We start from the raw sequence: 57,352 nt of genomic DNA on the forward strand, positions 1-57,352 counted from the left end.
GCGCAGACCGCTTGGCACCTGGGCGATTTCGGTCCACCTGGCCGGCAAAAACGGATCGTACGCGGCGGCACCGTCGTGGAGTTGATTCGTCATAGGGCGGCCTCCTGTGGGCGGGGATGCAGTGGCAGTCCGCGCGCCCAGAGGCGCACGCCCTGCCAGCGGATGCGGGCGAGGACCAGCAGCGGCGCCAGCGGCGCTGCCAGTGCGGTGGTCAGAACGGTTGTGGGACGGGCGGGGTGAACGGACCCGGTCCAGGTGGCCGTCATGACGACCTCGCCGGCCGCGTCGAGCAGCGTGACCGCCACGCCGAGCCGGCCCCGCGCCGGTTCGGGAACCCGCAGCACGTACCGGCCACTGACGGGGTTGAACGGCGACACGTAGAACGCCTTCGGCACGGTGACCTCGCCGCGATGGTCGGCGCGCAGCAGGTAGCGGTGGCGTCCGCCGTAGGTGTTGTGCACCTCGGCGATGGCGCACACCAGTGCGCCGGCGGCGTCGTGGCACCAGTAGACGGTCAGCGGATTGAACACGAAGCCGAAGACCCTGGCATTGGCCAGCATTCGGATGCGGCCGCCGCCGAGGTCGATGCCGTGGTCACCGAGATAGGCCTCGACGTTCTCACGCAGTGTGCGGTTCGGATCGCCGGCATGGTCGGCGGCGTGAAAGCCGGCCAACGGCCGCAGTAGGCGCGGCAACTCGGGCACGGCGTCGAGGTCGACCAGCCAGCTGTAGCTGCGGTAGGTGAACGCGTGCCGCACCGGCACGGTCCGCCTGTGGTGGATGCTGGTTCGCACGATCTGTGGTGGGCTCATACGACATTCCCCGCCGGCCGCAGCAGGGGCGGCACCGGGCCGCTCCACGTACCACCGAGACGTTCGGCCGCGGCGACGCCCGACACCGCGCCGTCTTCGTGAAAGCCCCAGCCGTGATACGCGCCGGCGAACGCCAACCGGTGATCGCCGAGCGTGTGTAGCCGCTGTTGCGCGGCGCGGAACTCGGGGGAGTACTGCGGATGGTCGTACAGCATGGTCGCGATGACCTGGCCCGGGTCGACCCGGCTGCCGCCGCCCAGCGTCACCACGAACCGCCGGTCGGTGCTCGCGTCGAGTCGCTGCAGCCGGTTGAGGTCGTAACTGACCAGGACCTCGTCGGCCTGGACGGTGCACGACGGCATCCGGTAGTTCCACGACGCCCGGGCGCCACGGCGACGCGGCAGCAGCGACGTATCGGTGTGCAGCACAGTGTGATTGATCGAGTACCGCAGGGCGCCGAGGATGTCGACCTCGTCGGCCGTCGGCCGGTCGAGGATCGACAGGGCCTGATTCGGATGGGTCGCGATGACGGCGGCGTCGAACGGCTCCACCCGGTCGGCGTCGTCACGCACCAGCACGCCGTCGGTGGTCCGGGTGACGGTGCGCACGGGTACGCCGGGGCGGACCGAAGGCAGGCGCGCGGTGATCGCTTCGACGTACCGTGCAGAACCTCCGGTCACCGTCCGCCAGGTCGGTGAACCGAACACCGTCAGCATGCCGTGGTGGTCGAGGAACGCCAGCAGGTAGCCGACGGGGTAGTCGAGCGCGACGTCCGGCGGGCACGACCAGACCGCCGCGACCAGCGGCACCATGAAATGCGCGACGAAGTAGCGGGAAAACCCTGCGGCGCCGAGGAATTCGCCGAGTGTCTGACCATCTGCCACGCCGCGCGCCAGCTCGGCGCGGGCGAGCCGGTGGAAACGCGTCACCTCGGCGAGCAGGCGCAGGTAACGCGGGGAGACCACCGCGCCGGGTGTGGCGAACAGGCCCGTCAGCCCCTTCGCGCCGGCGTACTCCAGGCCGCAGCCTTCGCAGCAGACCGACATCGACATGTCGGATTCCTGGGTCCGGACACCGAGTTCGGCGAACAGCCGCAGCAGCGTCGGATAGGTGCGGTCGTTGTGCACGATGAAGCCGGAGTCGACGCCGACGACGGCGGCGCTGCCGCGGCGGGCCGTCAGCTCATGGGTGTGCGCGTGGCCACCGCACCGCGGTTGTGCCTCGAACAGGGTGACTTCCGCGTCGCGGGCGAGCACCCAGGCTGAGGTGAGCCCCGATATGCCGCTGCCGATCACTGCTATCCGCCGCACCGTGCCGTCCTTCCTGGTTTGTCACCAGGAATTCGGCGCGGGATGCGCTGCGGATAGGTGGATTCGGGAAAAAGTTACTCGGGCCGGTTGGCGGCCCACAACTGGGCGACGGACACGCCGAGCTGGGCCAGCATGCGGCGCAGCAGGGGCAGGCTCAGCCCGATGACGTTCGAGGGATCGCCGTCGATGCCGTCGATGAACCAGCTGCCCAGGCCGTCGAGGGTGAAAGCGCCTGCCACCCAGAGGGGTTCGCCGGTGTCGAGGTAGGCCTCCAGGTCCGAGGCGGTGGGTTCGCCGAAACGCACTGTGGTGGAGCCGAGTTCACTGACCTGAGCGGTGACGGCGCCGTCGGTCAGGCGCAGGACGCAGTGGCCGGTGTGCAGGACGGCGCTGCGGCCGGCCATCGAGTTCCATTGCCGCCGTGCCACATCGGGGGTGCCCGGCTTGCCGGTCAGCCGGCCGTCGAACTCGAGCATCGAATCACAGCCGATGACAACGCAATCCGACGACAGGCTCGCATCGAGTGATTCGGCGACCCGTTGCGCCTTGGCTGTCGCCAGGGCACGCACGACGTCGCCGGGCCGGGCGTCGCCGAGAGACGCGATGATCGCGTCCTCGTCGACGTCGGATACCAGCACGACCGGTTCGACACCGGCCTTGCGCAGCACGCTGAGCCGGCCCGCGGAGGCCGAGCCCAGCACTATCCGGGTCATCGCCGGATGAAGGTCCGCTCCACCAGGGTCACCAACTGCCAGCTGGTGTACGCGTACCGCAGCTTGGAGACCGGGTGGCCCCAGTCGTTGCGGTCACCGGTCTCCGGGGCACCGCCGGCGCCCGAGGCGCTGGCCAGCACCGTCACCAGCGCGGCGAGCTCCTCGTCGGACGGGTTGCCCTTGACGACCTGGAACAGCGGCGCCACCGGGGCTTCCGGCTGAACTTCGGCTTCGGGGGTCTGCACGTCGGCGCTCACAGCGGGATGTTCCCGTGCTTCTTCGGCGGCGTCTGGACGATCTTGCGCTCCAGCAGCCGCAGCGAGTTGGCGATGTAGCCGCGGGTGTGCGACGGCGGGATCACGGCGTCGACGTAACCACGCTCGGCGGCGACGTACGGGTTCACCAGGGTGTCCTCGTACTCCTGCTGCAGCTGCAGGCGCAGGGCGTCGACGTCGACGCCGTCCTTCTCGGCCTGCTTGAGCTCCTGGCGGTAGACGAAGCCGACCGCGCCCGAGGCACCCATGACGGCGATCTGGGCCGTCGGCCACGCCAGGTTGACGTCGCAACCCATGTCCTTGGAGCCCATGACGCAGTACGCGCCGCCGTAGGCCTTACGGGTGATGACGGTGATCTTGGCGACGGTGGCCTCACCGTAGGCGTACAGCAGCTTGGCGCCGCGGCGGATGATGCCGTTGTACTCCTGCTCGGTGCCCGGCAGGAAGCCCGGGACGTCCACCAGCATGATGATCGGGATGTTGAAGGCGTCGCAGGTGCGGATGAACCGCGCGGCCTTCTCCGAGGCGTTGATGTCCAGGCAGCCGGCGAACTGCGTCGGCTGGTTGGCCACGATGCCGACCGGGCGGCCGTCGATGCGGCCGAAGCCGATCACGATGTTCTGCGCGTAGCCGGGCTGGATCTCGAGGAACTCGTCGTCGTCGAGGATGCGCGAGATGACCTCGTGCATGTCGTACGGCTGGTTCGGCGAATCCGGGATCAGCGTGTCGAGCTCGAGGTCCTCTTCGGTGAGGTTGTCCTCGACGGCGCCCGGGTGCGGCGGCGCGGGCAGGCGCGGCGGCTCGGCGTAGTTGTTCGGGGGCAGGTAGCTCAGCAGGTCGCGGACGTAGTCCAGGGCGTCCTGCTCGCCCGAGGCGACGTAGTGCACGGTGCCGGACTTGGCCTCATGGGTGTGGGCGCCGCCCAGCTCCTCCATGGTGACCTCTTCACCGGTGACGGTCTTGATGACGTCCGGTCCGGTGATGAACATCTGGCTGGTCTGGTCGACCATGATGATGAAGTCGGTGAGCGCGGGCGAGTACACGTGGCCACCGGCCGCGGCACCCATGATGAGCGAAATCTGGGGGATGACACCCGACGCCAGGATGTTGTTGCGGAAGATGCGGCTGTACAGGCCGAGCGAGACCACACCCTCCTGGATGCGGGCGCCGGCGCCGTCGTTGATGCCGATCAGCGGGCGGCCGGTCTTGATGGCCAGCTCCTGGACCTTGACGATCTTCTCGCCGTAGACCTCACCGAGGCTGCCGCCGAAGACGGTGGCGTCCTGGCTGAAGATGCAGACCTCGCGGCCGTCGATGGTGCCGTAGCCGGTGACCACACCGTCGCCGAGCGGGTGCTTGTCGGCCAGGCCGAAGTTGGTGCTGCGGTGCTTGGCCAGCGCGTCGAGTTCGACGAACGAGCCCTCGTCCAGCAGCGCCAGGATGCGCTCGCGGGCGGTGAGCTTGCCCTTCTGGTGGACCTTCTCCACGGCGGCCTCGCCGACGGGGTGCAGGGTCTCTTCGGTACGCCTACGCAGGTCTTCCAGCTTGCCTGCGGTGGTGTGGATGTCGATCGCCTTGTCCACCGGTGGCTCGGTCACGCTCGTCATGGCGACGATGTTAACGGTTCTCTAAGAAAGTTGTGAAGGTGGGGTGCTCACTCGGCGGGTCACGCAGGTTTGCGCAGGACCACAGCCGCGAAACTCGTGAGCGCCGGCACCGGGTGCTTAAGAAGGAAACGGCTCTTCGCGCGCTCGAGGGCATCGAGCGGCGGCAGCACGCGGTAGTAGCCGTGGCCGTAGGCGCCGGACCAGGATTCGACCTGGAAACCCACGCTCTCGTAGCGCTTGATGGCCTTCTGGGTGGGGCCGGTGGTCCAGCGGTAGTAGGCCGGGAACTTCTCGTGGTGCGGGTTCTGCAACCGGCCGGGCTGCAGCTTGCTGATGACGGTGCGCGCCGCCTGCTCCGGGATGAGCAGGTTCACCACGAACGGGAACGCGAACAGTGTCGGGAAGAAATGCACCGAAAGTCCGCCTGGGCGAAGGAGTTTGAAGCAGTTCTCGTGGAACGTGCGGGCGTCGGGCAGGTGCTCGCAGAGCATCTTGGAGAACACCAGGTCGTACGCATTGAGCTCGTTGTCGATCGGTTTGCACAGATCGGCGACGCGGGTGTGCACGCGGCTGTTGGCCTTGGCCAGTTCGGTGGCCGAGATGTCGATGACGACGCGCTCGTCGGCGAAGCTCCAGTCGTCGCCACCGATGATGGGGTTGGCGCCGCCACCGAGTTCGGCGACGGCCTTGACACCCTCGCGCTCGGCCAAGGTGCGGACAGACTCGTCGTAGCCCTGCCACAGGGTGTCCAGGTCCTTGTAATGGACGTCCACGTGTGTACCGCTCATTTGCGCACCGTTCATAGATTCTTCCGCCCCCGCGGCTTGCACGTCCTGCGTCAGCAGTTTGCTGGTAAGTCAATATACACTTCGCGCGCTGGTCCCGCCCAGAACTCGCGTTGAACACCGTTCAGGCTGTGGTATTTGCTGGGCGAGTCGTGAGCGCGGCGACGCCGAGCCTTCTCTCGGAGGCGGCGAATTGCCTGGTCGGCATGGCCGTGAACAGGCGTTACGGCCCGGTCGTGGAACCGTGGACGGCAGATTTCCGGTGGTGAATTGCACTTAGCTGAGCCGGTGTGTGCGCACCGTCGCGGGCGCGTCCTGCGCAGGCGCGATGCATTTAGCTTGTCAATTGCGTTAGTTTGCGGTTCGATATGCGTGCCCGGCATTTGCGGGTAGCTGACTTCACGACCGCGAGACGATCACCGGATCGGCGCAGAGGGATACTCAACAGTGCATTCGACGCGCAAGTACGACGGAGTGGACGGCCCCAAGGTGGCCATCGCCCACGACTATCTGACCCAGTTCGGCGGCGCGGAAAAAGTTGTCCTCTCGATGACCAAGGCATTCCCGGATGCCCCGCTGTACACGATGCTGTACGACCCCGAGCTGACCTACCCGGAGTTTGCCGACCTGGACATCCGGGTGTCCGCGCTCAACAAGGTGGGTCTGGCCCGCAAGTACCACCGGGCCGCCCTGCCGCTGTATCCGCGCGTGGCCGAGTCCATGTACGTCGACGCCGACATCGTGCTGGCGAGTTGCAGTGGCTGGTCGCACGGTTTCCGCACCAACGGCAAGAAGCTCATCTACTGCTACAACCCGGCGCGCTGGCTCTACCAGACCGAGGCCTACCTCGGGGACCACGCCAACCCGCTCAAGCGCCTGGGCCTCAAGCTCACCAAGAAGCGCCTGCTGGACTGGGACCGCCGGCAGGCGCTCGCGGCCGACAAGTACCTCGCGATCTCGACCATGATCAGCGGGTATGTCAAGAAGGCCTACGACATCGACGCCGAGGTGATGTTCGCGCCGGTGGCGATGTCGCGGTCGTACGCTGTCGAACCCGTCGAGGAACTCGAGGACAAGGTCGACCTGAGCGATCCGGATGGCAGCTTCTACCTCGTCGTGTGCCGGCTGCTGCCGTACAAGAACGTCGACGTCATCGTGCGGGCGTTTGCCGGCAGCGACCGGCAGCTCGTGGTGGTCGGCAACGGGCCGGAAGCCGAGCGGCTTCGGTCGTTGAAGACCGACAATGTGACCATGCTCCACAACCTGACCGACGGGCAGATGGCCTGGCTCTACAAGAACTGCCGAGCGCTGATGTCATCGAGTTTCGAGGACTACGGCCTGACCCCCATCGAGGCGGGGGTGTGGGGCCGGCCGAGCGTCGCGCTGCGGTTCGGCGGCTTCCTCGACACCATCGACGAGGGCACCACCGGCCTGTATTTCGATGAACCACAACCGGATTCGGTGCGCGAGGCGCTGGACCGATTCGAGTCGGCGACGTGGGATCAGGAGAAGATCAAGCACCACGTCTCCCAGTTCACCGAGGACGCGTTCAGCGCTCGACTGCATGAAGCGGTCGACAAGCTGGCTGGGTACTGATGGCGCCAGAAGCGACCCCGGTCGCGACGCTGAAGGACTACCGCCTGGTGTACGTCGGTCCGGCGGACCACGAGACGGCGGTGGGCGACTACGCGGAGAACCTGACGCGTGCGCTGCGGCCACACGTCGGCGAACTCGTCGAGCACCGCACGCTGGGGCCGGGTTCCGACAGCGCGCGGGAAATCCTGGGTCACCGGCGCGCGGTGGCGAACCTGGTCGCCGGTGGGAAACCCGGCCGGGTGCTGGTGCATGCGGAGCTGGCGGCCGGTGCCGTGTCGGCGTTCTGGTCCATCGCGGGCTTGCGCGGGGTGCCGGTGACGGCGACGGTGCACGATCCGCCGCAAGGCATCTGGTGGCCGGGCCGCACGAAGTTCGTGGCCCGGCACAAGCTGGTGATGCACGGCCTGCACTACCCGCTGCGCCCGGTGTCACGGATGCTCGAGGGCGCGGTCAACGGGAACCGGACGCTGTTCGCGCTGAGCCAGATCGGGGCGCAGTCCATCCGCGACGTGTATCCGAACACCGACGTGGCCTACGCCCCCTACCTCGTGTGCGACCGGCCCAGGGTCCGCGCGGTGATCGAACGCCCGAAGGCCGTGGGCTTCTTCGGACATGTGTACCGGGGCAAGGGTTTCGAGCAGATCGCCCGCATCCGCCGCGAGCTGCCCGACGACATCGTGATCCGCGTGGCGGGCCGGGGGACCGAGGCACTGCCCGGTGGCCCCGGGGTGGAGATCGTGGGTGCCGTCGACGGTGACGCCGAGGACGCGTTCTTCGATTCGGTGCGCGCCGTGGTGATTCCGTACGGCAAGCGCCATTTCTACGCCGAGACCTACCCCGCCTCGTCGGTCGCGGCCCACGCCATGGCCTACCGCACGCCGGTGGTGTGCACCGACTACGGCTCGCTGGCGGAGTTCGGCACCGAGACCGGCGCGGTCGTCGTGCCCATGGACTCCGATGACCCGAAGGCGCTGCCGGCCGGGTTCTCGGCGGCCATCGAGGCCCTGCTCAATGACGAAACCCGGCTCAAGGAACTGGAGGCGAACGCCGACCGGACGCGCCAGGAGCGGTCGCCGGAGAACGTCGCCGCCGCCTACGCCGCAAAGTGGTCGGAGATGCTGGCGCGCCAGGGCCGGCTGCACTGACTAGGCCGAAACACTGTGGTTAACTCGGAATCCGGGACGACGGGAGCGAACAACGTGATTGGCGAGCCGGCAACGGCAGACCCAGCAGATGTGGCACGCAAGAAAGCGGCCGCGCCGACCTTGAAATTGCCGCCGGATCCGGAATGGAAACTCGGGGAAGACGGCCGCGTCACCTACTACAAGATGCAGAGCATGGGCGTGGGCCGCAAGGCGCGCAACCGAATTGGCGAACTGCTGTTCAACATGTTCATCACGCACATCCCGTCGCACACCATCCGCCAGGGCTTCCTCCGGCTGTTCGGCGCCACCATCGGTGAGTGGTCGACCATCATGCGCGGCACCACGATCCTGGACATCGAATTCCTGACGATCGGCAACGGCACCACCATCGGTTTCCGCTGCCTGCTCGACGCACGGGCCGGCCTGTGGATCGGCGACAACGTGACGATCGCCAGCGATGTCCACCTGCTCGGCGGTGGGCACGACATCAACCACCCGGACTTCCTGCCGATCCCGATCCCGACGGTGATCGAGGACTACGTCTGGATCGCGAGCCGGGCCATGGTGCTGCCCGCCCTGATCGGCCGCGGCGCCGTCGTCGCCGCGCAGGCGCTCGTGGTCAAGGATGTGGCCCCGCTCGACGTGGTCGGCGGCAACCCCGCCAAAGTGTTCGCCAAGCGTAATCCGGATGCATTGGGCTACAGCGCAAAGTACCGGCCGTTGTTCTGCTGATGCCGGTCGATCTGCGCGAGTACCGGTTGGTCTACATCGGTCCGGCCGAAGGCCAGACCGCGGTGGGCGACTACGCCGAGAACTTCGTCAACGCCGTACGGCCGCTGTTCGGTGAGGTCGTACAACGTCGCACCCTGGGTCCGGGCGCCGAGACGGTAGCCCAGGTGCGGGGTCACCGGCGTGCGGTCGCCGAGCTGGTGGCGGGCGGTACGCCGGGCCGGGTGCTGGTGCATGCGGAGCTGGCGGCCGGTGCGGTGTCGGCGTTCTGGTCCATCGCGGGGTTGCGCGGGGTGCCGGTGACGGCGACGGTTCACGATCCGCCGCAAGGCATCTGGTGGCCGGCGCGGACCCGGTTCGTGGCGCAGCACCGGCTCGTCATGCATGGCCTGCACTACCCGCTGCGTCCGCTGTCGCGGCGGATCGAGGGCATCGTCAACGGGGACCGGACGATGGTCGCGCTGAGCCAGATCGGCGCGGACTCCATCAAGGCCACCTACCCCGCCACCACGGTCGCCGCCGTGCCGCACATCATCTCCGAACGGCCGCGGCTGCGCCCGCTCACCGAGCGGCCCAAGGCGGTGGGTTTCTTCGGGCATGTGTACCGGGGCAAGGGTTTCGAGCAGATCGCCCGCATCCGCCGGGAGCTGCCCGACGACGTCGTGATCCGCGTGGCGGGCCGGGGGACCGAGGCGCTGACGGGTGGGCCGGGGGTGGAGATCGTCGGCCCGGTCGACGGTCCGGCCGAGGATGCGTTCTTCGATTCGGTACGGGCCGTGGTGATTCCGTACGGCAAGCGCCACTTCTACGCCGAGACCTACCCGGCGTCCGGCTCCGTCGCGCACGCGATGGCGTACCGGACCCCGGTGGTGTGCACCGACTACGGCGCCCTGGCCGAACTGGACGAACGCGCCGGTGCCCTCGTCGTCCGCATCGGCGACCAGAACCCCGAACAGGTGGCGTCGTCGTTGGCCAAGGCCATCGTGTCCCTCGTCTCCGACGACCAGCGGCTGGCCGAGTTCGGCCGGCACGTCGAGGCCTACCGCGAGGCCTGCTCCGGGCCGCGGACGGCCGAGGCGTTCGGCCGCGTGTGGACCGACTTGTTGACCCGAGCATCTGTGAGCGTGTGACCTGACTGCCCCCGACGCGCCCACCCGCAATGTGGCGAAGACGCTCATCTCCCTGGTCTGGATCTACGGCGGCCGCGGGGTCGGCCTGCTGTGGACGCTGATCCTCGTCCAGCGGCTGGGTGTCTCCGAATACGGCCTGTACGCCATGGCGACCGTGCTCAACGGCATCGTCGGCAACACCGTCGACAACTCCTTCGCGGTCCGGGCCATCCGGGAATCCGAGGAGCACTTCCTGCGTGAGCGCACCATGCGCTATCTCGTCGCGGTGGGCCTGGTCATTGCCGGCGCGGTCACGTTCGACGTCAACTACGTCATCGGCTTCGGCCTGATGGTGGCCGGCGGCGAGATCGCCCTCAACGTGGTCAAGAGCCAGTCCGCGCGAGATGGCCACCCGGACAAGGTGTATCGGCTCGACACGGCGCGGCAGTTCTCCAGTGCCGGCATCGGCGCGGTGTACCTGTACACCTCGGCGCACCCGACGCTCACCCATGCCTCGCTGCTGTACTGCACGCCCTACGTGCTGATCCTGCTCGTCGGTGCCAAGCTGGCCGTCGGCCACCGGCCCGCACCGCCCGGGCCGCCGCGGTTGATCGCGGCGCTGACCGGCGAAATGCTCGGCACCACGCTGTATCTGGGCGGCGACGTGCTGCTGCTCGGCACGCTGGTGGACACCACGGCCGCGGGCTACTACCAGCTGGCGTGGGTGGTCGCGGCCGCGGTGGCGGCCGCCGGTCAGTCCTTCGGCATGACCTATCACGAGCCGCTGCGGGAGAGCGGCGGTGACCTGTCCGCGGCCCCACCGCTGCGCAACATCCTGCGGATGGCGGCGCTCGGCGGCTCGCTGCTGCTGATCATCGGCGGCTTCCTGTTCGCCTTCGGGGCACCCGCCCAGCTCGCCACGACCATGATGATCATGGGCGGCTTCGCCGCACTGCGCATCTGCATCTTCGTGCTGCAGGTGATCCTGTACACCCAGCGGCGCGACGTCTTCCGGCTCACCATCGCCGTGGGCCTGGTGCCGGTGAAACTGGGCATGGTCGCCGCCCTCGCGACGCTGACGCCGCTGGGCGCGGTGGGAGCGGCCATCGCGGCGACCGTCGCCGACGCGATCATGCTCGCCGGGTTCACCTGGGCGGTCTACCGGCCCCGCGACGTGGTGGACTCATGACCACGCCCAAGACCGCTTTCATCCTGTCGAAGGACCCGGTGCTCGAACACACCGGTGACGTCGCGCTGGCCCGGATGCTCATGCAGCTGGCCGCAGACTCCTTCGAGGTGTCGGCCATCGCGCTGTCGCCCGAACCCGGCACCATCACCGCCGACCTGATTCCCGGCGGCCTGCCGCTGGACCGCGTCCACAAGCCGGCCGTGCGCCCGCACCGACTGCTCGTCGACTCCCTGCGCCGCCGGCTCAGCCTGGTGCACGTGCGGTTCGACACCGACGAACTGGTCCGCGCCATCGATCGCAGCGACGCCGACGTGTTCGTCGCCGAACACAGCTACATGGCCGAATCGTTCTTCCGCAGCAGGCATTTCGGGAAGAAGCGACTCGTCGTCAATACCAACGTGAGTGAGTCGCTGGTCTGGCGGGCGTCGCGCGGCGCGCTCGGGCGCATCGAGGAGCCGCGGCTGGTCCGCGACGAACTGCGCGTCGCGCGCGCGGCCGATGCCGTCAGCACCTACGACGCCGAGGAAGCCGAGTACTACCGCGACAACGGCGTCCGGGATGCCCGGTTCATGGACATCACGATGCCGCCCGGTACGCAGGTCGACATCGCGGCGTCGCCGCCGCGGCTGGTGTTCATGGGCACCCGCGACTGGCCACCCAACCAGGAGGGGTTCCTGCGCGCCCTCGAACTGTGGCCGCGCATCTCCGCCGGGATCCCCGGCGCCGAACTGTGCATCATCGGGGCCAAGAAACCGGGTGCGGCCGACCCGGTGTATCCCGACGGGGTCCGCGACCTCGGTTTCGTCGACGACCTCGGGGCGTTCCTGGGCACGTGCCGTGCCCTGATCGCGCCGATCCGCACCGGCGGGGGAGTCCGGGTCAAGCTGCTCGACACCATCCGGATCGGGCTGCCGGCCGTCGCCACCACGGCGGCCATCGGATCGCTCGGGCCGATCTTCGGGCTGCGCCCGCTGGACGACGACGCGGCGTTCATCGCCGAGTGCCGCAGGCTGCTCACCGAGGTGCCGGCCGCCGTCGACCTCGGGAACCAGCTGTACGAGATCAACCGGCAGCGGTGGCAGGACCGGTTGCCGCACAAGGCGGTTGCCGACCTGCTCCGCGGCGGGACTCAGGTGTAGTAGACCTTCACGCCGACCCACGGTGCCCAGACCATGTAACCGTGCTGGAAGTCGACGCGGTTGGAGCCGTTGACGTAGCGCTCGTCGCTGGTGGCCAACCCCAGTTGCGGCTTCCAGGCCTGCGCGAAAGCGCTCGAGGCCCAGTGGGCGCCGGTCTCGGGTGACCACCAGACCCGGAACACCTGGCCGCCGGAGAAGTCCTGGTAGCCATTGGCAAAGATGCTCGCGGGCACCGAATTCCGCTGCATCGCGATGTCGGCCACGGGGCGCGGCGAGGACACGTAGCCGCTCGGCAGCTCGTAGATGGTGTTGACGGTGCGGACCTGCGCCCACACCGTCTTGGTGGCTTTGAACACCGGGCTCAGGACCGAGCCGTGCGCGGGGTCGGTGATCTGCGAGAAGCGCTGGAACTCGGGGGATTTCGGTACGCCGGCGGCGATGGTCGCCGCCAGTTCCGCGGCCGCCGGCTTCGGCGTCCAGTCGCTGCGGTAGAGCCCCACGGTGGCGTCCGCCTGGTTGCTTCCCGTCTTCCGGTCACGCGTGGTGTAGATCATCAGTGGGCCGGTGTAGGGCATCTCCTGCCACTTGGTGTAGATGTCCTTGAGGTACGCGGCCTGCGTGGTCTCGTTGACCACCGACGTGGGCTCGCCGTACTCGGTGGCCCAGATCCGCTTTTCCTCGTCGCCGTTGTCGATCATTACCTGGCGCATCTGAACCAGTTGCAGCACAGGTGAATTCGCGATCAGCATGCCGTCGGAGAACTTCAGGTTGTAGTTGTACGGGTGGAACGACAGTGCGTCGAAGTTGCCTTTGGCGCCGGCTGCGTACATTCCGGCGATGAAGCGCACGGGGTTGATCGACCATGAGCCGAAGTCCACCACGGCGCCGACGACGCCGCCGATCACCGTCGCGTCGGGGTCGGCGGCCTTGATGCGCGGATAGGCCGACTTCAGCAGGTCGGTGTAGCCCGCGGGATCCGGTGCGGGACTGTAGAAGAACACCGCGTTCGGCTCGTTCCAGACCTCGTACGCGGAGATCTTCCCCTTGTAACGCGTGGCCACCTTGGCCGTGAACGCGCCGTAGGCGTCCGGGTCCGACGGCCGGCTGCTCAGTGGCAGGCCGCCCTGCGACATGGCCCAGGGTGGGGTCGCGTTGATGAACGCGATGATCGACATGTTCATGGCGGCGGCGGCATTCACCGTCTTGTCGACCAGGCTCCAGTCGAGCTGGCCGAGGACGGGTTCGACCCCGGCCCACGGGATCATCAACCGGATGGTGTTGACGCGGTTGTTGGCCATCAGTGCCAACGTCCGGTTCACATCGTCGGGTGACAGGCCGTAGATGTCGGAGTCGGCGAAGCCGATGGTGGTCGGCAGGTTGACGACGTTGGCCCGCTCGGCGATCCTGACCCGCTCAGGGGCGTCCCCCGGGATGCCGGTCAGGGCGATGAGGGCGCAGACCATGCTGCCGGCGATCGCTGATGCCACGCTCGAGAAACGGCGGGCGGATCGTCGGGGGCGCTTCCCGGGCATCGTGCAACCGCCCTTCACCTATGAAGTGCGTCGCGAGGCGCAAACGCGCCCTCAGTGTGCAGCAGAAATGGGCATTTGCTGTGAATCTGCTTGGGCGTGTCGCCGTATCTGATCTCGGCGTTCTCGGTCTATATGCACCAGGAATGCCAGCAAAATCGAGAATTTGAGTGTGGCGGGCGGGATACCGACCACCGGGTGGTCGAGTTGGAGCGCGACAACGCAGAATCCGATGAAGATGCCGCCGTACACCGCCCACGGAAATGAATTGGAGCGGATCGCCCGGTAGCTCATGACGCAACCGATCAGCATGATCGCAAAGAACGCCAGACCGGTGAAGATGCCGCCGCGGTAAATCGTCAGCAATGGCGCGTTCGACACATGGTTGAGGACGAACGCGTAGTTGCCGTCCCGGAATTCGAGCCGGTTCCAGCCTTTTCCGAACAACCAGTAACCGGCCATGGTGTCGGGGAATTCGCGGATGGCATCAATTCGCGACGTGGAGCCGACGTCGTCACTGCTGAACGAGTGCGCGAATCTGGTGCGCACCTCGGGTATCGCCGCCGCGAGGCCCACGGCGGCGATCATGGCGGCGATGGCCAGCCCGCGGTCTCGCGCCCGCATGGTGTGGAAGGCCAGTACCAGCAGCGCCCCGGCGACGACGGTGAACATGCCGGCCCGACTCAGGGTGAGCAGCAACGCGACCGCGAAGATGCCGGTCACCACGATGCGCTGCCAACCGGCCAGCACGACCAGCGCGACGGCGATCGAGACGACAAGCGCGATGCCTTCGGCGTTGGGATCCACCGAGGTGCCGCCCAGGCGCATGGAACGCGCCATGCCGCCGTCGGTGAAAGCGAAGCGGGTGGCGGTGTATTCCGCGGCATAGCCGAAGACGCGCAGGTATCTGAACGACGTCTGGTTGGGGTCGAAAGCCACGATGTACAAGCCGAATACGGCGTTGAACAACGTCGCGTAGACGAATATGCGGCCGAATTTCTCCAGATGCTCGGACGTCAGGCTGCTCAGTGCGATCGCCACGAGCGTCACGACCGACCACCGGACGATCTGGATGATGTCGCCCATGCCGACGCCGGTTACCGCGACGGACGCGATCGACGTGATGACGAGCGCGATGATCGACCATTCCATCGGATGAATGGGCCGCGCCAGTCGCGGATGCACGAACAACGCGATCACCGCACCAAATGCGAACGGCAGATATAAGGGGACGTGAACACCGGGGAAATATCCGAAAGGCAGGGCGCCGGTGACGACCGCCAATCCGTACAAGAACCACAGTGGATGCCGTAAACCGACATAGATGCCGGCAACCACTGCGGCAATAGCGACAATGCCCAACAAAGTGAGCTGGCCGAAAGACGTCGCCAACCAGACCAAGCCCACGATCACGGCCAGAATCCCGGCCGATGATTTAAGATTGCCGAGTTGACCCAAACGGGCGTTCATGTCGACTATGTTCTCAGCTCGACCAGCTAAGCTCAAGCAGGTTGCCCGGACCCGTGGCGCGTCTGAATGGTCGGTCCGGTTCCCAGCCGTTAATCTGTGAGCCGTCGCATTGCTGAAATAAGGGGCACGACCTTGGAGATCAAAGAGTACCTGCGGATATTCGGCCGGTACTGGTGGGCGATCGTGGCGCTGGCGGTTGTCGGAGGTGTCGCGGGCTGGTCGTGGTGGGAATTCGGTGATCGCGAATACCAGTCCAGCGCGACGCTTTTCGTGGCGACCCAGAACGGCACGTCGGTCACGGAGGCCTACCAGAACAACCTGTTCTCCCAGGACCGCGTGAACTCCTACGCCACCCTCGCCACGAGCGAGCAGGTGGCCGCCCGCGCCGTGGACCAGCTGAAGGCGACCATCTCGGCCAACGAACTGCGGGCCAAGGTCACCGCCATCCCGCTTCCGAAGACCGTGTTGCTGCAGGTCTCGGTCACCGACAAGGACCCGGGCCAGGCCCAGACCTACGCCAGCGCGGTCGCTGATCAGCTCGCCGGCCTGGTGGGAGAGCTGGAGACGTCCCGCCGTGGCGGCAGCCCCGCCGCGGGCGCCATCGTGGTCGACGAGGCCGGCTACCCGACCAAGCCCCTCGGCTATTCGATGGTCACCCGCATCGGGATGGGTCTGGCCGGTGGCACCGTGCTGGGTCTCCTGGCGGCCATCGTGCTCGGCATCGTCGACCGCCGGGTGCGCGGCCGCGACCGGGTGGCCGACGCCAGCGGTTCGCTGCTCATCGGCGCGCTGCCCGCAGACTCGGCCCGCAGCCATGCGCCGGTGGTCGACCTGACCGCCGAGGGCGCCTACCCGGAGGCGCTGCGCGAGCTCCGCAACAATTTGCGGTTCACCGTGCCGGCAAATCGTTCCGAGCCCGCTCGGGTGATCGCGGTGGCCAGCCCGTCACCGTCCGACGGGCGGACCACCGTGGCGATCGACCTGGCCGCCGTGCTGGCCGAGACCGGCAAGCGCGTGGTGCTGGTCGACGGCGACCTGCGCAACCCGGCGGTGGCACAGCGCCTGGACCTGACCCCGGCGGCCCGTCAGGGCGCGGCCGACCGCGGCCTGAGCACCGTGCTGGTCGGCGAGAACACCGTCGCCGAAGGCCTGATCCCCGAGGTCTCCGTCGGTCAGCATCAGATCGCGGTATTGCCCGCGGGTCCGGCCACCACGCGTCCCGGCGAGTTGTGGGCCGGCGACCACACCGAGAGCCTGTTCGCCGACCTGTCCGGCCAGTTCGACTACGTCGTCGTGGATACGCCGCCGCTCGGCAAGTACAACGACGGCGCCGTCGCCGCCGCGCTGTCGGACGGTGCGCTGCTGGTCGGCCGCATCCGCCACACCACGAGCAACGCGCTGACCCGGGCCGTGCAGACCTTGAAGTCCGCCAACGCGGTGCTGATCGGCTCGGTCGCCACCGACGAACCGGTCGAGTTCAAGCTCCACATCGGCGGGTCCGACGGCCCGAAGTCCGGTGACGGCAAGAGCAAGAAAGCGGCACCCAAGGCCGCCCCCAAGGCTGCGCCGCAGTCCGAGGCCAAGACGGCGGCGCACCAGAAGCCGTGATGCGTCAGGTTGAGTTGCGGCGCACGGTACTGGCACTGGCTGCAGTGCTGGTCACCGTGGCTGCGTGCGGCCAGTCGGGCCCGGTGCCGCCGCGACCGGGTGACGACGTGCGTCCCACCCGGGACCTGACCCCGATGTTCCCGGGGGCCGAGGCGCTACCGCCGCCCGATCTCACCGACGACGGCCCGGGTTCCCTGGTCGAGTTGAAGCCCGTCAAAGGCGACCGCAGCTTCGACGAGGCCGGCGCGACCGCGGCGCGCATCGTGTACCGGTCCACCAGCGGCGTCGACGGCCGTCCCATTCAGGTCAGTGGCCTGATCGCAGTGCCCCCGGGCCCACCGCCCAAGGGCGGCTGGCCCATCATCTCGTTCGGGCACGACACCACCGGGCTGCTGCCCAAGTGCGCGCCGACCCTCGCGCCGCAGTTCTGGGGCTATTCCACCGGGATGACGGTGTACCTGCGGCGCGGCTTCGCCATCGCCCTGTCCGACTACCAGGGGCTGGGCATCGACCCCGGCTCCAGTGCCCGGCAGCACTCCATCCTGGACACGAACAGCCTGGGGAACAGCATCATCGACGCCGCCCGCGCGATCCATCGCGCCGCGCCGTCCACCAGTACCAACTGGGGTGCGCTGGGCGCCGGTGAAGGCGGCCTGGCCGCGTGGGCCGCGGCCGAACGCAACGGGAGCTACGGCGCCGGCATGAACATGGTGGGCGCGGTGGCGGTCAACCCGATCGCCGATCTGGCGCCGCTCGCCGACCCGGACCGCACCGCCGCACTGGCGACCGCCGATCAGTACCGGCTGCAGATCCGGGCGCTGCAGAGCCTGGAGACCATGCAGCCCGACTTCGACCTCGACGCGCACCGGTCGGCGAAACTCAAGGACCAGTGGGACCTGTTGGTCGACTGCGCACCGCGCGACGTCGCGGCTGCCCAGCTGGCGCTGAATCAGTTGACGCCCAACGATTTCCAGGCCAAGGACGCGGCCGCGGCCGCCGACCTCAAGCGCCGCCTCGGGGCCGTGGCGCTGCCCAGTTCCGGTGCGGGCCCGAATGATCCGCCGGTGCTGGTGGCGTTCGGCACGGCCGACACCGTCAATCCGGCGGCCGGCGTGCTGACGGCCACCGCGGCGGCGTGTGCCCGCGGCCAGCAGATCGTGGTGATGCGCGGCGTCGGCGACACCGGCCAGATCAACGACCAGACGATGCAGAACGCGCTGGCCTGGCTGCAGGCGCGGTTCGACGGCGAGCGCGTGGCCGACGTCTGCGTGGGGGCGACGTGATCACCCCGACCGGAGTGCCGCGGGTGCGCGACTACGTGCTGTTCGTCAAGAACAGCTGGGTGCTGGTGCTCGTCACCACCATCGCGAGCGCACTGATGGGCTGGGTCGGCTGGGAGAACGCGAAGCCCGAGTACCGGTCGACGGCCTCGGTGTTCGTCCGCTCCGAGGGCAGCGCGTCGCCCCTGGACGCCTACTACGGCGACGCCGGCATGCTCGGCCTGATGGAGACCTACCGAAACCTGGCCACCAGTTCCCAGATCACCGCGCCCATCATCCAGAAGCTGGGCCTCATCGAGTCCGACAAGGAACTCGCGGCGCGGATCGTCATATTGCCCAGTGCCACAGCGATGTTGAACGTCACCGTCACCGGCGGCGACGCCGACCAGACCACGCAGATCGCACACGAGGTCGTGAACGACATGGTCGCGGTGGGCAACCGGCTGGCCCTGGTCGCCGGTACCAGCGCGACGCTCGTCGTCATCGACGACGCCAGCCCCGCCGAGCGGGTGGGCACCGTCTGGTCCTACGTGATGACCGGGACGGTCCTGGGTTTCGCGCTGTGTGTCATCGCGGTCATCGCGCGGGCGCTGATCTTCGACCGGGTACTGAGTCGCCGGCACCTCGAGCGGGTGATCGGTGACGCGACCGCCGGGACGTCGGGATGAACTCGCGGCGGCTGCGGCGTCTGGTCGCCGTGGGCCTGCTCGCCGCGGTGTGTCTGACCGCGCCGGCCTGCCAGAGTGACTCGTCACCGAAAAAGGCCGGGCCCCTTGCGATTCCGGGGATCGACCTCAAACCTGACACCACGGGCGCCGGTCAGGTGCCCGGTGCACTGGTGTCGGCCTCGACGTTCCCCACGCTGGACCTGCGCCTGAAATCGGCCGTGTCGCTGGCGGCCCGCATCGCGTACACGTCGACGTCGGGGATCACCGGCGACCACACCGAGGTGTCGGGTGCGGTGTTCGTGCCGAACGGGACGCCGCCACAAGGCGGCTGGCCCATCATCGTCTTCGGCCACGCGACGTCCGGCATGCAGAGCGAGTGCGGGCCGTCCGGTTCGTCGACGCTGCAGGGGCTGTCCATGCCGATCACCACGCTGGTCAAGGCCGGCTACGTGGTGAGCCTGCCCGACTACCAGGGGCTCGGTCCGGGCACCGCCGGCCATCCGTACGCCGACGCCACCACGGTGGGCTACAACGTCATCGACTCCGCGCGCGCGGCGCACAAGCTGGTACCGGAGTCGTCGGACCGGTGGCTGGCCGTCGGGGTGTCCCAGGGTGGCCAAGCCGCCTGGGCCGCAAACGAACTCGCCGCACGCTACGGCACCGGGCTGAACCTCGTCGGCACCGTCAGCCTCTCGCCGGCCACCGATCTCACCGGTCTGGCCGCCGGCGCCGCGGCAGGCAGCCTGTCGAAGGAGCAGGGCGCCATCCTGCAGCTGATCCTGGCCGCCCTGGCGACGGAGAACCCCTCGCTGAACCTGGCGGACTACCGCCGCGGCGAGATCGTCGAGCACTGGGACGTCCTCGCCTCGTGCCGCACCGAGGACGCCGCCGCGCGGTCCGCGGCGATCGACAAGATCACGCCCGACGACCTGCGGCCCGCGAACCCGCAGGCGGAAGCCACGCTGCAGGAGCTGCTGGCCAAGCGGAGCCTGCCCAAGGAGCCGACGTCCGCGCCGATGCTGGTGCTGTACGGCGGCCAGGACACGCTGTTGCTGCCAGACTGGACGAACAGGGCACTCGCCGCCGCGTGCCGCCTCGGCGACGTCATCGACATCATGTTCCAGCCGACCAAGGGGCACGCCGACATCGACGTGGCGATGTCCTACGACTGGATCAAGGACCGGTTCGACGGCGTCCCCGCCCAGAACAGTTGTCCGTCATTCAATTCCACGCAGGGAGCAGGACAGTGAACGCGCCGACCTCGGCACCGGTCCGGACCCGGGCTCGCATCATCGGGCTGGACGGCGCCCGCGGGCTGTCGTGCCTGGGCGTCGCCGTCATGCACGTCACCGGGCACTACTCGCCGCAGACGGCCTACCACTGGAAGACGAACCTGGTCGGGCTGTCGCTGATCTTCTTCTACGCGCTCAGCGGGTTCCTGCTGTTCCTGCCCTACGTGCGCAACCTGATCGAGCAGCGCGAACTGCCGAGCACCGCGAACTTCGCCGTCCACCGCGTCGCCCGCATCCTGCCCGGGTACCTGGTGATCTTCCTGCTGTGCAACTACCTGCTGCAGATCGTCTACATCGAGAACGCGTCGCTGCAGCCGACCCGCACCGAAGACGGCACCGGCATGATCACCGACCCGTGGCAGTTGATCGCCAACCTGACCCTGATGCAGTCGTACATCCCGAAGTACTTCCAGACCGGCCTGAACCCGTCGTGGTCGCTGACACTGGAATACGCCTTCTACCTTTCCATCCCGCTGCTGGGCATGCTGCTGTTCGCCCTCGGACGGCGGTCGAACCTGCGGCCATGGGTCGTCGTGACCCTGGGCCCGGCGCTGCTGATCGCGCTGGGATTCATCGGCCGGGCCTTCGTGCCGTGGATGATCTCGGCGCTGCACCTGACCGATCCGACGGAGATCAACTGGGGCGCCAACTGGGTCGCGGTGTACACCAAGACCTTCCTGACCAACTCGGACACCTTCGCGTTCGGCATGGCCGCCGCGGTACTGGTCGTGGCCATGGAGCACAACGCGATCCGCGAGAAGCTCAGCCGGCGCGTCCGCCTGTACAGCTTCCTGGCGATGTTCCCCGCGGGCATCGTCATGCTGGGGTTGATCGCACTGGCCAACCCCTACGCGACGTCGGCCCTGGCCGTGCTGTGCGCGCTGGGCATCCTGGTGATCGTCGCGCCGCTGTTCCGCGGCGAGCGGTCCGGGCTGGCCGAGTTGCTGGACACGGCGCCCTTCCGGTTCGTCGGGAAGGTCTCGCTGTCGGCGTACCTCTGGCATTTCCCGCTCATGCTCCTGCTGGGACGTTGGGGCCTGATGGCCGGCGACACCGTGCCCGGCATGCTGCGCAACGTGGCGCTCGTCCTGGCGGTGACACTGGTGGTCTCGGCCGTCACGTACTACGCGGTGGAAGAGCCCGTCATGAAATTCGCCAAGCGGTACCGCACCAGGTGGTCCTGAATGCGTCGTGCGATCCAGTGGGGCGCCGCGCTCGCGGCAGTGCTCCTGATCGCGGCGTCGTTGCCGGTGATGTGGCAGGTCGGTAGCTGGGCCCTGGACAAGCTGCGGCACGGCGGTGTCGGCGACCCGGTGCCGATCCGCACCGCCGACCTCACGGGCTCGGGCCCGGGCAGCCTGATCAGCGCCATGACGATGCCGGCACTGACCAACTCGGTGGAAGGCAAGGATCTGCAGGCCGCCCGCGTGGTCTACCGATCGACATCGGGTGACACCGATGCGCCGACGGTGGTGTCGGGATCGGTGTTCACGCCCCGGGGCCAGGCTCCCGACGGCGGCTGGCCGGTGATCGCGCTGGCACACGGCACCACCGGCATCGACCAGCCCTGCGCGCCGTCACTGTCGGCGAATCTCCTCGGCAACGTGGTGTTCGTGCAGGGCTTCGTCAACCTCGGTTTCGCCGTGGCCCTCGCCGACTACCAGGGGCTGGGGGCGCCCGGCGTCCATCCCTACACCGACAGCCGCACCGCGGGCCGCAACGTCATCGACTCCGTCCGCGCCCTGCGGCACACGTTCCGCGACATCTCCAACCGCTGGGCCGTGTTCGGCGGTTCGCAGGGCGGCGGCGCGGCGTGGGCCGCCGACGAACAGGCACGCACGTACGCGCCCGAACTCGACCTCATCGGGGCGGCCGCCAGCGTGCCGTCGGCCGATGTGGCGGGCATCGTCGACAAGGCCGTCGCGGGCACCATGACAAAGGACCAGGAAGCGGCGTTCCAGGCGATCGTCGAGTCACTGGCCCGGCTGCATCCCGACCTGAACCGCGACGACTACCGCAGGGGTGCGGCGGCCCGGTACTGGAAGGTGCTGTCGGCGTGCTCGGGGCCCGAGGTCGCCTACCGCGCCACCGCCATCGATGCGATCGGACCGACCGACCTGGCGCCGGTCGACGCGGCGGCCGCCGACCGGCTGCGTCGCTACCTGCACGACTGGGCCCTGCCGCAGCAGCCGCTGTCGGCTCCCATGTCGGTGGTCTACGGCGGCAAGGACACCTTCCTCGACCCCGAATGGACGAAGGCCGCCATCGCCCGCGCATGTTCGCTGGGCGGTACGGTGGTCTGGAATTTCCAGCCGGACGGTGGGCATGCCGATATTGACGGACCGGGTCAATTGCGGTGGCTGGCAGAACGATTCAGGGGAGGCGAGGCGGTCAATGACTGTCCTGCGCAGGGGACCACGTAATCCCGACGGCGACAGCCCGATTCATCAACAGTTGCTGATCGAGGCGAAATGCATCGTGAAGCGACTCATCGCGCCCCGCGGCACCCCGGTGGGCGAGCCCGAGCGGCCGTACCTGATCCTGCCCATCCTGGGCCAGTCCAACGCGTTCGGCATGGGACTGCCCGTCGAACCCGACGGGCTGGACCGGCCGCATCCGCTGGTGCACCAGTGGGCCATGTGCGGGCCGTCCAAAGGCACCGCGGTGCTGGCGACGCAGCCGCTGCTACACGAGATACCTTGCAAATACGTCGGTTTCGGCCCGACCTTCGCCAAACAACTCGCCGAGGACACCGGGCGTCCGGTGCTGCTGATCCCCGGAGCCCGCGGTGACACCTCGTTCACCCCGAAGAACGGGCACACCTGGGATCCCGCCGACCGCAAGACCCGGGTGAACCTGTACCAACGGGCCGTGAAGGCCATCGACGCGGCACTCGCGCGGTATCCCGGCAGTGAGATCGCCACCGTGCTCTGGCACCAGGGCGAGACCGACGTGCCGCTGATCTCCGGCGCGCAGTACCAGGTGAAGCTCGACTCACTGATCGGGGACATGCGGGCGCGGTACGGCGCGGGCCTGCCGTTCGTGCTCGGCCAGATGGTGCCCGAGGAAATGGAGTTGAGCGGCAAGCCCTACGCCGCGATCGACGCCGTGCACGCCGACACCCCGAACCGGTGGCCACTGACCACCTTCGTGCCGGGCCCGCGTGATTCGTACAACAGTCCCGACGATCGGCACTACAGCGCCGCCGGGCAGCGCGAGTTGGGTCGCCGCATGTGGCAGCAGTACCGCGAGATGTGCGCCGAACAACTGGCGGACTATGGCGCGCGGTGACCTCGGCCGAATCATTCGTCGCGTCATCGGCGTGGTCACGATCGTCCTGCTCGTCGATGTCGGGCTGGCCGGGGTGGTGCTGTTCGCCAATGCCAGGTCCGATCAGCTGCAGCGGGCCGACGCGATCATCGTGCTGGCCGGTGAACACGACGGCCGCGAACAGTACGGGCTGAGCCTGGCCCGGCAGGGCTGGGCGCGCACGGTGGTGCTGTCCAACCCGTACCTACCGGGCGACCCGCAGATGAAGAGCGCCTGCGCGCCGGCGGCGGACATCGAGGTGATCTGCCGGAAACCGGAGATCCTGACGACCCGCGGCGAGGCCATGATGATGCGCCAGCTCTCCGAGGGCCGGTCCTGGCACCGGATCATCGTGGTCAGCTGGCGGTATCACCTGCCGCGCGCCCGCCTGATCTTCCGGCAGTGCTATTCCACGGACCACGGTTCGGTGGTTGCGGTGGCTTTGCCCAGGGACTATGACTTCTCGCCGATCGGGTGGGAGCTGACGTTCTTCTATCAGTTTGCCGGGTTCGCTAAGGCCGCGCTGCAGGGACGCTGCGGTTGACCTGCCTATTTTTCCGATCGGTGGTATTTTCGAGCAAACGATGCGATAGTAGTCGCAGTTCGCTGAGCGGGGGCTATAGCGAACAGCCAGCAAATGGGAGGGAGTAGGCGTCAGTGTCAGTGGCAGAAGAACTCTTCATTCCCGAGGCTTCTCCTGCGCCTCCCGTACGGGCCGTCGCACCTTTAGCTGACCGCGCCTGGCAGACGCGGTACCGGTGGTGCCTCATCGCGTTCGATCTGGTCGTGGTGGTGTTGGCCCTGGCGAGTGCCCAGTTCGTCAAGCTCGGTACACCGGACGCCTCCCTGGAATTCACTTCGACGTACCTGCACGTCTTCTCGTACTACTCGGTGCTGTCGGCGTTCGTCGCCGTCATCTGGCTGGCGATGCTGGCCGCGTACCGCACCCGGTCGCCGCGCATCGTCGGCGCCGGCGTCGAGGAGTACCGCCGGGTGTTCTCCGCGACCCTGGCCACCGTCGGCATCATCGCCGTCGCACTCATGATCTTCCGCCCTGAGTACGCCCGCGGCTACTTGGCCGTCGCGCTGCCGCTCGGCCTCGTCGGTCTCGTCGTCGGCCGGACCATCTGTCGGCGCGTGCTCGCCCGGCTGCGCCGGCGCAACAAGTGCGTCGCCGAGGTGCTGGCCGTCGGTGACCCGCGCGCCGTGAGCAACCTGGTGCAGTCGCTGCACCGCGAATGGTGGTACGGCTACTCCGTCCGCGGCGTCTGCCTCACCGGGCGTCCCGCCGGCGGCACGTTCGACGTCGCCGGGGTCGGCGAGCTGCCGGTGCTCGGCAACGAGACCCAGGTCTCCGACGCCATCTCGCAGGCCAGCTTCGACGCCGTCGCCCTGACCACGACCGATCACCTCGGGCCCGAAGGCATGCGCGAGCTGTCCTGGGAGCTCGACAAGCTCGGTATCGACATGGTGGTGTCGCCGAGCGTCATCGACGTCGCCGGTCCCCGGCTCACCATGCGTCCGGTCGCCGGTCTGCCGCTGATCCACGTCGAGCGTCCGCAGTACAGCGGGACCAAGAAGCTCCAGAAGCGCGCCTTCGACGTCTTCGTCGCGCTGTTCGCGCTCACCGTGACCGCGCCGCTCATGATCCTGTCGGCCATCGCCATCAAGCTCACCAGCCGCGGCCCGGTCTTCTACCGTTCCGAGCGAATCGGCCTGGACGGCAAGCCGTTCCAGATGACGAAGTTCCGCACCATGGTGCAGGGCGCCGACCGCATGGTCGACGATCTGATCAGCCTGGACCTCAACGAGAGCGGCAGCGGGGTGCTGTTCAAGATTCACGAGGACCCGCGCGTCACGATGGTCGGCAAGTACCTGCGCCGCTACAGCATCGACGAGCTGCCGCAGTTCTTCAACGTGCTGCGCCGTGACATGAGCGTCGTCGGTCCGCGCCCGCCGCTGCGCCGCGAGTTCGACACGTACAACGAGCAGGTGCGCCGCCGGCTGCTGGTGCTGCCCGGGATCACCGGGCTGTGGCAGGTCAGCGGACGGGCCGACCTGTCGTGGGAGGACTCGGTGCGACTCGACCTGTCGTACGTCGAGAACTGGTCGATCACCAACGATCTGCTGATCGCGGCCAAGACCTTCCGCACCATCATCGGCGGTTCTGGCGCCTACTGAGCCCGGGCGGGCGACCGCCGGTGAATAATCCCCATTGATGCGTAAAGCCCTGCCGTGGATAGTGGTGGCCGTCCTGGTCGTCGGTGGTCTCACCGCCGCGACCTACCTGCGGCCGCTGGCCCTGATCGCGGCCTCCAAGACCCTGGACATGTTCATCCCGCTGTCCGGCGCGCCCGAGCCGATCGGTTCGGCCGATCTCGCCGGGTCGGGTCCGGGCACCCTCCTGTCGGCCACGACCATGCCGGGCGTCACCAGCACCTTCAACGGCCAGGGGATGCGCGCCGCCCGCGTGGTGTACCGCTCCACCTCGGGTGACACCGGCGCGCAGACCGTCGTCTCGGGCGCGGTGCTCACCCCCCTGGGCCGGGCACCCAAGGACGGCTGGCCGGTGGTCGCGCTGGGCCACGGCACCGTGGGCATCGACAACAACTGCGGGCCGTCGCTGTCGCCGACGCTGATGAACCTGCTGCCCATCGCAAAGGTCGTCGTCAATCTCGGCTATGCCGTCGCACTGCCGGACTACCAGGGGCTGGGCGTCAAGGGCGTACACCCGTACTCCGACGCCCGCACCGCCGGTCTGAACCTGATCGACGCGGTCCGCGCCGCGCGGCACGTCTTCGGTGACGTCTCGACGACGTGGGCGGCGTTCGGCGACTCCCAGGGTGGCGCCGCGGCGTGGGCCGCCGACGAACAGGCCGAGCCCTACGCGCCGGACCTGAAGCTCGTCGGCGCGGTCGCGATCGCGCCCGCCGCTGACATCAGCGGCCTGGTGGCGAAATCGCAGACGGGCACACTGACCAGCGAGCAGCGACCCGTGCTGCAGGCGCTGATCGAATCACTGGCCCGGCTGCACCCCGACCTGAACCGCGACGACTACCGGCACGGCGGTGCCTCCCGATACTGGAACGTGCTGACGGACTGCAGCGCGGGCGCGGCCTACAAACGGGCCGTCGCCGCCGGGCAACTCGGGCCGCGCGACTTCCTCCCGGTGTCGCCTGATGCGGCCCAGCGGCTGCAGGATCTCTTGCAGGCGTGGGCAATTCCGCAGCGACGGCTGACCGCGCCGCTGTACGTTTGGTACGGCGGTCAGGACCCCTTCATCGATTCCACGTGGACGAAGGCGGCCATCGGGCGCGCGTGTTCGCTCGGTGGCACGGTGACGACGGAGTTCGACCCGCGGGGTGGCCACAACCCGCCCGCGGCGCAGGAGATGCTCGACTGGATGGCGGATCGGTTCGCCGGGAAGAAGGTAACCAATGACTGCTGAGCTGCTGCCGCTGGACGCCGCGGCGATCCAGGCGTCCGTCGGCGACGGCTGGCGGGTCGAGGTGGTGGCCGAAACCGGTTCCACCAACGCCGATCTGGCGGCGCGGGCACAGTCCGGCGAGAACGTCGCGGGCGTGGCCCTGTTCACCGAGGACCAGACCGCGGGACGGGGACGCCAGGGCCGCACCTGGACGGCGGTGCCGCGGTCGCAGATTCTGGTGTCGATCGCGGTGGACACCACCGACGTGCCGAGCGAAACCTGGGGCCTGCTGTCGCTGGCGGCGGGGGTGGCTGTCGTCGAGGCCGTCGCCGAGGTGGCCGGCGTGCAGGCCGCACTCAAGTGGCCCAACGACGTGCTGGTGGGCACCGGCAAGCTGGCGGGGATTCTCGCCGAGGTCGCGGCACCGGGCGGCGGGGCGCCCGTCATCGTCGTCGGGATCGGGCTGAACGTGTCGCTCGCCGCCGACGAACTGCCCGACCCGGTGGCCGTCTCGCTGTTGAGTCTCGGTGTGGCACAACCGGATCGGCAGCAGCTGGCCGTGGCACTGCTGAACCGCCTGCACGCGCGGATCGCCGAGTGGCGCGCGGGCGGGAACGTCGAGCTGCTGGCCATCTACCGCAAGCACAGCGCCACCCTCGGGCAGTCGGTGCGGGCCGAATTGCCCGGCGGGCGTGAGGTGGTCGGGCAGGCGACCGAAATCGACGCCGGTGGTGCGCTGGTGATCGATTCGGCCGACGGACCGGTAGCCGTCTCGGCGGGTGACGTCGTCCATTTGCGGCCCGCCACCGATTGAGCACCGCCTAGAGTCTGGGTATGGGTTACCCGGACAACGTGCTGGCGGCCGACGAACATGTTGTGCTGCATCGGCACCCGCACTGGAAGCGACTGATCGGGCCGGTGCTGGTGCTGCTGGCCGGGACGGCGCTGGCGGCGTTCGTCGCGGCGGTGGTCAATCACACCAACTGGGATTCGAACGCCAAGAACATCATCTTCGCGGTGATCGGTGTGGTCTGGCTCGTGGTGATCGGCTGGCTCACCGTCTGGCCGTTCCTGAATTGGCGGTCAACGCATTTCGTGATCACCGATCGGCGGGTGATGTTCCGGCGCGGTGTGCTGACGCGGTCGGGTATCGACATTCCGCTGGCACGTATCAACAGTGTGGAGTTCCGGCACCAGCTACTGGACCGGATACTGCGCACCGGCACGCTGATCATCGAGTCGGCGTCGCAGGATCCCCTGGAATTCCATGACATTCCGCGGGTGGAGCAGGTCCACTCGCTGCTGTATCACGAAGTCTTCGACACCTTGGGTTCCGAGGAGTCGCCCAGCTGAGGGTCGTCGCCGAGTTCGTCGTAGGCCTCGGCGAAACCGCCGGCGGTGATCGTCGCCTCGAGCGTCATGTCGGGGGCGTGCTTTGCCATCTCGTCGGGGAACACCCAGCGCCGGAACGCCCAGAAGCGGAACGCCATCTGCAGCAGGTTGCCGATGATGTACGCCGACAGGAAGTCGGCGATGTTCTCGATGGTCAGCGACACGTTGGGCTGGCGCAGCTGCAGCACATAGCTGGACACCCACAGCGGGGCCATGCTCAGCAGCACGCCGACGCCACTGACGGCGAAGAACAGCAGCGCCTCGTGGTGACGCAGCCGGCCACCGCGGTTCTGGAAGCTCCATTCACGGTTCAGCACGTACGACGCGATGACCGCGACGATGCCGGCGATGATCTTGGCGGTCACCGGCTTGGGCTCGAGCACCGTGAGCTTGAGGGTGTAGAAGATGCCCGAGTCGATGACGAACGTCGTGGCGCCGACAATGGCGAACTTGATGAGCTCGTGATGCCGCTCGGCAAACGGCCGGATCACTCGCGGGAGCCGCGCGATGGTGGCCTCGGTGAACGACATAAGCGGCCAGTTTACGGAAACGACCTGCATTTCACGTACCCGTGCAGGTAGCGGGTGGTAGCTAGTCGGCATAGGCAGATTCGGGGGACACCCCCGGTGCGTGACAAACTAGGCGCCGTGACGCAACCCCCCGTCGTGGCAATGATCGGTGGCGGCCAGCTGGCCCGCATGACCCACCAGGCCGCCATCGCGCTCGGCCAGACCCTGCGGGTACTGGCAGTTTCCGCCGACGAGCCGGCCGCCCAGGTGAGCCCCGCGGTGGTGCTGGGCTCGCACACCGACCTCGAGGCATTGCGCCAGGTCGCCGCCGGTGCGTCGGCCCTGACGTTCGATCACGAGCACGTGCCGACCGAGCTGCTGCAGACCCTCGTCGCGGAAGGGGTCAACGTGGCCCCGCCGCCGGCAGCGCTGGTGCACGCCCAGGACAAGCTCGTGATGCGCCGCCGGCTGGCCGAGCTCGGCGCGCCGGTGCCGCGCTACCGGGAAGTGGCCTCGCCCGCTGATCTCGATGCCATCGACGAACTCGCCGCCGAGGTCGGTGGCGGCCTCGTGGTGAAGGCCAGCCGGGGCGGCTATGACGGCAAGGGCGTCACGCTGACCGACGACGTGGCGCAGGCCCGCGCCGCCGCCGAGGCCTATCTGGCCGCCGGCGTCGCGGTGCTGGTGGAGGAGAAGGTCGCCATGCGCCGCGAGCTGGCCGCGCTGGTCGCGCGCTCGCCGTTCGGGCAGGGCGCGGCGTGGCCCGTCGTGCACACCGTGCAGGAGGACGGCATCTGTGTCGAGGTGATCGCGCCCGCGCCGCAGCTGGACCCCGCGGTGGCGACTGCGGCCGAACAGCTCGCGCTGCGGATCGCCGATGAGCTCGGTGTGGTCGGCGTGCTGGCGGTCGAGCTCTTCGAGACGGTCGACGGTGCGCTGGTGGTCAACGAGCTGGCCATGCGGCCGCACAACTCCGGGCACTGGAGCATGGACGGCGCGACGACCAGCCAGTTCGAGCAGCATCTGCGCGCAGTGCTGGATTACCCGCTGGGGTCGACGGCGCCACTGGCCCCGGTGACGGTGATGGCCAACGTGCTGGGCGCGCCCGTCCAGCCGGCGATGTCGATGGACGAGCGGCTGCACCACCTGTTCGGCCGGCTGCCCGAGGCCCGGGTGCACCTGTACGGCAAGGGGGAGCGGCCCGGCCGGAAGATCGGGCACGTCAACATCGTCGGCGCGCCGGGCGGCTCGCTCGACGACGCGGACTACGTGGCCGACGTACGCGAGCGCGCCGTGCGGGCCGCGCATTGGTTGTCGCACGCTGAGTGGACCGACGGATGGAGTGGACATGAGTGACCGGGTGGGACCGCGCGTCGGCCTGATCATGGGCAGTGACAGCGACTGGTCGGTGATGGAGGACGCGGCCACCGCGCTCGCCGAGTTCGAGGTGCCGTTCGAGGTCGGCGTGGTGTCGGCGCACCGCACCCCGCAGCGCATGCTCGACTACGCCAAGACCGCCGCGGACCGCGGTGTCGAGGTGATCATCGCCGGCGCCGGTGGCGCCGCGCACCTGCCCGGCATGGTGGCGTCGGCCACTCCGCTGCCGGTGATCGGTGTGCCCGTGCCGCTGGCCCGTCTCGACGGCATGGACTCGTTGCTGTCGATCGTGCAGATGCCCGCCGGCGTGCCGGTGGCCACGGTGTCGATCGGCGGCGCGCGTAACGCGGGCCTGCTGGCGGTACGCATCCTGGGGTCGGCAGATGCCGGATTGCGGGCCCGGATGCAGCGGTTCCAGGCGGACCTGGAGCAGATGGTGCTCGACAAGGATGAGGCGCTGCGTAATCGGTTGCTGGGCAAGTAAGCTCACGATCGATGAAATCTTCATTCGCGCGGTACCGCAGCGTCGGCCACAAGCTCGTCACGGGATTCATGGAGCCTGAGGTGCTCCTGGTCGCCGGTGCGCTGGACGAGGCCCAGCGGGCCAGGTCCGTCGGCGGCGCGGTCGCCGAGATCGGTGTGCACCACGGCAAGCTGTTCATCGGCCTGAACCTGTTGCAGCGGGACGACGAAAAGTCCGTTGCCATCGACATTTTCGGTGACCAGGACCTCAACATCGACGGTTCCGGCGCCGGTGATCTGGCGAAGTTCACCAGCAACGTCGACGTGTGGTCGTCGATGGACGGCGTGGTGATCCACCAGGGCGACTCCACGAAGCTGACGCCCGAGGTGCTGCTGGAAGAGGCCGGCGGGCCCATCCGGTTCTTCAGCGTCGACGGTGGGCACACCGAGGAGATCGTCTACAGCGACATGCAGCTCGCCGAGGCCACCCTGGCCGACGGCGGCATCGTCATCGCCGACGACGTCTTCAACGAGTTCTGGCCCGGTGTCGCGGTGGGCACGCTCAAGTACCTCGACGACGGCGCCGGGCTGGCCCCGTTCGCGATCGGCTTCAACAAGGTGTTCTTCACCCAGCCGGAGTTCTGCGACTACTACCAGGCCGAACTGGAGTCGGCGGCGCACCGCTCGTCGCGGATCCAGCACACCACGTCGGTTTTCGCCGGGCACCCGGTGCTGCTGCTGGGCCCTGTGACGGCCGTCGACGTGCTGCGCCGCAGCGAGACGTTGCGCACCGTCTATCACCGCACTTACCGCGAGTTGGTCCGTGGGCTGCAGAAGGTGTCGGGTCAGGGGCGGTAAAGTTACCGGCGAGTAGCAACCCGCATCTCGCCACATGGGCAGGCAAGGAGCCATCAATGTCTATCGGTAACCCGTCATTCGATCTGTTTCAGCTGCCGGAAGAGCATCAGGAGCTCCGGGCCGCCATTCGGGCCCTGGCCGAGAAGGAGATCGCTCCGTACGCCGCCGAGGTCGACGAGCAGGCCCGCTTCCCTCAGGAGGCCAGTGACGCGCTGACGGCGTCCGGTTTCAACGCCGTGCACGTGCCCGAGGAGTTCGGTGGCCAGGGTGCGGACTCGGTGGCCGCCTGCATCGTCATCGAAGAGGTGGCCCGGGTCGACGTGTCGGCGTCGCTGATCCCCGCGGTCAACAAGCTCGGCACCATGGGCCTGATCCTGAGCGGTTCCGACGATCTGAAGCGCAAGGTGCTGCCCGACCTGGTCGACGGCAAGCTCGCGTCGTACGCGCTGTCCGAGCGCGAGGCCGGCAGTGATGCCGCCGCGATGCGCACGCGCGCCAAGGCCGACGGTGACGACTGGATCCTCAACGGCGCCAAGGCCTGGATCACCAACGGCGGCAAGTCGACGTGGTACACCGTGATGGCGGTGACCGACCCCGACAAGGGCGCCAACGGCATCTCGGCGTTCATGGTGCACATCGACGACGAGGGCTTCACCATCGGCCCGAAGGAGCGCAAGCTCGGCATCAAGGGCAGCCCGACCGTCGAGCTGTACTTCGAGAACTGCCGCATTCCGGGAGACCGCATCATCGGCGAGCCGGGCACCGGTTTCAAGACCGCGCTGGCGACGCTCGACCACACCCGCCCCACCATCGGCGCGCAGGCCGTCGGGGTGGCGCAGGGCGCGCTGGACGCCGCGATCGCGTACACCAAGGACCGCAAGCAGTTCGGCAAGTCCATCAGCCAGTTCCAGGGGGTCGAGTTCATGCTCGCCGACATGGCGATGAAGACCGAGGCCGCCCGCCTCATGGTCTACAACGCCGCGGCGCGCGCCGAGCGCGGTGAAGGCAACCTGGGCTTCATCTCGGCGGCCAGCAAGTGTTTCGCCTCGGATGTGGCCATGGAGGTGACCACCAACGCCGTGCAGTTGTTCGGCGGTGCCGGTTACACCGTCGATTTCCCGGTGGAGCGCATGATGCGCGACGCCAAGATCACCCAGATCTACGAGGGCACCAACCAGATTCAGCGGGTCGTGATGTCCCGCGCCCTGCTGCGCTGACGTCAGGCGCTAAAGGTCGGCGGTGACCTTCTCCGTCGCGCGGCGCCGCTCGAGCGCGCCCGCGTCGGGGTTGGCCACCTGCACCAGGGAGGCGCCGCCGGCGAACACCGCCAGCAGATTGGCGACGAGTTCGTCGGGGGTGCCCCACGGGGCGGTCGACAGCAGCCGGGTGCCGGCAGTGAATCCCTTTGCCGCCGCATCGTTTCGGGCCAGGGCGAGGACGTCGTCGACGGAGCGGCCCGCCAGCGCCGGACCCGGGGTGCGTTCGGGCACGATCTGATCGCCGTGCACCCGCACGGACGTCGCGTAGTCGGTGACGCCGATCGGGAGGTCGGGAACGGGCTTGCCGAACGGATCGAGCGACAGCACGACGACCTCGCCAGCGCCGGTCTCGTCGGCCGCGTCGACGCGGTCGGCCGTGCACAGGGCGATGTCGCACTGCGTCGGAAGCGGTTCTCCGACAACCACTTCCGCGCCGATGTACCAGATGCCGAACAACACGCCCGCCGTCTGCCAGTGCGCGGGCAGCAGCACCGCGACCCGGCTGCCCGGACCCGCGCCGAGTTCGTCACGCAGCAGGTTGGCGGTCTTGGCGGCCCAGTTGCCCAGCGTCACCGCGGACAGCTCGATGCGCTCGCCGGTGGCGTCGTCGTAGTAGGTGATGCGCGGCCCGGCCGGGTCGTCGCGCAGGAGCGGGTCGAGGATCGCGCTGGACAGGTTGGTCACGGTCAGTCCACGCACTTCGGGTCGGCCGCGCCCGCGGTGATGATGGGCGACGGCGGGACCGGGGTGCTCGAGCCGGAATCGCTGGTGTCGGCAGACGATTGGGTCACGGTGTGGCTGCCGCCCTCCAGGCCGGAGCCGGGGCCCGCGTAGTCGTGCGCGAGCACGACCCGGACCGCGCCGCTCGGCACCGAGGCGTTCTCCACCACCGGCAGATTGCCCAGTTGCTCGGCGATGGCCTTCGCCCCGAGATCGTCCGACTTGGCGGCCTGGATCTGGCTCGACGGCACATGGTCGGCCTCGTTGTTGCCGATTTTGCCTGCGACGAAGCCTTTTTCGGTCAGGACCTCCGACACCGCCGCAGCCAGTCCGTTGATGTCGCTGTCGTTGACGACGTCGACGGTGGTGTTGCCGGGGGTGTACGCGAGTTTTTCGGTCTTGCCCTCGGCCTGGTCCTGCAGCAGACCGGCCACCCATTGCTGCACCTGTGCGGGGTCGACGCGCACGACGCTCTGGGTGCCGTCGTCGCTCCAGCCGTCCTCGGCGAGCACCGGGATGGTGGCGAACGCGACGTTGCCGCCCGCCAGCTTCTGCATCTGCTGGACGAAATCCATGATGTCCCAACCGTCGGACAGCACGACCGAGCGCTGCACGGCGTTCCGGAGGCGACTCAGGGTGCTGGGGCTGGACAGGGTCTGCCCGGAGATGATGTCGTGCGCCAGCGACGCCATGAACACCTGCTGGCGGGTCACGCGGTCCAGGTCGCCGCGGGGCAGATCGTGGCGCTGCCGCACGAAGCTCAGGGCCTGCGGGCCGTTGAGTTTCTGCCAGCCGGCCGGGAAGTTGGCGCCCGACAACGGTTCGTCGACGGCGTTCTTCAGACACACGTTGACGCCGCCGAGGGCGTCGGTGATCAACGCGAAGCCGAGCAACCCGACTTCGGCGTAGTGGTCGACGGTCACGCCTGTGAGCTTTGCCACGGTTTTGATGAGCGCTTCGCGGCCGGCCTCTACGGCTTTCGGCTCGGCGGTGGCGGCGTCCTCACCCTGCTCCTCGACGAGTTCCTTCATCTTCTCGAGCTTCACCTGACCGAAGACGCCGTTGATCTTGGTCTTGCCCAGCCCGGGCGCCTGCACATAGGAGTCGCGCGGGATGGAGATGGCGGTGGCCGAGCGCCCGTTGTTGGGGATGCGCACCAGGATGATGGTGTCGGTGTTGGTGGACACGTCGTCACCGGCGCGTAGCGTCGCGAGTTCGTCCTCTGACAAGGGATTTCCGTGCGCATCGGTACGGCTGTCCATACCCACCAGGAGGATGTCGACGGCGCCGTCGTCGCCCCCGCCGCCGAGGGCCGCGGTGCTGATGCGGTTGATGCCCGATTCCAGCGAACGCAGGCTGCTCCAGGCCACGCCGGTGCCCACCATCACGAGCACCGTCGTCATGACGGCGAGGATGCGGAACAGTCGACCTGGCACCAGGACAGGCTACTGGTGAGCGCTTGCCGTGGCCGGTAGCCCGGGGCTCGGCGGGTCACACCCTGGTGCGGGTACGGCCGTCGGCCCGCTAACCTCTAGGCCGTGATCGAGCAGCCTTCTGGAGCGGAACCGCACCGCCCGCTGCTCGTGGTGACGGTGACCTATTCACCCGGTGCGCATCTGGACCGTTTCCTGAAGACGCTGGCCCACGCGACGGAACGCCGCCTGCTGGTGGTGATGGCCGACAACGGGTCGACCGACGGCGCGCCCGAGGCCGCCCTGGAGCGGTACGCCGACGTCGAGTTGTTCCGCACCGGTGGCAACCTCGGTTACGGCACCGCGGTGAACCGTGCCGTGTCGGCCTACCTCGACACGCCCGACAGCATCGTCGACCAGGAGTTCTTCGTCGTGGTCAACCCCGACGTGCAGTGGGGGCCCAACAGCATCGACGAGTTGTTCGCCGGGGCCGCGCGGTGGCCGGCGGCCGGCGCGGTGGGTCCGCTGATCCGCGACCCCGACGGCTCGGTGTACCCGTCGGCGCGGCATCAGCCGAGCCTGATCCGCGGCGGCATGCACGCCGTGGTGGGCCCGTTCTGGAAATCCAACCCGTGGACGGCGGCCTACCGCCAGGACCGGTTGGAGCCGAGCGAACGCGCCGTCGGCTGGTTGTCGGGTTCGTGTCTGTTGTTGCGCACCAAGGCGTTCCGGCAGATCGGCGGATTCGACGAGAACTACTTCATGTACATGGAGGACGTCGACCTGGGGGACCGGCTGGCGCGCGGCGGCTGGCAGAACGTGTACGTCCCGGCCGCCGAAATCCTGCACGACAAGGGACATTCCACCGGACGGGACCCGGCCCGCAATCTGGCCGCGCACCACCGCAGTACCTATACCTTCCTTGCCGACCGGCATCCGCACTGGTGGCAGGCCCCGCTGCGGTGGACCATCAAGTCGGCGCTGGGCGCGCGCGAGCGCGCGGTGGTGGGCAATTCCAGGCGTAAGCGCCGCCGGGCGAACTAGGCTACCGGCGATGACCTCGAGGCTTGAAAGGACGCGAGTTGAGTGACGCGGTGAATCCGGTTGACGTCGACGCGGTCATCCTGGTGGGTGGGCAGGGCACACGACTGCGCCCGCTGACCCTCTCGGCGCCCAAGCCGATGTTGCCGACGGCGGGGGTGCCGTTCCTGTCCCATCTGCTCGCCCGGATCGCCGCCGCGGGTATCCGCCACGTGGTGCTGGGCACCTCCTACAAGGCGGAGGTCTTCGAGGCGGAATTCGGCGATGGCTCCAAGCTGGGCCTGGAGATCGAGTACGTGGTGGAGGAGGAGGCCCGGGGCACCGGTGGCGGTATCGCCAACGTGGCGCCCAAGCTGCGCCACCCGACCGCCATGGTGTTCAACGGCGACGTGCTCTCCGGGCTGGATCTCGGCGCGATGGTGGCCAGCCACCGCGAGCGGCAGGCCGATGTCACGCTGCACCTCGTGCGGGTGAGTGATCCGCGTGCGTTCGGTTGTGTGCCAACCGATTCCGAGGGTGTGGTGACGGCGTTCCTGGAGAAGACGCAGGACCCGCCGACCGATCAGATCAACGCGGGCTGCTATCTGTTCCAGCGTGCGGTGATCGACGAGATCCCCACCGGCCGTGAGGTATCGGTCGAACGCGAGGTGTTCCCGAAGCTGCTGTCCGACGGTTTCAAGGTGTGCGGTTACGTCGACGCCAGCTACTGGCGTGACATGGGCACGCCCGACGACTTCGTCCGTGGCTCAGCGGATCTGGTGCGCGGTATCGCACCGTCGCCGGTACTCGACGGGCACCGCGGCGAGAGCCTGGTGCACGAAGGTGCCGCGGTCGCGCCCGGTGCGCTGCTGATCGGCGGGACCGTGGTGGGCCGCGGCGCGGAGATCGGCGCCGGCGCCCGGCTGGACGGTGCGGTGATCTTCGACGGCGTCAAGATCGAGGCCGGTTCGGTGATCGAACGGTCCATCGTCGGGTTCGGCGCCCGGATCGGCCCGCGGGCGTTGATCCGTGACGGCGTCATCGGCGACGGTGCCAACATCGGCGCCCGGTGCGAGCTGCTGCGCGGCGCGCGGGTGTGGCCCGGTGTCACCATCCCGGACGGCGGTATTCGTTACTCGACGGACGTCTGAGCGGCCCGCGCGAGCCGCTCCAGTCCCGGGTCCGGGTCCGGTAGCGCGGCCAGGGGCCACCACTGCAGATCCAGCGATTCGTCGCTGCAGTGAATTTCGGCGTGCTCCGGTGCGATGGCCAGATACTGCACGTCGAGATGCCGGGTCGGGACGCCCAGTGAGCACGTCAGTGCGTGGACGTGCAGCGCCGCGGGAAACTCGGCGATCTCCAGTCCGGTGATACCGGATTCCTCGGTGGCCTCGCGCAGTGCCGCGGCGCGGATGTCGGTGTCGACGTCCTCGCAGTGACCGCCGAGCTGAACCCAGCGACCCAACCGCGGGTGCAGCGTGAGCAGGGCCTTGGTCCGGGTGTGGTCGAGCACCAATGCCGACGCCGTGATGTGCCCGGGTACGCAGGCGCGCCGGCAGGCGTCGGGCCGGGCCTCGACGAAGGCGGCGACGGCGTGCCGCAGGGTGTCCTGATCGGGATCGGGTGCCGCCCAGTCGCGCAACGCGGAGACGACCGAGGCGTGCAACGACTCGCTCATCGACGGATCAGCAGTTCGTCCGTCGGCACGGGTGGTCGCGGCCGGCGTGGCTCGTCGCTCTCCGGGAAGTGACCGATGGCGATGGCGCCCAACGGTTCCCAGTCGGCCGGCAGCTCGAGCTCGGCGCGCACGATGTCGCCGGCGAAGATCGTCGAACCGATCCAGCAGCTGCCGACGTCGCGCGCCGCCAGCGCCACCAGCAGTCCCTGCACGGCCGCGCCCACCGCGACGGTGAACATGGTGTGCTCGGCCTCCGTACGCGCCGCGTCCGGATAGCTGTGCGCGCCATCTGGAACCAGGAACGGGATGACGAGTTCCGGTGCGTCGTAGAGGATCTGGCCGCGGCCCACGCGCCGGTCGACGGAGTCGGCCGGGCGCCCGTCGGAGGTCAGGTCGGTGCGCCACTTGTCTTTCATGCGGTCCAGCAACCGGATTCGCGTGTCGTGGTCCTGCACCCAGACGAACCGCACCGGCCGGGTGTGGTGCGGCGCGGGCGCGGTGAGCGCCTCGGCGACGGAGTCCTCGATGAGCTCCGGTGCCACGGGCTCGGCGCTGAACGTACGCACCGAACGGCGCATCAGCTGAGCCTGCCTGCGCCCCAGGGCCAGTGCTTCCTCGGTGCCCAGCCAGAACAGATCTTCCTCCCCGGCGCGCACCAGGGTCCGGCCGTTCGAGCCGTCGTCGCGCGGTGACAGGCCCCGCACCACGGCGACCGGGATGCCGGTGAGCTTGCCCTTGACGAGGTCGGCGGCGGCCGCGATCTCGTCGGCGATGGCGACCTCCGTCACCAGCAGCTCGTTGCCGTGGGTGTCCTGGACACCGGAATATCCGTGCAGCACGGCCAGTCCGGCCGCGCCGATGGCGGCATCGATCTGGCCGTTGCGCCAGGCCCGGCCCATGGTGTCGGTGATGACGACGGCGACGGTCACGCCCAGCCGTTCGGCCAGGCCGGCGCGCAGCCGGGCCGCGCTGCCGTCGGGGTCGACCGGCAACAGTGCCAACTCGGTTGTGCTGACGTTGGATCCGTCGACGCCGGCGGCGGCCTGGACCAGCCCGATGGCGTTCTCGGTGATCAGGGTGCGGCCCTTGCGCGCCAGCACCCGCACCGCCTCGTCATCGATCAGCCTGCGCCGCAGGGCGTCCCGCTCGTCAGGGTCGGTCGGCGCGGCGACGATCCGCCCCTCGGATTTGGACAGCACCTTGCTGGTGACCACCAGTACGTCGTCGTCGCGCAGCCAGGGGGCGGCAGCGGCGATGGCGGCGGCCACGTCGTCGCCGGGGCGGAATTCGGGAAGCCCGGGCACCGGAAGGATTTCGATGGCGGCCGCGGCGCCATGCTCGGTCACAGCTGAAGCCCGGCCAGTTCGAGTCCGGCCCGGACCATCTCGGCCGTGGCCGCCGGATCGGTCATCAGCAGCGGCACGGCCTTGACGTTGACACCGTCGATCTCGGCGTGGTCGCCCTCGTCGATGAGCCAGCCGTCGAGAATGCCGGTCGCGCTGCGGGCGCCGTAGTGCGCGCCAACGGCCTCGGAGGTGCTGTCGACGCCGATCACCTTGAGGCAGTCATCGGCCATCCCGCGCAACGGCTTTCCGGCGACGATCGGGGAGTAGCCGATCACCTGAGCCGGGGTGGACCGCAGCGCGCTGCGCAGGCCGGGCACCGCCAGGATCGCGCCGATGCTGACGACCGGATTCGACGGAGCCAGCAGCACGACGTCGGCGCCGGCGATGGCGTCGGCGACTCCCGGTGCAGCCTTTGCCTTCTCGGTGCCGATGAACGCGAAGCTGTGGGTGGGGATTTGCGCGCGGTAGCGCACCCACCATTCCTGGAAGTGGATGGCGCGCTGATTGCCCGATTCGGGATCGGTTACCACCACGTGGGTTTCACTGCGCTCGTCGCTGGCGGGCAGCAGCCGGGCGCCGGGCTGCCAGCGGTCGCACAACGCCTCGGTCACCTGGGACAGCGGATAGCCGGCCCGCAGCATCTGGCTGCGCACCAGGTGCGTGGCCAGGTCGCGGTCGCCGAGTCCGAACCAGTCCGGCTGCACGCCGTACGCCGCGAGCTCTTCCTTGGCGTGCCAGGTTTCGTTCCGGTGGCCCCAGCCGCGTTCGGGGTCGATGCCGCCGCCGAGGGTGTACATGCAGGTGTCGAGGTCGGGGCAGATGCGGACGCCGAACATCCAGGCGTCGTCACCGACATTGACGATCGCGGTGAGTTCGTGCGGGGAGGGCTCCGCACCGGGTTCGGCGAATTGACCCAACCCCAGCAGTTTCTGGACGCCGAGCAGAAAACGAGCGCCGCCGACGCCACCGACCAGAACCGTGACCTTCACGTCGACTCACCCTAGGCGATGACGCGCGGGTGGAATGACGCGCCCGGAAGGCAATTCGGCGCGCAGCAAACTTTAAACCTCAGTATTCACTTGAGTAACAGCCGTATCAGTTATCGCCATTGCCAACTGCGTTGTGCGGCAGCGTGTTATTGGTCACTATCGCGACACGCCGCGGTAACGACGCGCCGTATTCAGGTCACAAGATGGTAGGAAATGCGCTTCATCCGCTTGACCGTGGCAGCTAACCCGTGTGTAATCACAACAGTGTCATTCCCGGTTTGTTTACCGGTTCCGGTGCAGCAGACCGAGATTCGACCGTTTGTTCGAATATTGATCGCCACTCACGGCACGCAGGGCAAGTAGTTGGACTCCGTTTGAAAACTACGTAAAGCAGGGGAGGAGGCGGCAAATGTCTTACGAACACGCAGATTTCGATCACGTGGTGCAGTTCGACGGGCGGATGCTCGGCTCTGTTGGGACCGCACCGCACACGAACACCGGACCTATTCAGCACGTCGTCGGAGGACGGCCGCAGTTGAGTCTGGTGCCTGATCACATCGACAACGATCCCGAGCTCACGGAAGACCAGTGGCAGGAGCGTGCCCTGTGCGCGCAAACCGACCCCGAGGCTTTCTTCCCCGAGAAGGGTGGCTCGACCCGCGAAGCCAAGCGCATCTGCCAGGGTTGCGAGGTGCGCGACGCGTGCCTCGAGTACGCCCTGGCGCACGACGAGCGCTTCGGCATCTGGGGCGGTCTGTCGGAGCGCGAGCGCCGGCGGATCAAGCGCGGCGTCATCTGACGTACCGCGCACGCGGGTAGATCGACCGACCTAGTCGTCCAGGATGGTCGGGTCGATCACCGACGGTTCAACGCCGAGATAAGTGGCTACCTGCGCCACGAGAATTTCGTGCAACAGGTCGGCGAGGTCAACGGAGTCCTTCGCCCGCCGTTCAATGGGCTTGCGGAACAAGACGATTCGCGCCCGTGTCGAATTACCCCGAACATCCACCCCGGCCGGGATGAGCCGCGCCAGCGCCACCGGCCCGTCGGCGATCACCTCGGGCGGCCACTGGATGGCATCGGGATCCTTGGGGGAGATCCGCGGAATCTCGTCGACCGCGACGTCGAGTCCGGACACCCGATTGCTCCAGCGGCGCTCGATGGGTTCGTAGGCCTCGAGGACCGCCATGTCGAATCGCTCGGCGCGACTGCGCCATCCGGGAACGGTCGGGGGGAGGAGCGGGCCGCGCATGCCGCGACGGCGGCGCACACGCGAGTGGGCCATCGGCCGATAGTAACGGTTGGAGATCGACGCGCCCGCGACGCGCGTGTCCGGCAGTGGGCGCGTCGGCGGCGCGATAATCTCGCCGAGTGAATGTTCCCCGTCGCTGCTGCCGGCCAGGTTGCCCGCACTACGCCGTGGCGACGCTGACATTTGTCTATTCGGATTCCACGGCAGTCGTAGGTCCGTTGGCCACCGTGTCGGAGCCGCATTCGTGGGACCTGTGTGTGTCGCACGCCAGTCGCATCACCGCGCCCCGGGGATGGGAGCTGGTCCGCCACGCCGGTCCGCTGCCCACGCCCTCCGAGGATGACGACCTCGTCGCGCTCGCCGACGCGGTGCGCGAGGGGCACGACGCGCCATCTCGCGGTGGCATCCCAACAGGTTTCACCGATCCGCTGCCCGGCAGCCACGCCGGCACGCCCGGCGGCACCGTCATGGCGCCGCCCGCACCGCGCACGCAACACAATGGGCGACGCCGCGGTCATCTGCGGGTGTTGCCGGATCCGCCTGAGAGTTAGCGACCCAAGTCCTACCGAACCCCACCGACCGTCCGCGGGCACATGGGTCAGCCGATAGGCTGACTGTCACAGACCCTCGGTATGCAGTGGTCTGCGAACGATGAGATCGGGAGGGCTATGTCTCGGCCAGCTGCCTCTGTACAGCGTGTCATCAAGGCATATGACGTGCGTGGGCTGGTCGGCGAGGAGATCGACGAGTCGTTCGTCGCCGACGTCGGTGGTGCGTTCGCCCGGTTGATGCGCGCCGAGGGCGCCACCCGGGTGGCGGTCGGTTACGACATGCGGCCCAGCTCACCGTCATTGGCGGCGGCGTTCGCCGACGGCGTCACCGCCCAGGGTCTGGACGTCGTCCGGATCGGGCTGGCGTCGACCGACCAGCTCTACTTCGCCTCGGGTCTGCTCGACTGCCCGGGCGCCATGTTCACGGCCAGCCACAACCCGGCCGCCTACAACGGCATCAAGTTGTGCCGGGCGGGCGCCAAGCCCGTCGGTAAGGACACCGGCCTGACCGAAATCAGCGGTGAGGTCACCGACGGCGTGCCCGGTCACGACGGCGCCACGGGCAAGGTCGAGGAGCGCGACGTGCTCGCCGAGTACGGCACCTTCCTGCGTTCGCTGGTCGACGTGTCGTCGCTGCGTCCGCTGCGGGTGTCGGTCGACGCCGGAAACGGCATGGGCGGGCACACCACGCCGGCCGTGCTGGGCACCGTCGGATCGATCACCTTGCTGCCGTTGTACTTCGAGCTGGACGGCACGTTCCCCAATCACGAGGCCAACCCGCTGGACCCGGCCAACCTGGTGGACCTGCAGAAGCACGTCGTGGAGAACGGTGCAGATATCGGTCTGGCGTTCGATGGCGACGCCGACCGCTGCTTCGTCGTCGACGAGAAGGGCGACCCTGTGTCACCGTCGGCCGTGACGGCGCTGGTCGCCGATCGCGAGCTGGCCCGCGAGTCCGGCGCGACCGTCATCCACAACCTGATCACCTCGCGGGCGGTGCCGGAGCTGATCGCCGAGCGCGGCGGCACGGCGGTGCGCTCGCGCGTCGGCCATTCGTACATCAAGGCGCTGATGGCCGAGACCAACGCGATCTTCGGCGGCGAGCATTCGGCGCACTACTACTTCCGCGATTTCTGGGGTGCCGACTCCGGCATGCTCGCGGCGCTGCACGTGCTGGCCGCACTCGGGGAACAGGACCGTCCGCTGTCCGAACTGATGGCCAAGTACCAGCGGTACGAGGCGTCGGGCGAGATCAACTTCACCGTCGCCGACGCACCGGCGTGTGTGCAGGCGGTCCTCACGTCGTACGGCAGCGACATCGTCTCGACCGACGAACTCGACGGCGTGACGGTCGACCTCGGCGACGGGCGCTGGTTCAACCTGCGCAGCTCCAACACCGAACCGCTGTTGCGGCTCAACGTCGAATCCCGCACGCGTGTGGAGGTCGACGAGATCGTGGCGCACATCGCGGCGCAGATCAAGGCGGTCAGCGGGCGCACTGGTGGGTCGCTGCCATGAGTGCCGCCCCGGCGACCCTCGACCTCGACGATGTCGACGGTCTGATCGCGGCCGACCGCGACGGCCTGCTGCGGGCGGCGTCGATGGCAGGTGCGCAGACCCGCGCGGTCGCCGCGGCGCTCACTGAAGGCGAACTCGACGAACTGCGCTCGGATCAACGGCCGCGGACCGTCACGTGGGTGTGCGGACGAGGGGCATCGGGAGCGTCCGGTGCGGCCGGGACCGTGCTGGCCGCCGCGCTCGGCGCGACGTCGCCGATCCCGCTCGTGGTCACCCCGGACATTCCGCCGTGGATCGGCGCACTGGACGTCGTGGTGGTGGCCGGTGACGACGCGGCCGACCCGGCGCTGGTGACGGCAGTGGCGACCGGGGTGCGCCGCGGTGCCCGCGTGATCGTGGTGGCGCCCAACGACGGTCCGCTGCGCGATGCCGCCGCCGGCCGCGCGGTGGTGCTGCCGCCGCGACTGTCGGTGCCCGACGACTTCGGCCTCACCCGCTACCTGGCCGCGGGCCTGGCGACGATGATGGTCGTCGACCCGGCGCTGCGCATCGACCTGGATGCCCTGGCCGACGAGTTGGACGCCGAGGCCCTGCGCAACAGCGCGACCCGCGAGATTTTCACCAACCCGGCCAAGAACCTGGCCGAGCGGATGTCGGGCCGGCAGGTGGTGCTGGCCGGTGAGGGCGCGGCCATGCTGGCGCTGGTCCGCCATGCTGCGACGGTGCTGCTGCGGGTGGCCCATCAGCTCGTGACCGCGACCGGCGGCTCCGACGCCCTGGTGGCGCTGCACGGCGGGCTCGGCCGCCAGACCGTCGAAATGTCTTACGAGGACGCGCTTTTCCACGACCCCGAGATCGACGGACCGGTGCCGGCCCGGGTCCGCACCGTCGTGCTGTGTGCCGACGAGGAGCGTCCCGGCGTGATCGCCCGGATGGACGCGCTCGGTGGCGATGTCGACGTACTGAGTGCCGACGACGTGCCCGATGCGGGGCTGCAGGTGCCGGGTAGTCGCTTGGAACAACAGATCGCGATGCTGGCGGTCCGGCTGGAGATGACGGCCGTGTACCTGAAACTGGTTCGAGGTTAGACATAGTGCATCTGCTACGAGGCGCGGTCAGGAACTACGCCTGGGGGTCCCGTACCGCCTTGGCCGAATTCGCCGGAAGACCCAGTCCCACAGCGCATCCCGAGGCCGAACTGTGGTTGGGTGCGAACCCGGGGGACCCGGCGCGGCTGGAGACGGCCGACGGGGACGTGTCGCTGCTGGAGGTCATCCGGGCCGATCCCGCCGGCGAGCTGGGGCCCGAGGTCCTGGCGCGGTTCGGTGAGTCGTTGCCGTTCTTGGCGAAGGTGCTTGCCGCCGACGAACCGCTGTCGCTGCAGGCGCATCCCAGTGCCGAACAGGCTGCCGAGGGCTTCAATCGTGAAGAGCGCCAAGGCATTGCCCTCAACGCGCGCGACCGCAACTACCGGGACCGCAGCCACAAGCCCGAGTTGATCGTGGCCCTCGGCCCGTTCGAGGCGCTCGCCGGCTTCCGGCCCGTGGCCCGCACCGTCGAGCTCATGCGGGCGCTGGCGGTGTCCGACCTCGATCCGTACATCAACCTGCTGGCCGGCCAGTCGGACGCGGCGGGCCTACGGGCCGTCTTCACGACCTGGATCACCCTGCCGCAGCCCGATCTCGACGTGCTGGTGCCCGCTGTCCTCGACGGCGCGGTGAACTACATCCGTTCGGGGGCAACCGAATTCGCGGCCGAGGCCAAGACGGTGCTCGAACTCGGCGAACGGTACCCGGGCGATGCCGGGGTGCTGGCCGCCATGCTGCTCAACCGCATCAGCCTGGTCGAGGGCGAGGGCATCTATCTGCCTGCCGGCAACCTGCACGCCTACCTGCACGGCATGGGTTTCGAGGTGATGGCCAACTCCGACAACGTGTTACGCGGTGGACTGACACCCAAGCACGTGGATGTGCCGGAACTCCTGCGGGTGCTCGACTTCACCCCGACCGACGGTCGGCCGATCCATCCGCGGCCCACCGACGACGGTGTCGAGGACGTTTTCGACACGCCCGCACCGGAATTCGCGGTGTCGATCCTGCGGATCGACGACGACCGGGTGGGCGCCGAGGTCGAGGTGCCCCGGGGGCACGCCGGCCCGCAGATTCTGCTGGGCACGCGGGGCCGGGTGCAGGTGCATTCCGCAGGTGGTGAGCTGACCCTGAACAAGGGGGCCGCCGTCTGGATCGCCGCCGGGGAGGGCCCCGTGCGGTTGGTGGCTGACGAGCCGTCGACGGTGTTCCGTGCGACGGTGGGGATCTAGAAAAAACCTACGAAAGGGCAGGTCATGTCGGCCTCGGGGAGTACGCGCGCGATCATCGCGGCACTGTTGGCCAATGCCGGGATCGCGGCGGCGAAGTTCGTCGGCTTCCTGATCACGGGCAGTTCGTCGATGCTCGCGGAGTCGGTGCACTCGCTGGCGGACACGTCCAACCAGGGGCTGCTGCTGTGGGGGCAGCGGCAGGCGCGCAAGGACGCCGACCATCTGCACCCGTTCGGCTACGGCCGCAGCCGCTACTTCTACTCGTTCGTGGTGGCGCTGGTCCTGTTCAGCCTGGGCGCGATGTTCGCGCTGTACGAGGGCTACCACAAGATCACCCACCCCGAGCCGCTGTCGTCGCCCATCGTCGCCGTGGCCATCCTGGTCGTGGCGATCGGGCTGGAGGGCTACAGCTTCTACACCGCGGTGAAGGAATCGCGTCCGCTCAAGGGAGCCGGCAGCTGGTGGCGGTTCATCCGGACCTCGCGTAACCCGGAGCTGCCGGTGGTGCTGCTGGAGGACTCCGGTGCCCTGATCGGTCTGGTGCTGGCCCTGTTCGGTGTCGGCCTGTCGATGCTGACGGGTGACCCGGTGTGGGACGGCGTCGGCACCGCGGCGATCGGTGTGCTGCTGGGCGTCATCGCGGTGGTGCTGATGGTCGAGATGAAGAGCCTGCTGATCGGTGAGGGCGCGACGGTCGACGAGACCGGCGCCATCCGCAATGCGCTGGAGCAGACGCCGCACATCGACCGCGTCATCCACCTGCGGACCCAGTACCTGGGGCCGGAGGAGATGCTCGTCGGCGTGAAGATCGCGCTGGCGCCGAACACCGATCTGGCGACCGTGGCCGCCACGATCGACGCCGCCGAGGTCACCATCCGCGCCGCGGTGCCCAACGCTCGCATCATCTACATCGAGCCCGACCTCTACCGCGGCTGACGCCGCCGAAAACCGCAGTCACCTGCGGCGGTGACGGCTGCCACAAGCCGTTTTACAAAAATGCCTCCATTGTCTAGACCGGCGACAAAATGCCATCTATAGTCAAGATCACAAGTTGTCGGCCCAACCAATGGAGGTGGACCCGTGTCAGTCGAGGTATCCGACGTCAACACTGAGCAGTGGCGCGATCGCAAGCGCCATCTGTGGCTCATGGGCCTGATCGCGCCCACCGCGCTGTTCGTGATGCTCCCGCTGATCTGGGCACTGAACCAGGCCGGCTGGCATGCGCTCGCGCAGGTGCCGCTGTGGATCGGCCCGGGCCTGCTCTACGTGCTGCTGCCGATCCTCGATCTGAAGTTCGGGCCCGACGGGGAGAACCCGCCCGACGAGATGATGGAGCAGCTGGCGAACGACAAGTACTACCGCTACTGCACCTACGTCTACATCCCGTTCCAGTACGCCAGCGTCATCCTCGGCGCGTACCTGTTCACCGCCAAGGACCTGAGCTGGCTCGGCTTCGACGGCGGGTTGGACTGGTGGGCCAAGCTCGGTGTCGCGCTGTCGGTCGGTGTCCTCGGCGGCGTCGGCATCAACACCGCTCACGAGATGGGGCACAAGAAGGAGAACCTGGAGCGCTGGCTGGCCAAGATCACCCTGGCGCAGACGTTCTACGGCCACTTCTACATCGAGCACAACCGCGGTCACCACGTCCGCGTCGCGACCCCGGAGGACCCCGCCTCGGCGCGCTTCGGTGAGAACTTCTGGGAGTTCCTGCCGCGTACCGTGTGGGGCGCCCTGAAGTCGTCGGTCGAGCTGGAGGCCCAGCGCATCCGTCGCCTCGGCCGCAGCCCGTGGGACCCGCGCACCTATCTCAAGAACGACGTCCTCAACGCGTGGCTCATGTCGGTGGTGTTCTTCGGCATCCTGATCGCGGTGTTCGGTCCGGCGCTCATCCCGTTCGTCCTCATCCAGGGCATCTACGGACTCAGCCTGCTGGAGTCGGTCAACTACCTGGAGCACTACGGCCTGCTGCGGCAGAAGACCGAGAGCGGCCGCTACGAGCGCTGCGCCCCGGTGCACAGCTGGAACTCCGACCACATCGTCACCAACCTGTTCCTGTACCACCTGCAGCGGCACAGCGACCATCACGCCAACCCGACGCGTCGCTACCAGACGCTGCGCAGCATCGACGGCGCACCGAACCTGCCCAGTGGCTACGCGACGCTGATCGGCCTGACGTACATCCCGCCGCTGTGGCGCCGGATGATGGACCACCGGGTCATCGAGCACTACGACGGCGACATCACCAAGGTCAACGTCCACCCCCGGGTGCGCGACAAGGTGCTGGCCAAGTACGGGGCAGGTGCGGCCGCATGAGTGCCTACCAGTGCCCGGGCTGTGGTTATGTCTACGACGAGGCCAAAGGCGCTCCGCGTGAAGGATTCCCGGCGGGCACGGCGTGGGACGATGTCCCCGACGACTGGTGCTGCCCGGACTGCGCGGTGCGCGAGAAGGTCGATTTCGAGTCAGTAGGAGTGAGTTCATGAGCGAGCCGTTCAAGAAGTTCGTCTGCCTGCAGTGCGGCTTCGAGTACGACGAGGAGAAGGGCTGGCCGGAGGACGGCATCGCCCCCGGCACCCGCTGGGCCGACATCCCCGAGGACTGGAGCTGCCCGGACTGCGGCGCCGCCAAGTCCGACTTCGACATGGTGGAGGTCGTGGCGTCGTGACCGCCGCGGCCGCAGTACCGGACGGACCCGAGGTGCCGCGCCCCGCGGCACCTCGGGTGCCGTACGCCGAGGCCTCCCGGGTCTTGCTGCGGCACTCGATCCTCGACGGCATGCGAGAGCTGTTGCTGGCCAAGGACTGGTCATCGATCACGCTGTCCGACGTCGCGCGTGCGGCCGGCATCAGTCGGCAGACCATCTACAACGAATTCGGCTCGCGCCAGGGCCTGGCCGAGGGGTACGCGATGCGCCTCGCCGACCGCCTGGTCGACGCCGTCGAGCACGCCATCTACGCCAACGTCGGCGATATCGAGTCCGCTTTCCTGCAGGGCTTCCGGATGTTCTTCACCGAATCGGCGTCCGATCCGCTGGTCATCTCGTTGCTCACCGGCGTCGCCAAGCCCGATCTGCTGCAGATCATCACCACCGACAGCGCGCCGATCATCTCGCACTGCTCGCAGCGTCTCACCGAGGCGTTCCGCGGCAGCTGGGTGCAGATTTCGGACGACGACGCCGGCGTGCTGGCGCGCGCGATCGTCCGGCTGGCGATCAGTTACGTGTCAATGCCACCGGAAGCGGACCACGATGTGGCCGCTGACCTGGCCCGGCTCATGACGCCGTTCGCCGACCGTTACGGTAGTGGGGATACCCCGTAGCCGTCAGCGCGCCATTCGAGTAGTTCCCTGGCGCCTGTCCCGCGAGCCCGCAGGCCATGGGGTCACTCCAGTGGAACGAATGAATGGGGCTCTAATCCATGACGGAATTGAAGGCAGACGTCCGTAACGGCATCGACTACAAGGTCGCCGATTTGTCCGAGGCCGAGTTCGGGCGCAAGGAGATTCGCCTCGCCGAGCACGAGATGCCCGGCCTGATGGCGCTTCGCCGCGAATACCACGACGTGCAGCCGCTCAAGGGCGCGCGCATCTCCGGCTCGCTGCACATGACGGTGCAGACCGCGGTGCTGATCGAGACGCTGACCGCTCTGGGCGCCGAGGTGCGCTGGGCGTCCTGCAACATCTTCTCCACCCAGGACCACGCGGCCGCGGCCGTCGTCGTCGGCCCGCACGGCACCGTCGAGGAGCCCCAGGGCACCCCGGTCTTCGCCTGGAAGGGCGAGACGCTGGAGGAGTACTGGTGGGCCGCGGAGCAGATGCTGACCTGGCCGGGTGAACCGGCGAACATGATCCTGGACGACGGCGGCGACGCCACCATGCTCGTGCTGCGCGGTGCGCAGTGGGAGAAGGCGGGCGTCGTGCCCCCGGCCGAGGAAGACGACTCGGCCGAGTGGAAGGTCTTCCTGGAGCTCGTGCGCAACGGCTTCGAGAAGGACAAGACCAAGTGGACCAAGATCGCCGAGTCGGTCAAGGGTGTCACCGAGGAGACCACCACCGGCGTGCTGCGGCTGTACCAGTTCGCCGCCGCGGGTGAGCTGGCGTTCCCGGCCATCAACGTCAACGACTCGGTCACCAAGAGCAAGTTCGACAACAAGTACGGCACCCGCCACTCGCTGATCGACGGCATCAACCGCGGCACCGACGTGCTGATCGGCGGCAAGAAGGTGCTGATCTGCGGCTACGGCGACGTCGGCAAGGGCTGTGCCGAGTCGATGGCCGGCCAGGGCGCGCGCGTCGCGGTCACCGAGATCGACCCGATCAACGCGCTGCAGGCGCTGATGGACGGCTTCGACGTCGTCACCGTCGAGCAGGGCATCCCCGAGGCCGACATCGTCATCACCGCGACCGGCAACTTCGACATCATCCTGCTCGAGCACATGAAGGCCATGAAGAACCAGGCCATCCTGGGCAACATCGGCCACTTCGACAACGAGATCGACATGGCGGCCCTCGAGAAGTCGGGCGCCACCAAGCTGAACATCAAGCCGCAGGTCGACCTGTGGACCTTCGGTGACAGCGGCAAGTCGATCATCGTGCTGTCCGAGGGTCGTCTGCTCAACCTGGGCAACGCCACCGGCCACCCGTCGTTCGTGATGTCGAACTCGTTCTCCAACCAGGTCATCGCCCAGATCGAGCTGTGGACCAAGAATGACGAGTACGACAACGAGGTCTACCGACTGGCCAAGCACCTCGACGAGAAGGTCGCGCGCATCCACGTCGAGGCTCTCGGCGGCACGCTGACCAAGCTCAGCAAGGAGCAGGCCGAGTACATCGGCGTCGACGTCGACGGCCCGTACAAGCCGGAGCACTACCGCTACTGAGTCTGTTCGCGGTCTGTTTGCGCTGTCCGCGCCAGCACACTCGAAAGCCCCCAATTCCCACGGGAATTGGGGGTTTTCGCATTTCCTGAGCTCGGCACACATCGAGGAATTAGCTGACCGCCGGCAGAATCGCCGCCCGTATATTGCATTGCGCGACAATATTGTGTTCGGCACCACATTCCGATGTTTGCTGAAGATCTGCTGGCGAGCGGATCTCGGCGTTAGAATCTCCGCACACCAGGGCACCCTCGTGAAGGGACGTCGGCAATGCGGAAGAACCGATGGGGAACACCCCTCGCGTTGCTGGCTGTGGCCGGCGTCACGTTGACGGGCTGCGACGGCGTCAATCTCGGCAGCCTGGACATCTTCGGCTCCGCGTCGCCTGCGGTGAAGGGCCCGCCGATACCGCCGGAGATGGTGCGGCATGACGTGCAGCAATTGGTCTGGCAGTTCCCGCAGCTGCGCAAACCCGACGAGGCGGTGTGGGTCACCTGGAACAACAGTGGCGATCCCAGCCTGGCCGGCAAGGTCAACTGGATCGACGCGGTCATCAAGCTGCCCCCGGCGGAGACCACCCGACTGCTGGCGGAATACCACCCGACCGATACCGACCGGCAACCGACGGTGCAGAAGATTCTGCAGTCGGAACTGCCCGGCGGTCCGTACCTTTCGGGGCCCGAACTCAACAACCACTTCTCCGGTCCGGGCATGACCACGCAGGCGTTCCTCGACCGTGACGCGAACGTCCTGGTGCTCACGACGAAGTCGGGCGGACCGGCGCCGTCGTAACCGTCTAGCGTGGTGCTGTGCGCGCTCTGATCCGCGTGACGGCGTTCGTGGTGGTGCTGGCTCTGCTGGCTGCCTGTGGCGCGGACCGTCCGCTCGCTTCTCCATTCCCTGCTGCGACGGGTCGGGGCTCATGCGCCGTCGATACCGAACGCGATGTCGGTGCCACCATGCGCGACGGGGTCGTGTTGCGAGCCGACGTCTACCGTCCCCGGACTGCTGACCCGGTGCCGGTGCTGCTCATGCGCACGCAGTACGGCAAGTCCGGGGCGCAGACCTCGCCGGAGCGCTACGAACCGCCGGACTGGTTTGCCTCGCACTGCTATCTCGTTGTGGTTCAAGATGTTCGGGGCCAGGGGAGTTCCGGCGGGGTGTTCAGCGAGTTCACCAACGACATGGCCGACGGCTACGACACCGTCGAATGGGCAGCCGGCCTGCCCGGTGCCAATGGCAAGGTCGCCATGTACGGATCGTCGTATGTCGGTGCGACGCAATGGCTTGCGGCGGTGACGGCGCCGCCGCATCTGGTGACGATCGCGCCCGCCAACACCGCGTCCGACTACTACGACGGCTGGACCTACGAGGGCGGCGAGTTCCGCCTGGCGTTCGTGCAGCCGTGGGCCATCGAGTCGATTGCGCTCGGCGCCGCGCAGAACCGCCGGGACGGTGAAGCCGAGCGGCTGTTGCGGGACGCCGGGGCCGACCCGACGCGATGGCTGAATTTCCGTCCGCAGCAGGACCTGCCACCGATGCAGCCGCACAATCCGGCGGTGGCGCCGTGGTACTTCGACTGGGTTCGGCATAACACGCGCGATGCCTTCTGGCAGCAGGTCAGCATTCGAGACCGGTATCCGGCGGTGCGAATTCCGGTGCTGCACTTCGAGGGCTGGTACGACGCGTTCCTGGCCGGCGGCGTGGAGAACTTCGCCGGGATGGTGGCTCACGGCGCCAACGACTTTGCGCGTACGAACCAGCGGCTGGTGATCGGGCCGTGGGACCACGTCGCGTGGGGACGGCCCGATTCCGAACCCGCCCCGATGCTCAAGGACATTGGGGCGGTGGGCAACAGCCCGATCAATGAGCTGATGCTGGCCTGGTTCGACCACTTCCTGAAGGGCGTCGACAACGGGGTGGCCGGCAAGCCGCGGGTCGATTACTTCACCATGGGCGCCAATACCTGGAAGACGGCGACCAATTGGCCACTGCCGCAGACGCAATGGATCAACTACTACCTCTCCGGTGCTGGCGGCAGCGCGGACCGCGACGGCAAGCTGTTGCCGGTGCTGCCCGGACCGCAGCCGCCCGACACCTACACCTACGATCCGCTGAATCCGGCACCGAGCCTGGGTGGGCACTCCTGTTGTGGTGCGAAGTCCGGTCCGCAAGGGCCGTACGACCAGACGCCGGTCGAACAGCGCTCCGACGTGCTGGTGTACACCGGCGATCCGGTCTCACATGACACCGAGATCACCGGGGCGGCCACTGTCACGCTCTGGGCCCAATCCTCAGCTGTGGATACCGATTTCACGGCCAAGTTGGTGGTGGTCAAGCCTGACGGCACGGCCATCAACCTGAACAACGGGATTCTCCGGGCATCGTTCCGCGACTCGTTGTCGGAGCCGACGCCGATCGTCCCCGTGCAGGCGTACCAGTACCGCATCCAAATCTGGCCCACCAGTTACCAACTCAAGCCGGGGGACCGGGTGCGGGTGGAGATTTCCAGCAGCGACTACCCGCAGTTCGCGCCGAATCCCAACACCGGTGCGCCGTTCGGGCGGGATGCGGCGACCGTCGTTGCGACGCAGACAATCCTGCACGACCCCGCCCATCCGTCGTCGATCACGTTGCCGGTGATCGCGAACTGAAATCGCGGCTACTTGCTGCAGTTCAGCGACACCGTGATGGTCCGTCGTACCACCACACGGATGATCTGATCCCGGTTGCCGGGGCCGTCCACTCGGATGAGCCGGGTCTGTTCCTGCGGGTTGCGGACGCTGGTCACCACGCACTGATCCAGGGGCGCGGAACCCACCCGGTCGACGTTCACGTGGAATCCCTCGGCCTCCAGCTGGCCGATGGTGACGATCGCCGACTCTGCGGCTGCGGGTGCGGCGGGGGCCAGTACGGCAGCAGTGGCAGTGAGAGCTATGAGAGTTATTAGTGCAGTACGCATCTCAGGGTCCTTCCGGTCCTATACCCAATGACACGTAGGAGCGATGGAAAACGTTCGATCGTGTCCTGAAGGGGTTATCGGTGTGTTCGCCGTTTTCGTGACAGATTCCGGATCTGGCGGTAGACTCGAACACATGTTCGAACGTGTGGGCGTCGATGGCACGGGAGTTCTCGTGCACGACGTCTCCGTGGTCGACGCGATGATCCATTTCGCGCGGGTGTCGAATATCGCCGAGTGCGGGAAGTTCACGGCGATTGCCGACCTGGCGATGTTGCGTGTCGACGATCAGGATGGCCGGCAGTGGTGGGCGTGCGATGGCTGGGATGCTGCCGTCGCCGAAGTCGGAGCGGCGCTGGGGCTGGGGAAGCGCGAAGTGTCGGGGCAGTTGTCGATCGCGGTCGCGTTGCGCTTCCGGTTACCGAAGGTGGCGGCGGTGTTCGCCGACGGCGGCGTCTCGGCAAGAACGGTCGGGACGATCTGCTGGCGTACCCGCCTGGTGGAGGACCTCAACACTCTCGCTGTCATTGATGCCGCGTTGGCGGGGGCGTTGTGTGAGTGGGCGGGGTTGTCGCGCAAGAAGATTGAACGCAAGATCGACGGCTGGGTGCAGAAGTTCGATCCGGCTGCGGTGATCAAGGTGCGCTCGGCGGCCCGCCGCCGCGGGGTCGGGATCGGCAAGCCGGACGATGAGACCGGGGTCGCGTCGATCTGGGGTGCACTCCTGGCCACCGATGCCGAGCTGCTGGACCGGGTGCTGACCGAGATGGCTCGGCAGGTGTGTGAGAACGATCCGCGCACTTTCGGGCAGCGCCGTGCCGATGCGCTGGGGGTGCTGGCGGCTCGTGGGGATCGGCTGGCCTGCCAGTGCGGTAATCCCGACTGCCCGGCCGCCGGACCCGACGCTCGGGCGACCGCGGTGATGATTCATGTACTCACCAATGCACTGCCGGTCCCGGTGGCGGACCCGCTACTCAGCGGGGACCCGGCCGCGCCGCTCGTACCGCCTGCACCTGCCCCGCCTGCGCCTGAGTCGGACTTCGCGCCCGAGCCCACAGCCGAACGTGAGCCCACACCCGAGGCGGTCTTCACGCCCGCACCTGCGCCCCTGAACAACACAGCGCCGACTCCGATGCCCGACCCCGCACCGGCAGCCGATACGCAGTCGGCCGAAACGCCGGCCCCTGCGGTAGTCGAGCCGGCCTGCGACCCCGCGCCCGCGCCCGCGGCTGAGTTGACGCCCAGTCCCGCTCCGGTAGCCGGTGTCACTAAGCCCCCGGCGCCGGTGCGCACCCCGGTCGGTTATGTCCTCGGCGGCGGCGTAGTGCCACCGGCGGTATTGGCTGATCTGGTGGCCCGCGGCGCCAAAGTCCGCACCGTCGCCTCGGCCACGGACCTCGTCGGAGTGCCCCGCTACCGGCCCTCGGTCGCGATGGATGAGTTCGTCCGCATGCGGGCCATGACATGCATGTTCCCCGGCTGCGACCAGCCCGCCACCCACTGCGACCTCGACCACACGATTCCGTGGCCGGCCGGGCCGACGCATCCGGGCAACCTCAACCCGAAATGCCGAAAACACCACCTGCTCAAAACCTTCTACGGCGGCCCGACGGCTGGCAGGACCGTCAACAACCGGACGGCACCATCGTGTGGACCGCACCCACCGGCCACACCTACACCAGCGTGCCCGAAAGCCGAATCCTGTTCCCCCGCACGATCACCGACACCCCACTACCGGACGGTCCGCCACCGGACGCCCCCGATCTGGACACCCCACCGGCCCCCGGCCGGGGCATCATGATGCCCATCCGCCGCCGCACCCGCACCCAAAACCAGGCCCAACAGATCGCCTACGAACGCGCCCTCAACCAAGCCGACATCGACGAACGCGAAGCCGCACAAGAAGCCTTCGACCGCCTACGCAAAGAACGCCAAGAACGGGAAGCCGCCGAGGCTGCGGCCGCCGACCCCGCAGAGCAACAAAACATCCCGCCGCCACTTTGAGTGCGGCATGAATACCCCTGAAATAGCCAGACTTTCAGGGGTGTACGGCCGCATCCCCAATAGGGTCAGGCTCTTCGAGCGGCGGCACGTCTTGGCCGTCGAGGACCTTGCGCAGACGGTCTTTGTCGAGCTGGCCCTCCCAATTGGCCACCACGAACGTCGCGACGCAGTTGCCCAGCAGGTTCACCGAGACGCGCATCGAGTCCATGATGCGGTCGGCGCCCAGGAGCAGGGCCACCGCGGCGACCGGGATGGCTCCATGACCGATGGCGGCGACGGTCGCTGACAGCGCGAGGAACGACGACCCGGGAACTCCGGCCATGCCCTTCGACGTCAGCATCAGCACCAGCACCGCGGTGATCTGCTCACCGAGGCTCAGGTTCACGCCCAGCGCCTGGGCCAGGAACAGCACACAGATCGAGAGATAGAGGGTCGCTCCGTCGAGATTGAACGAGTACCCGGTCGGCACCACCAGTCCTGTGGTGGTGCGCGAACATCCGGCATTGGTCAGTTTGGCCATGATGCGCGGCAGCACGACCTCGGTGGAGGCAGTGCCCAGCGCAAGGAACAACTCGTCCTTGATGTACACGACGAACTTCCACAAGTTCACCCCCGCGAAGACCTTCGCGACGGCCCCGAGCACCAATATGAAGAGCGCGGCCGCGAGATAGCAACAGCCGATCAGCTTGGCGAAACTGCTCAGGGAGCCGATGCCGTACTGGCCGATGATGTAGGCCATCGCCCCGAAGGCGCCGAGCGGCGCCAGTCGCATAACCCAGCCGATGACGGTGAAGAACACGTGGCTCAGGTGGTCGACGATCTCGAGGACGACGGGCGGGCCCTTCTCACCGAACTTCGCCAACGCGAGCCCGAACAAGACGGCGAAGAACAGCACCTGCAGCAGGTTGTTCTCGGTGAACGCCTTGAATATCGACTCGGGGATGATGTTCAGCAGGAAATCGACGGTGTGCGGCAGTTCCTTGTTCTGGGTCTTCTTTGCGATCGCGTCGGCCCCGCTCGCCAGCGTGGCGGCGTCGACGTGGAAACCGGCGCCGGGTTTGACGATGTTGCCGACCACCAGCCCGAAGAGCAGCGCGAAGGTGGTCACCGCCTCGAAGTAGATCAACGCCTTCACGCCGATCCGGCCGACCGACTTGAGGTCGCCGACGTGTGCGATGCCCAGCACGACGGTGCAGAAGATGATCGGCGCGATCAGCATCTTGATCAGCTTGATGAAGCCGTCGGCGAGCGGCTTGAGGTCGGCGCCGACCTTCGGCTGCAGCCAGCCGACGAGGATGCCGGCGACGATCGCGACGAGCAGCTGCACGAAAAGCGACTTGTACCAAGGTGGCTTGTTCGCGAGCCGGATCATCTCGCTTTTCGGCGGTTGCATGGTGGTCGCCATCGCGCGAAAGTACTCAGCGGGCGTCACCACGTGATTTCTGCGATGTTTCTGTGACGTCGCGCATCAGATATATCGAATCCAGCAACTAGTCTCGCCACGTGCTGATCGCAATCGAAGGCGTCGATGGTGCGGGGAAGAACACGCTGACCCAGGGGCTGCGGGCGCAGTTCGAGGCCCGCGGCAAGTCGGTGACCACCGTGGCGTTCCCGCGCTACGGCCGCTCGGTCGAGGCGGATATCGCGGCCGAGGCGCTCCATGGCCGGCACGGCGACCTCGCCGAGTCGGTGTACGCCATGGCGATGCTGTTCGCGCTCGACCGTGCCGGCGCCAAGGCCGAGATCGCGGAACTGAGGAGCACTCACGACGTTGTCATCCTCGATCGGTACGTGGCCTCCAACGCGGCCTACAGCGCGGCCCGGCTGCATCAGGGCGCGGGCGGGGAGGTGGTCGCCTGG

The 57,352-nt window shown here is 68.0% G+C and carries 57 protein-coding genes and 1 pseudogene (2 of these 58 running past the window's edge); 40 read left to right on the forward strand and 18 right to left on the reverse strand.

Going from position 1 to position 57,352, the window contains the following annotated elements; all coding sequences use genetic code 11:
- From BR47_RS0116500 to BR47_RS0116530, 7 genes are all read right to left on the reverse strand, one after another.
- On the reverse strand, positions 1-93 hold the 5' portion of the coding sequence (locus BR47_RS0116500; protein WP_020102869.1) for an SAM-dependent methyltransferase. It extends 1,200 nt beyond the left edge of the window; the window shows 93 of its 1,293 coding nt (coding positions 1-93); the start codon lies at positions 91-93; its stop codon lies off the left edge, out of view.
- Positions 90-812 (reverse strand): DUF1365 domain-containing protein, encoded by a 723-nt coding sequence (locus BR47_RS0116505; protein WP_029105548.1) that lies wholly within the window; start codon positions 810-812, stop codon positions 90-92. The genes BR47_RS0116500 and BR47_RS0116505 overlap by 4 nt, the downstream gene beginning before the upstream one ends.
- Positions 809-2,122 carry an NAD(P)/FAD-dependent oxidoreductase gene (locus tag BR47_RS0116510; RefSeq protein ID WP_029120192.1) on the reverse strand — a complete coding sequence of 438 codons (1,314 nt, stop codon included), beginning with the start codon at positions 2,120-2,122 and terminating at the stop codon, positions 809-811. Before BR47_RS0116510 ends, BR47_RS0116505 begins: the two co-directional genes overlap by 4 nt.
- A 74-nt stretch (positions 2,123-2,196) precedes the next feature.
- The gene (locus BR47_RS0116515) at positions 2,197-2,835 is read right to left on the reverse strand and encodes a Maf family protein (RefSeq protein WP_029105550.1); all 639 of its coding nucleotides are present in this window, start codon (positions 2,833-2,835) and stop codon (positions 2,197-2,199) included.
- Complete coding sequence (locus BR47_RS0116520; RefSeq protein WP_051634848.1) at positions 2,832-3,092, reverse strand: acyl-CoA carboxylase subunit epsilon; 261 nt, start codon at positions 3,090-3,092, stop codon at positions 2,832-2,834. Before BR47_RS0116520 ends, BR47_RS0116515 begins: the two co-directional genes overlap by 4 nt.
- Positions 3,089-4,717, reverse strand: coding sequence for an acyl-CoA carboxylase subunit beta (locus BR47_RS0116525; protein WP_020102876.1), 1,629 nt, complete (start codon positions 4,715-4,717; stop codon positions 3,089-3,091). Before BR47_RS0116525 ends, BR47_RS0116520 begins: the two co-directional genes overlap by 4 nt.
- A 59-nt stretch (positions 4,718-4,776) precedes the next feature.
- On the reverse strand, positions 4,777-5,505 hold the full coding sequence (locus BR47_RS0116530; protein ID WP_231388093.1) for a class I SAM-dependent methyltransferase: 729 nt from the start codon (positions 5,503-5,505) through the stop codon (positions 4,777-4,779).
- Positions 5,506-5,949: 444 nt separating this feature from the next.
- Here BR47_RS0116530 and BR47_RS0116535 point away from each other — a divergent pair, with 444 nt between their 5' ends.
- The 6 genes from BR47_RS0116535 (at position 5,950) to BR47_RS0116560 (ending at position 12,409) form a co-directional block, all read left to right on the forward strand.
- Positions 5,950-7,098: a glycosyltransferase gene (locus BR47_RS0116535; protein WP_225433607.1), complete on the forward strand. Its 1,149-nt coding sequence runs from the start codon at positions 5,950-5,952 to the stop codon at positions 7,096-7,098.
- Positions 7,098-8,243, forward strand: coding sequence for a glycosyltransferase (locus tag BR47_RS0116540; RefSeq protein ID WP_020102879.1), 1,146 nt, complete (start codon positions 7,098-7,100; stop codon positions 8,241-8,243). Before BR47_RS0116535 ends, BR47_RS0116540 begins: the two co-directional genes overlap by 1 nt.
- Before the next feature lie 90 nt (positions 8,244-8,333).
- The gene (locus tag BR47_RS0116545; protein ID WP_020102880.1) at positions 8,334-8,975 is read left to right on the forward strand and encodes an acyltransferase; all 642 of its coding nucleotides are present in this window, start codon (positions 8,334-8,336) and stop codon (positions 8,973-8,975) included.
- Positions 8,975-10,102, forward strand: coding sequence for a glycosyltransferase family 4 protein (locus tag BR47_RS0116550; protein WP_029120195.1), 1,128 nt, complete (start codon positions 8,975-8,977; stop codon positions 10,100-10,102). Before BR47_RS0116545 ends, BR47_RS0116550 begins: the two co-directional genes overlap by 1 nt.
- Before the next feature lie 31 nt (positions 10,103-10,133).
- The gene (locus BR47_RS0116555; RefSeq protein WP_020102882.1) at positions 10,134-11,270 is read left to right on the forward strand and encodes a polysaccharide biosynthesis protein; all 1,137 of its coding nucleotides are present in this window, start codon (positions 10,134-10,136) and stop codon (positions 11,268-11,270) included.
- A complete protein-coding gene (locus BR47_RS0116560) occupies positions 11,267-12,409 on the forward strand; it encodes a glycosyltransferase (protein ID WP_029120196.1) in 1,143 nt (380 codons plus the stop codon). Before BR47_RS0116555 ends, BR47_RS0116560 begins: the two co-directional genes overlap by 4 nt.
- Here BR47_RS0116560 and BR47_RS0116565 read toward each other — a convergent pair.
- Both BR47_RS0116565 and BR47_RS0116570 read right to left on the reverse strand, forming a co-directional pair.
- On the reverse strand, positions 12,400-13,896 hold the full coding sequence (locus tag BR47_RS0116565; RefSeq protein WP_029120197.1) for a beta-galactosidase: 1,497 nt from the start codon (positions 13,894-13,896) through the stop codon (positions 12,400-12,402). The genes BR47_RS0116560 and BR47_RS0116565 overlap by 10 nt on opposite strands.
- Before the next feature lie 96 nt (positions 13,897-13,992).
- On the reverse strand, positions 13,993-15,408 hold the full coding sequence (locus tag BR47_RS0116570; protein ID WP_020102885.1) for an O-antigen ligase family protein: 1,416 nt from the start codon (positions 15,406-15,408) through the stop codon (positions 13,993-13,995).
- A 132-nt stretch (positions 15,409-15,540) separates the two neighbouring features.
- On the opposite strand from BR47_RS0116570, the gene BR47_RS0116575 reads away from it, so the two are divergent.
- From BR47_RS0116575 to BR47_RS0116630, 12 genes are all read left to right on the forward strand, one after another.
- On the forward strand, positions 15,541-17,016 hold the full coding sequence (locus tag BR47_RS0116575) for a tyrosine-protein kinase domain-containing protein (RefSeq protein ID WP_029120198.1): 1,476 nt from the start codon (positions 15,541-15,543) through the stop codon (positions 17,014-17,016).
- Positions 17,016-18,299 (forward strand): lipase family protein, encoded by a 1,284-nt coding sequence (locus BR47_RS30755; RefSeq protein WP_051634849.1) that lies wholly within the window; start codon positions 17,016-17,018, stop codon positions 18,297-18,299. The genes BR47_RS0116575 and BR47_RS30755 overlap by 1 nt, the downstream gene beginning before the upstream one ends.
- Positions 18,296-18,964 (forward strand): YveK family protein, encoded by a 669-nt coding sequence (locus BR47_RS0116585; protein ID WP_020102888.1) that lies wholly within the window; start codon positions 18,296-18,298, stop codon positions 18,962-18,964. The genes BR47_RS30755 and BR47_RS0116585 overlap by 4 nt, the downstream gene beginning before the upstream one ends.
- The gene (locus BR47_RS0116590; RefSeq protein ID WP_029120199.1) at positions 18,961-20,214 is read left to right on the forward strand and encodes an alpha/beta fold hydrolase; all 1,254 of its coding nucleotides are present in this window, start codon (positions 18,961-18,963) and stop codon (positions 20,212-20,214) included. The genes BR47_RS0116585 and BR47_RS0116590 overlap by 4 nt, the downstream gene beginning before the upstream one ends.
- Positions 20,211-21,440 (forward strand): acyltransferase family protein, encoded by a 1,230-nt coding sequence (locus BR47_RS0116595; protein ID WP_029120200.1) that lies wholly within the window; start codon positions 20,211-20,213, stop codon positions 21,438-21,440. Before BR47_RS0116590 ends, BR47_RS0116595 begins: the two co-directional genes overlap by 4 nt.
- Positions 21,441-22,679 carry a lipase family protein gene (locus tag BR47_RS0116600; RefSeq protein ID WP_029120201.1) on the forward strand — a complete coding sequence of 413 codons (1,239 nt, stop codon included), beginning with the start codon at positions 21,441-21,443 and terminating at the stop codon, positions 22,677-22,679.
- Entirely contained in the window at positions 22,651-23,547 is an 897-nt protein-coding gene (locus tag BR47_RS0116605; protein WP_029120202.1) for a sialate O-acetylesterase, read from the forward strand. Before BR47_RS0116600 ends, BR47_RS0116605 begins: the two co-directional genes overlap by 29 nt.
- A 31-nt stretch (positions 23,548-23,578) precedes the next feature.
- Complete coding sequence (locus BR47_RS0116610; protein ID WP_353582949.1) at positions 23,579-24,109, forward strand: YdcF family protein; 531 nt, start codon at positions 23,579-23,581, stop codon at positions 24,107-24,109.
- A gap of 119 nt (positions 24,110-24,228) precedes the next feature.
- Positions 24,229-25,746, forward strand: a complete 1,518-nt coding sequence (locus BR47_RS0116615) for a sugar transferase (RefSeq protein ID WP_476737688.1) — start codon at positions 24,229-24,231, stop codon at positions 25,744-25,746.
- A 37-nt stretch (positions 25,747-25,783) separates the two neighbouring features.
- A complete protein-coding gene (locus tag BR47_RS0116620) occupies positions 25,784-27,013 on the forward strand; it encodes a lipase family protein (protein WP_029120204.1) in 1,230 nt (409 codons plus the stop codon).
- The gene (locus BR47_RS0116625; protein ID WP_020102896.1) at positions 27,003-27,806 is read left to right on the forward strand and encodes a biotin--[acetyl-CoA-carboxylase] ligase; all 804 of its coding nucleotides are present in this window, start codon (positions 27,003-27,005) and stop codon (positions 27,804-27,806) included. Before BR47_RS0116620 ends, BR47_RS0116625 begins: the two co-directional genes overlap by 11 nt.
- A gap of 20 nt (positions 27,807-27,826) precedes the next feature.
- The gene (locus BR47_RS0116630) at positions 27,827-28,345 is read left to right on the forward strand and encodes a PH domain-containing protein (RefSeq protein ID WP_020102897.1); all 519 of its coding nucleotides are present in this window, start codon (positions 27,827-27,829) and stop codon (positions 28,343-28,345) included.
- Here BR47_RS0116630 and BR47_RS0116635 read toward each other — a convergent pair.
- Complete coding sequence (locus BR47_RS0116635) at positions 28,300-28,914, reverse strand: GtrA family protein (RefSeq protein WP_020102898.1); 615 nt, start codon at positions 28,912-28,914, stop codon at positions 28,300-28,302. The two genes, BR47_RS0116630 and BR47_RS0116635, sit on opposite strands and share 46 nt — an antisense overlap.
- A gap of 117 nt (positions 28,915-29,031) precedes the next feature.
- Here BR47_RS0116635 and BR47_RS0116640 point away from each other — a divergent pair, with 117 nt between their 5' ends.
- Genes BR47_RS0116640 through BR47_RS0116655 form a run of 4 tightly spaced genes read left to right on the forward strand, consistent with a single transcriptional unit; the run spans position 29,032 to position 32,807 of the window.
- A complete protein-coding gene (locus tag BR47_RS0116640) occupies positions 29,032-30,249 on the forward strand; it encodes a 5-(carboxyamino)imidazole ribonucleotide synthase (RefSeq protein WP_286154331.1) in 1,218 nt (405 codons plus the stop codon).
- Entirely contained in the window at positions 30,242-30,754 is a 513-nt protein-coding gene (gene purE / locus BR47_RS0116645; protein ID WP_029105553.1) for a 5-(carboxyamino)imidazole ribonucleotide mutase, read from the forward strand. Before BR47_RS0116640 ends, purE begins: the two co-directional genes overlap by 8 nt.
- Before the next feature lie 11 nt (positions 30,755-30,765).
- Positions 30,766-31,590: a class I SAM-dependent methyltransferase gene (locus BR47_RS0116650; RefSeq protein WP_020102901.1), complete on the forward strand. Its 825-nt coding sequence runs from the start codon at positions 30,766-30,768 to the stop codon at positions 31,588-31,590.
- A 56-nt stretch (positions 31,591-31,646) separates the two neighbouring features.
- Positions 31,647-32,807 carry an acyl-CoA dehydrogenase gene (locus BR47_RS0116655; RefSeq protein WP_020102902.1) on the forward strand — a complete coding sequence of 387 codons (1,161 nt, stop codon included), beginning with the start codon at positions 31,647-31,649 and terminating at the stop codon, positions 32,805-32,807.
- 9 nt (positions 32,808-32,816) lie between these two features.
- On the opposite strand, the gene BR47_RS0116660 is transcribed toward BR47_RS0116655, so the two are convergent.
- Entirely contained in the window at positions 32,817-33,533 is a 717-nt protein-coding gene (locus tag BR47_RS0116660; protein ID WP_029105554.1) for a TIGR03089 family protein, read from the reverse strand.
- Positions 33,534-33,535: 2 nt separating this feature from the next.
- Positions 33,536-34,972, reverse strand: a complete 1,437-nt coding sequence (locus tag BR47_RS0116665; protein ID WP_020102904.1) for an LCP family protein — start codon at positions 34,970-34,972, stop codon at positions 33,536-33,538.
- Positions 34,973-35,107: 135 nt separating this feature from the next.
- Here BR47_RS0116665 and BR47_RS0116670 point away from each other — a divergent pair, with 135 nt between their 5' ends.
- Together BR47_RS0116670 and manB are read left to right on the forward strand one after the other, a co-directional pair.
- Positions 35,108-36,025 (forward strand): glycosyltransferase family 2 protein, encoded by a 918-nt coding sequence (locus tag BR47_RS0116670; RefSeq protein WP_051634850.1) that lies wholly within the window; start codon positions 35,108-35,110, stop codon positions 36,023-36,025.
- A gap of 50 nt (positions 36,026-36,075) precedes the next feature.
- On the forward strand, positions 36,076-37,152 hold the full coding sequence (gene manB, locus BR47_RS0116675) for a mannose-1-phosphate guanylyltransferase (protein WP_020102906.1): 1,077 nt from the start codon (positions 36,076-36,078) through the stop codon (positions 37,150-37,152).
- Here manB and BR47_RS0116680 read toward each other — a convergent pair.
- Genes BR47_RS0116680 through cofD form a run of 3 tightly spaced genes read right to left on the reverse strand, consistent with a single transcriptional unit; the run spans position 37,134 to position 40,014 of the window.
- On the reverse strand, positions 37,134-37,679 hold the full coding sequence (locus BR47_RS0116680) for an NUDIX hydrolase (RefSeq protein ID WP_029120206.1): 546 nt from the start codon (positions 37,677-37,679) through the stop codon (positions 37,134-37,136). The genes manB and BR47_RS0116680 overlap by 19 nt on opposite strands.
- Positions 37,676-39,025, reverse strand: coding sequence for a coenzyme F420-0:L-glutamate ligase (locus BR47_RS0116685; protein WP_020102908.1), 1,350 nt, complete (start codon positions 39,023-39,025; stop codon positions 37,676-37,678). Before BR47_RS0116685 ends, BR47_RS0116680 begins: the two co-directional genes overlap by 4 nt.
- On the reverse strand, positions 39,022-40,014 hold the full coding sequence (cofD, locus tag BR47_RS0116690) for a 2-phospho-L-lactate transferase (protein ID WP_029120207.1): 993 nt from the start codon (positions 40,012-40,014) through the stop codon (positions 39,022-39,024). Before cofD ends, BR47_RS0116685 begins: the two co-directional genes overlap by 4 nt.
- A gap of 535 nt (positions 40,015-40,549) precedes the next feature.
- On the opposite strand from cofD, the gene BR47_RS0116695 reads away from it, so the two are divergent.
- On the forward strand, positions 40,550-40,813 hold the full coding sequence (locus BR47_RS0116695) for a WhiB family transcriptional regulator (RefSeq protein WP_225433608.1): 264 nt from the start codon (positions 40,550-40,552) through the stop codon (positions 40,811-40,813).
- A gap of 30 nt (positions 40,814-40,843) precedes the next feature.
- On the opposite strand, the gene BR47_RS0116700 is transcribed toward BR47_RS0116695, so the two are convergent.
- Positions 40,844-41,266: a metallopeptidase family protein gene (locus BR47_RS0116700; protein ID WP_029105556.1), complete on the reverse strand. Its 423-nt coding sequence runs from the start codon at positions 41,264-41,266 to the stop codon at positions 40,844-40,846.
- A 119-nt stretch (positions 41,267-41,385) separates the two neighbouring features.
- On the opposite strand from BR47_RS0116700, the gene BR47_RS0116705 reads away from it, so the two are divergent.
- From BR47_RS0116705 to BR47_RS0116755, 12 genes are all read left to right on the forward strand, one after another.
- A complete protein-coding gene (locus BR47_RS0116705; RefSeq protein ID WP_029120208.1) occupies positions 41,386-41,817 on the forward strand; it encodes a DUF3499 domain-containing protein in 432 nt (143 codons plus the stop codon).
- Between the two features lie 117 nt (positions 41,818-41,934).
- The gene (locus BR47_RS0116710) at positions 41,935-43,335 is read left to right on the forward strand and encodes a phosphomannomutase/phosphoglucomutase (protein ID WP_029120209.1); all 1,401 of its coding nucleotides are present in this window, start codon (positions 41,935-41,937) and stop codon (positions 43,333-43,335) included.
- Complete coding sequence (locus tag BR47_RS0116715; RefSeq protein ID WP_020102914.1) at positions 43,332-44,423, forward strand: hypothetical protein; 1,092 nt, start codon at positions 43,332-43,334, stop codon at positions 44,421-44,423. The genes BR47_RS0116710 and BR47_RS0116715 overlap by 4 nt, the downstream gene beginning before the upstream one ends.
- A gap of 5 nt (positions 44,424-44,428) precedes the next feature.
- Complete coding sequence (gene manA / locus BR47_RS0116720) at positions 44,429-45,655, forward strand: mannose-6-phosphate isomerase, class I (protein WP_029105559.1); 1,227 nt, start codon at positions 44,429-44,431, stop codon at positions 45,653-45,655.
- A 24-nt stretch (positions 45,656-45,679) separates the two neighbouring features.
- On the forward strand, positions 45,680-46,591 hold the full coding sequence (locus BR47_RS0116725; protein WP_020102916.1) for a cation diffusion facilitator family transporter: 912 nt from the start codon (positions 45,680-45,682) through the stop codon (positions 46,589-46,591).
- 144 nt (positions 46,592-46,735) lie between these two features.
- Positions 46,736-47,968: an alkane 1-monooxygenase gene (locus BR47_RS0116730; protein WP_029120210.1), complete on the forward strand. Its 1,233-nt coding sequence runs from the start codon at positions 46,736-46,738 to the stop codon at positions 47,966-47,968.
- On the forward strand, positions 47,965-48,138 hold the full coding sequence (locus tag BR47_RS32680) for a rubredoxin (RefSeq protein ID WP_081633492.1): 174 nt from the start codon (positions 47,965-47,967) through the stop codon (positions 48,136-48,138). The genes BR47_RS0116730 and BR47_RS32680 overlap by 4 nt, the downstream gene beginning before the upstream one ends.
- Positions 48,135-48,320: a rubredoxin gene (locus BR47_RS0116735; RefSeq protein ID WP_020102918.1), complete on the forward strand. Its 186-nt coding sequence runs from the start codon at positions 48,135-48,137 to the stop codon at positions 48,318-48,320. The genes BR47_RS32680 and BR47_RS0116735 overlap by 4 nt, the downstream gene beginning before the upstream one ends.
- 32 nt (positions 48,321-48,352) lie before the next feature.
- The gene (gene alkX, locus BR47_RS0116740) at positions 48,353-48,973 is read left to right on the forward strand and encodes a TetR family transcriptional regulator AlkX (protein WP_036421106.1); all 621 of its coding nucleotides are present in this window, start codon (positions 48,353-48,355) and stop codon (positions 48,971-48,973) included.
- 98 nt (positions 48,974-49,071) lie between these two features.
- Positions 49,072-50,532 (forward strand): adenosylhomocysteinase, encoded by a 1,461-nt coding sequence (gene ahcY / locus BR47_RS0116745; RefSeq protein WP_029120211.1) that lies wholly within the window; start codon positions 49,072-49,074, stop codon positions 50,530-50,532.
- Positions 50,533-50,799: 267 nt separating this feature from the next.
- Positions 50,800-51,321, forward strand: a complete 522-nt coding sequence (locus tag BR47_RS30760) for a hypothetical protein (protein ID WP_141772155.1) — start codon at positions 50,800-50,802, stop codon at positions 51,319-51,321.
- Positions 51,322-51,338: 17 nt separating this feature from the next.
- The gene (locus tag BR47_RS0116755; RefSeq protein WP_029120212.1) at positions 51,339-53,183 is read left to right on the forward strand and encodes a CocE/NonD family hydrolase; all 1,845 of its coding nucleotides are present in this window, start codon (positions 51,339-51,341) and stop codon (positions 53,181-53,183) included.
- Between the two features lie 8 nt (positions 53,184-53,191).
- Here BR47_RS0116755 and BR47_RS0116760 read toward each other — a convergent pair whose 3' ends face one another.
- A complete protein-coding gene (locus tag BR47_RS0116760) occupies positions 53,192-53,491 on the reverse strand; it encodes a hypothetical protein (protein ID WP_029120213.1) in 300 nt (99 codons plus the stop codon).
- Positions 53,492-53,624: 133 nt separating this feature from the next.
- On the opposite strand from BR47_RS0116760, the pseudogene BR47_RS30765 reads away from it, so the two are divergent.
- A pseudogene (locus BR47_RS30765) lies at positions 53,625-55,172 on the forward strand (HNH endonuclease signature motif containing protein); the annotation flags it as partial.
- A 113-nt stretch (positions 55,173-55,285) separates the two neighbouring features.
- Positions 55,286-55,492, forward strand: a complete 207-nt coding sequence (locus BR47_RS33790) for a hypothetical protein (protein WP_051634852.1) — start codon at positions 55,286-55,288, stop codon at positions 55,490-55,492.
- A gap of 34 nt (positions 55,493-55,526) precedes the next feature.
- Here BR47_RS33790 and dctA read toward each other — a convergent pair whose 3' ends face one another.
- Positions 55,527-56,897, reverse strand: a complete 1,371-nt coding sequence (gene dctA, locus BR47_RS0116770) for a C4-dicarboxylate transporter DctA (RefSeq protein ID WP_029120214.1) — start codon at positions 56,895-56,897, stop codon at positions 55,527-55,529.
- A 98-nt stretch (positions 56,898-56,995) separates the two neighbouring features.
- Between dctA and BR47_RS0116775 the strand changes: the two genes are divergently transcribed.
- Positions 56,996-57,352: the 5' portion of a dTMP kinase gene (locus BR47_RS0116775; protein ID WP_029120215.1), read on the forward strand. 273 nt of this gene lie beyond the right edge of the window; the window shows 357 of its 630 coding nt (coding positions 1-357); its start codon is at positions 56,996-56,998; its stop codon lies beyond the right edge, outside the window.

It is taken from the genome of Mycobacterium sp. UNC410CL29Cvi84, assembly GCF_000686745.1.
Classification (GTDB): domain Bacteria; phylum Actinomycetota; class Actinomycetes; order Mycobacteriales; family Mycobacteriaceae; genus Mycobacterium; species Mycobacterium mucogenicum_B.

Coding starts and splice junctions, on each gene's coding strand:
- BR47_RS0116530 (WP_231388093.1), bottom strand. CDS start 5,505: ATGAGCGGTACACACGTGGACGTCCATTACAAGGACCTGGACACCCTG.
- BR47_RS0116605 (WP_029120202.1), top strand. CDS start 22,651: ATGACTGTCCTGCGCAGGGGACCACGTAATCCCGACGGCGACAGCCCG.
- BR47_RS0116570 (WP_020102885.1), bottom strand. CDS start 15,408: ATGAACGCCCGTTTGGGTCAACTCGGCAATCTTAAATCATCGGCCGGG.
- BR47_RS32680 (WP_081633492.1), top strand. CDS start 47,965: ATGAGTGCCTACCAGTGCCCGGGCTGTGGTTATGTCTACGACGAGGCC.
- BR47_RS0116665 (WP_020102904.1), bottom strand. CDS start 34,972: ATGACGACGGTGCTCGTGATGGTGGGCACCGGCGTGGCCTGGAGCAGC.
- BR47_RS0116635 (WP_020102898.1), bottom strand. CDS start 28,914: ATGTCGTTCACCGAGGCCACCATCGCGCGGCTCCCGCGAGTGATCCGG.
- BR47_RS0116560 (WP_029120196.1), top strand. CDS start 11,267: ATGACCACGCCCAAGACCGCTTTCATCCTGTCGAAGGACCCGGTGCTC.
- BR47_RS0116725 (WP_020102916.1), top strand. CDS start 45,680: ATGTCGGCCTCGGGGAGTACGCGCGCGATCATCGCGGCACTGTTGGCC.
- BR47_RS0116525 (WP_020102876.1), bottom strand. CDS start 4,717: ATGACGAGCGTGACCGAGCCACCGGTGGACAAGGCGATCGACATCCAC.
- BR47_RS0116625 (WP_020102896.1), top strand. CDS start 27,003: ATGACTGCTGAGCTGCTGCCGCTGGACGCCGCGGCGATCCAGGCGTCC.
- BR47_RS0116590 (WP_029120199.1), top strand. CDS start 18,961: ATGAACTCGCGGCGGCTGCGGCGTCTGGTCGCCGTGGGCCTGCTCGCC.
- BR47_RS0116710 (WP_029120209.1), top strand. CDS start 41,935: ATGTCTCGGCCAGCTGCCTCTGTACAGCGTGTCATCAAGGCATATGAC.
- BR47_RS0116630 (WP_020102897.1), top strand. CDS start 27,827: ATGGGTTACCCGGACAACGTGCTGGCGGCCGACGAACATGTTGTGCTG.
- BR47_RS33790 (WP_051634852.1), top strand. CDS start 55,286: ATGATGCCCATCCGCCGCCGCACCCGCACCCAAAACCAGGCCCAACAG.
- BR47_RS30755 (WP_051634849.1), top strand. CDS start 17,016: ATGCGTCAGGTTGAGTTGCGGCGCACGGTACTGGCACTGGCTGCAGTG.
- BR47_RS0116620 (WP_029120204.1), top strand. CDS start 25,784: ATGCGTAAAGCCCTGCCGTGGATAGTGGTGGCCGTCCTGGTCGTCGGT.
- BR47_RS0116540 (WP_020102879.1), top strand. CDS start 7,098: ATGGCGCCAGAAGCGACCCCGGTCGCGACGCTGAAGGACTACCGCCTG.
- BR47_RS0116715 (WP_020102914.1), top strand. CDS start 43,332: ATGAGTGCCGCCCCGGCGACCCTCGACCTCGACGATGTCGACGGTCTG.
- BR47_RS0116515 (WP_029105550.1), bottom strand. CDS start 2,835: ATGACCCGGATAGTGCTGGGCTCGGCCTCCGCGGGCCGGCTCAGCGTG.
- purE (WP_029105553.1), top strand. CDS start 30,242: ATGAGTGACCGGGTGGGACCGCGCGTCGGCCTGATCATGGGCAGTGAC.
- ahcY (WP_029120211.1), top strand. CDS start 49,072: ATGACGGAATTGAAGGCAGACGTCCGTAACGGCATCGACTACAAGGTC.
- BR47_RS30760 (WP_141772155.1), top strand. CDS start 50,800: ATGCGGAAGAACCGATGGGGAACACCCCTCGCGTTGCTGGCTGTGGCC.
- BR47_RS0116550 (WP_029120195.1), top strand. CDS start 8,975: ATGCCGGTCGATCTGCGCGAGTACCGGTTGGTCTACATCGGTCCGGCC.
- BR47_RS0116735 (WP_020102918.1), top strand. CDS start 48,135: ATGAGCGAGCCGTTCAAGAAGTTCGTCTGCCTGCAGTGCGGCTTCGAG.
- BR47_RS0116680 (WP_029120206.1), bottom strand. CDS start 37,679: ATGAGCGAGTCGTTGCACGCCTCGGTCGTCTCCGCGTTGCGCGACTGG.
- BR47_RS0116655 (WP_020102902.1), top strand. CDS start 31,647: ATGTCTATCGGTAACCCGTCATTCGATCTGTTTCAGCTGCCGGAAGAG.
- BR47_RS0116505 (WP_029105548.1), bottom strand. CDS start 812: ATGAGCCCACCACAGATCGTGCGAACCAGCATCCACCACAGGCGGACC.
- BR47_RS0116600 (WP_029120201.1), top strand. CDS start 21,441: ATGCGTCGTGCGATCCAGTGGGGCGCCGCGCTCGCGGCAGTGCTCCTG.
- BR47_RS0116700 (WP_029105556.1), bottom strand. CDS start 41,266: ATGCGCGGCCCGCTCCTCCCCCCGACCGTTCCCGGATGGCGCAGTCGC.
- BR47_RS0116650 (WP_020102901.1), top strand. CDS start 30,766: ATGAAATCTTCATTCGCGCGGTACCGCAGCGTCGGCCACAAGCTCGTC.
- BR47_RS0116760 (WP_029120213.1), bottom strand. CDS start 53,491: ATGCGTACTGCACTAATAACTCTCATAGCTCTCACTGCCACTGCTGCC.
- dctA (WP_029120214.1), bottom strand. CDS start 56,897: ATGGCGACCACCATGCAACCGCCGAAAAGCGAGATGATCCGGCTCGCG.